This window comes from Rhizobium alarense, assembly GCF_021555155.1.
Classification (GTDB): domain Bacteria; phylum Pseudomonadota; class Alphaproteobacteria; order Rhizobiales; family Rhizobiaceae; genus Rhizobium_D; species Rhizobium_D alarense.
Window position 1 is genome coordinate 1 of record NZ_JAKGBU010000010.1, and the last position, 56,457, is coordinate 56,457.

General features: G+C 65.2%; 52 protein-coding genes and 1 riboswitch (1 of these 53 only partly in view). Of the genes, 38 read left to right on the forward strand and 14 right to left on the reverse strand.

What is annotated here, in order from left to right; genetic code table 11:
• The 17 genes from LXM94_RS04925 to derI form a co-directional block, all read left to right on the forward strand.
• Positions 1 to 628 (forward strand): sugar-binding transcriptional regulator (locus LXM94_RS04925; protein ID WP_329605588.1); only part of this gene is annotated, 628 nt, incomplete at its 5' end.
• A 125-nt stretch (positions 629 to 753) separates the two neighbouring features.
• Positions 754 to 2,199: an ABC transporter substrate-binding protein gene (locus LXM94_RS04930; protein ID WP_235770042.1), complete on the forward strand. Its 1,446-nt coding sequence runs from the start codon at positions 754 to 756 to the stop codon at positions 2,197 to 2,199.
• Between the two features lie 155 nt (positions 2,200 to 2,354).
• Positions 2,355 to 3,278: a carbohydrate ABC transporter permease gene (locus tag LXM94_RS04935; RefSeq protein WP_235770044.1), complete on the forward strand. Its 924-nt coding sequence runs from the start codon at positions 2,355 to 2,357 to the stop codon at positions 3,276 to 3,278.
• Positions 3,279 to 3,288: 10 nt separating this feature from the next.
• Positions 3,289 to 4,146, forward strand: coding sequence for a carbohydrate ABC transporter permease (locus LXM94_RS04940; protein WP_235770045.1), 858 nt, complete (start codon positions 3,289 to 3,291; stop codon positions 4,144 to 4,146).
• 4 nt (positions 4,147 to 4,150) lie between these two features.
• Positions 4,151 to 5,269 (forward strand): ABC transporter ATP-binding protein, encoded by a 1,119-nt coding sequence (locus tag LXM94_RS04945; RefSeq protein ID WP_235770046.1) that lies wholly within the window; start codon positions 4,151 to 4,153, stop codon positions 5,267 to 5,269.
• The gene (locus LXM94_RS04950) at positions 5,266 to 6,390 is read left to right on the forward strand and encodes an ABC transporter ATP-binding protein (protein WP_235770047.1); all 1,125 of its coding nucleotides are present in this window, start codon (positions 5,266 to 5,268) and stop codon (positions 6,388 to 6,390) included. The genes LXM94_RS04945 and LXM94_RS04950 overlap by 4 nt, the downstream gene beginning before the upstream one ends.
• Position 6,391: 1 nt before the next feature.
• The gene (locus tag LXM94_RS04955) at positions 6,392 to 7,951 is read left to right on the forward strand and encodes an FGGY-family carbohydrate kinase (RefSeq protein WP_235770048.1); all 1,560 of its coding nucleotides are present in this window, start codon (positions 6,392 to 6,394) and stop codon (positions 7,949 to 7,951) included.
• Positions 7,948 to 8,988: a 2-hydroxyacid dehydrogenase gene (locus LXM94_RS04960; protein ID WP_235770049.1), complete on the forward strand. Its 1,041-nt coding sequence runs from the start codon at positions 7,948 to 7,950 to the stop codon at positions 8,986 to 8,988. Before LXM94_RS04955 ends, LXM94_RS04960 begins: the two co-directional genes overlap by 4 nt.
• A 7-nt stretch (positions 8,989 to 8,995) precedes the next feature.
• A complete protein-coding gene (locus LXM94_RS04965) occupies positions 8,996 to 9,661 on the forward strand; it encodes a class II aldolase/adducin family protein (RefSeq protein WP_235770050.1) in 666 nt (221 codons plus the stop codon).
• Between the two features lie 30 nt (positions 9,662 to 9,691).
• Entirely contained in the window at positions 9,692 to 11,218 is a 1,527-nt protein-coding gene (locus LXM94_RS04970) for a glycerol-3-phosphate dehydrogenase (RefSeq protein WP_235770051.1), read from the forward strand.
• The gene (locus LXM94_RS04975; RefSeq protein WP_235770052.1) at positions 11,218 to 12,276 is read left to right on the forward strand and encodes a class II aldolase/adducin family protein; all 1,059 of its coding nucleotides are present in this window, start codon (positions 11,218 to 11,220) and stop codon (positions 12,274 to 12,276) included. The genes LXM94_RS04970 and LXM94_RS04975 overlap by 1 nt, the downstream gene beginning before the upstream one ends.
• Positions 12,273 to 13,550 (forward strand): FGGY-family carbohydrate kinase, encoded by a 1,278-nt coding sequence (locus tag LXM94_RS04980; protein ID WP_235770053.1) that lies wholly within the window; start codon positions 12,273 to 12,275, stop codon positions 13,548 to 13,550. The genes LXM94_RS04975 and LXM94_RS04980 overlap by 4 nt, the downstream gene beginning before the upstream one ends.
• On the forward strand, positions 13,547 to 14,386 hold the full coding sequence (locus LXM94_RS04985; protein WP_235770054.1) for a TIGR01459 family HAD-type hydrolase: 840 nt from the start codon (positions 13,547 to 13,549) through the stop codon (positions 14,384 to 14,386). The genes LXM94_RS04980 and LXM94_RS04985 overlap by 4 nt, the downstream gene beginning before the upstream one ends.
• Positions 14,387 to 14,403: 17 nt before the next feature.
• The gene (locus tag LXM94_RS04990; protein ID WP_235770055.1) at positions 14,404 to 15,330 is read left to right on the forward strand and encodes a sugar phosphate isomerase/epimerase family protein; all 927 of its coding nucleotides are present in this window, start codon (positions 14,404 to 14,406) and stop codon (positions 15,328 to 15,330) included.
• Positions 15,331 to 15,563: 233 nt separating this feature from the next.
• Positions 15,564 to 16,349 carry a DeoR/GlpR family DNA-binding transcription regulator gene (locus LXM94_RS04995; protein WP_235770056.1) on the forward strand — a complete coding sequence of 262 codons (786 nt, stop codon included), beginning with the start codon at positions 15,564 to 15,566 and terminating at the stop codon, positions 16,347 to 16,349.
• Positions 16,346 to 17,113, forward strand: a complete 768-nt coding sequence (locus tag LXM94_RS05000; RefSeq protein WP_235770057.1) for a triose-phosphate isomerase — start codon at positions 16,346 to 16,348, stop codon at positions 17,111 to 17,113. The genes LXM94_RS04995 and LXM94_RS05000 overlap by 4 nt, the downstream gene beginning before the upstream one ends.
• A gap of 28 nt (positions 17,114 to 17,141) precedes the next feature.
• Positions 17,142 to 17,582: a D-erythrulose-4-phosphate isomerase gene (derI, locus tag LXM94_RS05005; protein ID WP_235770058.1), complete on the forward strand. Its 441-nt coding sequence runs from the start codon at positions 17,142 to 17,144 to the stop codon at positions 17,580 to 17,582.
• Positions 17,583 to 17,945: 363 nt separating this feature from the next.
• Here derI and LXM94_RS05010 read toward each other — a convergent pair whose 3' ends face one another.
• From LXM94_RS05010 to LXM94_RS05040, 7 genes are all read right to left on the reverse strand, one after another.
• Positions 17,946 to 18,419, reverse strand: coding sequence for a 6,7-dimethyl-8-ribityllumazine synthase (locus LXM94_RS05010; protein WP_235770059.1), 474 nt, complete (start codon positions 18,417 to 18,419; stop codon positions 17,946 to 17,948).
• 93 nt (positions 18,420 to 18,512) lie between these two features.
• A riboswitch (FMN riboswitch) is annotated at positions 18,513 to 18,677 on the reverse strand.
• Positions 18,678 to 19,070: 393 nt separating this feature from the next.
• Positions 19,071 to 19,976: a hypothetical protein gene (locus LXM94_RS05015; RefSeq protein WP_235770060.1), complete on the reverse strand. Its 906-nt coding sequence runs from the start codon at positions 19,974 to 19,976 to the stop codon at positions 19,071 to 19,073.
• 65 nt (positions 19,977 to 20,041) lie between these two features.
• Positions 20,042 to 21,103: an ABC transporter ATP-binding protein gene (locus tag LXM94_RS05020; protein ID WP_235770061.1), complete on the reverse strand. Its 1,062-nt coding sequence runs from the start codon at positions 21,101 to 21,103 to the stop codon at positions 20,042 to 20,044.
• 12 nt (positions 21,104 to 21,115) lie between these two features.
• Positions 21,116 to 21,898, reverse strand: a complete 783-nt coding sequence (locus LXM94_RS05025) for an ABC transporter permease (protein WP_235770062.1) — start codon at positions 21,896 to 21,898, stop codon at positions 21,116 to 21,118.
• Positions 21,895 to 22,785 (reverse strand): ABC transporter permease, encoded by an 891-nt coding sequence (locus LXM94_RS05030; RefSeq protein WP_235770063.1) that lies wholly within the window; start codon positions 22,783 to 22,785, stop codon positions 21,895 to 21,897. The genes LXM94_RS05025 and LXM94_RS05030 overlap by 4 nt, the downstream gene beginning before the upstream one ends.
• A gap of 93 nt (positions 22,786 to 22,878) precedes the next feature.
• On the reverse strand, positions 22,879 to 23,985 hold the full coding sequence (locus LXM94_RS05035; protein WP_408015586.1) for an ABC transporter substrate-binding protein: 1,107 nt from the start codon (positions 23,983 to 23,985) through the stop codon (positions 22,879 to 22,881).
• A gap of 111 nt (positions 23,986 to 24,096) precedes the next feature.
• Complete coding sequence (locus LXM94_RS05040) at positions 24,097 to 24,954, reverse strand: MurR/RpiR family transcriptional regulator (RefSeq protein ID WP_408015587.1); 858 nt, start codon at positions 24,952 to 24,954, stop codon at positions 24,097 to 24,099.
• 191 nt (positions 24,955 to 25,145) lie between these two features.
• Between LXM94_RS05040 and LXM94_RS05045 the strand changes: the two genes are divergently transcribed.
• The 11 genes from LXM94_RS05045 (at position 25,146) to LXM94_RS05095 (ending at position 35,830) form a co-directional block, all read left to right on the forward strand.
• Positions 25,146 to 25,910, forward strand: a complete 765-nt coding sequence (locus LXM94_RS05045; RefSeq protein WP_235770066.1) for an N-formylglutamate amidohydrolase — start codon at positions 25,146 to 25,148, stop codon at positions 25,908 to 25,910.
• Positions 25,911 to 26,045: 135 nt separating this feature from the next.
• Complete coding sequence (locus LXM94_RS05050; RefSeq protein ID WP_235770067.1) at positions 26,046 to 26,555, forward strand: TRAP transporter small permease subunit; 510 nt, start codon at positions 26,046 to 26,048, stop codon at positions 26,553 to 26,555.
• Positions 26,552 to 27,877: a TRAP transporter large permease gene (locus LXM94_RS05055; RefSeq protein WP_235770068.1), complete on the forward strand. Its 1,326-nt coding sequence runs from the start codon at positions 26,552 to 26,554 to the stop codon at positions 27,875 to 27,877. Before LXM94_RS05050 ends, LXM94_RS05055 begins: the two co-directional genes overlap by 4 nt.
• 103 nt (positions 27,878 to 27,980) lie before the next feature.
• Positions 27,981 to 29,033: a TRAP transporter substrate-binding protein gene (locus LXM94_RS05060; RefSeq protein WP_235770069.1), complete on the forward strand. Its 1,053-nt coding sequence runs from the start codon at positions 27,981 to 27,983 to the stop codon at positions 29,031 to 29,033.
• 102 nt (positions 29,034 to 29,135) lie between these two features.
• Positions 29,136 to 30,503, forward strand: coding sequence for a glutamine synthetase family protein (locus LXM94_RS05065; protein ID WP_235770070.1), 1,368 nt, complete (start codon positions 29,136 to 29,138; stop codon positions 30,501 to 30,503).
• Between the two features lie 59 nt (positions 30,504 to 30,562).
• Positions 30,563 to 30,991 carry a helix-turn-helix domain-containing protein gene (locus LXM94_RS05070; protein WP_235770071.1) on the forward strand — a complete coding sequence of 143 codons (429 nt, stop codon included), beginning with the start codon at positions 30,563 to 30,565 and terminating at the stop codon, positions 30,989 to 30,991.
• The gene (locus LXM94_RS05075; RefSeq protein WP_235770072.1) at positions 30,966 to 31,385 is read left to right on the forward strand and encodes a type II toxin-antitoxin system VapC family toxin; all 420 of its coding nucleotides are present in this window, start codon (positions 30,966 to 30,968) and stop codon (positions 31,383 to 31,385) included. Before LXM94_RS05070 ends, LXM94_RS05075 begins: the two co-directional genes overlap by 26 nt.
• 46 nt (positions 31,386 to 31,431) lie before the next feature.
• On the forward strand, positions 31,432 to 32,811 hold the full coding sequence (locus tag LXM94_RS05080; RefSeq protein WP_408015588.1) for an aldehyde dehydrogenase family protein: 1,380 nt from the start codon (positions 31,432 to 31,434) through the stop codon (positions 32,809 to 32,811).
• Positions 32,808 to 33,953 (forward strand): iron-containing alcohol dehydrogenase, encoded by a 1,146-nt coding sequence (locus LXM94_RS05085; protein WP_235770074.1) that lies wholly within the window; start codon positions 32,808 to 32,810, stop codon positions 33,951 to 33,953. The genes LXM94_RS05080 and LXM94_RS05085 overlap by 4 nt, the downstream gene beginning before the upstream one ends.
• A 184-nt stretch (positions 33,954 to 34,137) precedes the next feature.
• The gene (locus LXM94_RS05090; RefSeq protein ID WP_235770075.1) at positions 34,138 to 34,890 is read left to right on the forward strand and encodes a ParA family protein; all 753 of its coding nucleotides are present in this window, start codon (positions 34,138 to 34,140) and stop codon (positions 34,888 to 34,890) included.
• Between the two features lie 220 nt (positions 34,891 to 35,110).
• Complete coding sequence (locus LXM94_RS05095; protein ID WP_235770076.1) at positions 35,111 to 35,830, forward strand: ParA family protein; 720 nt, start codon at positions 35,111 to 35,113, stop codon at positions 35,828 to 35,830.
• A gap of 70 nt (positions 35,831 to 35,900) precedes the next feature.
• Here LXM94_RS05095 and LXM94_RS05100 read toward each other — a convergent pair whose 3' ends face one another.
• Positions 35,901 to 37,295: an aminotransferase-like domain-containing protein gene (locus LXM94_RS05100; protein ID WP_235770077.1), complete on the reverse strand. Its 1,395-nt coding sequence runs from the start codon at positions 37,293 to 37,295 to the stop codon at positions 35,901 to 35,903.
• Between the two features lie 116 nt (positions 37,296 to 37,411).
• Here LXM94_RS05100 and LXM94_RS05105 point away from each other — a divergent pair, with 116 nt between their 5' ends.
• On the forward strand, positions 37,412 to 38,272 hold the full coding sequence (locus LXM94_RS05105) for a DMT family transporter (RefSeq protein ID WP_235770078.1): 861 nt from the start codon (positions 37,412 to 37,414) through the stop codon (positions 38,270 to 38,272).
• Between the two features lie 19 nt (positions 38,273 to 38,291).
• On the opposite strand, the gene LXM94_RS05110 is transcribed toward LXM94_RS05105, so the two are convergent.
• The gene (locus tag LXM94_RS05110; protein WP_235770079.1) at positions 38,292 to 39,749 is read right to left on the reverse strand and encodes a L,D-transpeptidase family protein; all 1,458 of its coding nucleotides are present in this window, start codon (positions 39,747 to 39,749) and stop codon (positions 38,292 to 38,294) included.
• A 189-nt stretch (positions 39,750 to 39,938) separates the two neighbouring features.
• Between LXM94_RS05110 and LXM94_RS05115 the strand changes: the two genes are divergently transcribed.
• The 3 genes from LXM94_RS05115 (at position 39,939) to LXM94_RS05125 (ending at position 41,824) form a co-directional block, all read left to right on the forward strand.
• Positions 39,939 to 40,790 carry a DUF4432 family protein gene (locus tag LXM94_RS05115; protein ID WP_235770080.1) on the forward strand — a complete coding sequence of 284 codons (852 nt, stop codon included), beginning with the start codon at positions 39,939 to 39,941 and terminating at the stop codon, positions 40,788 to 40,790.
• A 75-nt stretch (positions 40,791 to 40,865) separates the two neighbouring features.
• A complete protein-coding gene (locus LXM94_RS05120; RefSeq protein WP_235770112.1) occupies positions 40,866 to 41,204 on the forward strand; it encodes a TIGR01244 family sulfur transferase in 339 nt (112 codons plus the stop codon).
• Between the two features lie 98 nt (positions 41,205 to 41,302).
• Positions 41,303 to 41,824 (forward strand): hypothetical protein, encoded by a 522-nt coding sequence (locus LXM94_RS05125; protein ID WP_235770081.1) that lies wholly within the window; start codon positions 41,303 to 41,305, stop codon positions 41,822 to 41,824.
• Between the two features lie 35 nt (positions 41,825 to 41,859).
• Here LXM94_RS05125 and LXM94_RS05130 read toward each other — a convergent pair whose 3' ends face one another.
• The 3 genes from LXM94_RS05130 to LXM94_RS05140 form a co-directional block, all read right to left on the reverse strand.
• The gene (locus LXM94_RS05130; protein ID WP_235770082.1) at positions 41,860 to 43,509 is read right to left on the reverse strand and encodes a thiamine pyrophosphate-binding protein; all 1,650 of its coding nucleotides are present in this window, start codon (positions 43,507 to 43,509) and stop codon (positions 41,860 to 41,862) included.
• Positions 43,506 to 44,702 carry a CaiB/BaiF CoA transferase family protein gene (locus LXM94_RS05135; protein WP_235770083.1) on the reverse strand — a complete coding sequence of 399 codons (1,197 nt, stop codon included), beginning with the start codon at positions 44,700 to 44,702 and terminating at the stop codon, positions 43,506 to 43,508. The genes LXM94_RS05130 and LXM94_RS05135 overlap by 4 nt, the downstream gene beginning before the upstream one ends.
• Before the next feature lie 159 nt (positions 44,703 to 44,861).
• Positions 44,862 to 45,797 (reverse strand): alpha/beta fold hydrolase, encoded by a 936-nt coding sequence (locus LXM94_RS05140; protein ID WP_235770084.1) that lies wholly within the window; start codon positions 45,795 to 45,797, stop codon positions 44,862 to 44,864.
• 170 nt (positions 45,798 to 45,967) lie between these two features.
• Between LXM94_RS05140 and LXM94_RS05145 the strand changes: the two genes are divergently transcribed.
• The 5 genes from LXM94_RS05145 to metF all read left to right on the forward strand — a co-directional run bounded on the left by LXM94_RS05145 (position 45,968) and on the right by metF (position 52,669).
• Positions 45,968 to 46,822, forward strand: a complete 855-nt coding sequence (locus LXM94_RS05145) for a ribonuclease T2 family protein (RefSeq protein WP_235770085.1) — start codon at positions 45,968 to 45,970, stop codon at positions 46,820 to 46,822.
• Positions 46,823 to 46,924: 102 nt separating this feature from the next.
• A complete protein-coding gene (locus tag LXM94_RS05150) occupies positions 46,925 to 48,733 on the forward strand; it encodes a hypothetical protein (RefSeq protein WP_235770086.1) in 1,809 nt (602 codons plus the stop codon).
• Positions 48,734 to 48,865: 132 nt separating this feature from the next.
• A complete protein-coding gene (ettA, locus tag LXM94_RS05155; RefSeq protein WP_235770087.1) occupies positions 48,866 to 50,515 on the forward strand; it encodes an energy-dependent translational throttle protein EttA in 1,650 nt (549 codons plus the stop codon).
• 221 nt (positions 50,516 to 50,736) lie between these two features.
• On the forward strand, positions 50,737 to 51,756 hold the full coding sequence (locus LXM94_RS05160) for an ArsR/SmtB family transcription factor (RefSeq protein WP_235770088.1): 1,020 nt from the start codon (positions 50,737 to 50,739) through the stop codon (positions 51,754 to 51,756).
• 1 nt (position 51,757) lies between these two features.
• Complete coding sequence (metF, locus tag LXM94_RS05165; protein ID WP_235770089.1) at positions 51,758 to 52,669, forward strand: methylenetetrahydrofolate reductase [NAD(P)H]; 912 nt, start codon at positions 51,758 to 51,760, stop codon at positions 52,667 to 52,669.
• A gap of 498 nt (positions 52,670 to 53,167) precedes the next feature.
• Here metF and LXM94_RS05170 read toward each other — a convergent pair whose 3' ends face one another.
• Positions 53,168 to 54,100 carry a DMT family transporter gene (locus LXM94_RS05170; protein ID WP_235770090.1) on the reverse strand — a complete coding sequence of 311 codons (933 nt, stop codon included), beginning with the start codon at positions 54,098 to 54,100 and terminating at the stop codon, positions 53,168 to 53,170.
• Between the two features lie 83 nt (positions 54,101 to 54,183).
• On the opposite strand from LXM94_RS05170, the gene LXM94_RS05175 reads away from it, so the two are divergent.
• Entirely contained in the window at positions 54,184 to 55,566 is a 1,383-nt protein-coding gene (locus tag LXM94_RS05175; RefSeq protein WP_235770091.1) for a cation:proton antiporter, read from the forward strand.
• 20 nt (positions 55,567 to 55,586) lie between these two features.
• On the opposite strand, the gene LXM94_RS05180 is transcribed toward LXM94_RS05175, so the two are convergent.
• On the reverse strand, positions 55,587 to 56,457 hold the 3' portion of the coding sequence (locus LXM94_RS05180; RefSeq protein WP_235770092.1) for a lytic murein transglycosylase. Its footprint extends 323 nt past the window's final position; 871 of the gene's 1,194 nt are visible here — the last part of the coding sequence; its start codon lies beyond the right edge, outside the window; its stop codon occupies positions 55,587 to 55,589.

Sequence of the window (56,457 nt, forward strand, 5' to 3'; positions counted from 1 at the left end):
GCGCGGCGGCGGGATGCTGATCGGCATGGGCCACGGCCGCACGCTCGCCGCCTGCGTCGAATATCTGCCGCGCACCTCGACCAACGGCGTGCGCTTCGTCTCGCTGCTCGGCGGGCTCACGCGAAAATTCTCGGCCAACCCGCATGACGTGATCCACCGCCTCGCGGAGCGCACGGGCGCGGAGGCCTATGTCATGCCGGTGCCGTTCTTCGCCAACTCGGTGGAGGACCGGAACATCCTCTTCAGCCAGCGCGGCGTGCGCGAGGTCTTCGATCTGGCCGCTGGCGCCGACCTGCTGTTGGTCGGCATCGGCACCGCCGAGCGCGAGGCGTCGCTCGTCGCGACCGGCATGATCGAGAAGGGCGAGATCGAGGAGGTGAAGCGCGCCGGCGGCGTCGGCGAAATCCTCGGCCACTTCTTCGACGCCAGGGGCAGGCCCGTCGAGACGTCGTTGTCCGACCGTACTTTCACGCTCGGGCGCGACCAGTTGCGCGACCGGCGCATCGTCGCGGTGGCAGGCGGCAAGATCAAGCTGCCGGCGCTGAAGGCGGTGCTGGCGAGCGGCTGGCTCTCCGGCCTCATCACCGACGAGGCGACGGCGCTCGCTCTCATGGGAAAGGCCGCATGAGGCGGGGACGCACATTTGGGCCGGCCGCGGGCGGGAAGCCCCGGTCCGGCGGGAGGAATACCGGGCTGGGTAGCCGGTGACTGCTTGAATGGGCAAGAACTACCCTGGATGGAGGAGAAGACGACATGCATGAGAAAGAGAGAGACCTCATCGGCGCGTTCATGCGCGGCCAGATGGACCGCCGCTCGCTGCTGAAGGGCCTTGGCGCGATGGGCATGACGACGGCCGGCGCCGGCACGCTCTACAATATGATGGCGACCCAGGCACTCGCCGCCGATTTCGACTGGAAGGCGCATTCCGGCAAATCGCTGAAGCTGCTTCTGAACAAACATCCCTATGCCGACGCGATGATCGCCAACCTGCAGGCCTTCAAGGACCTGACGGGCATGGAGGTCACCTATGACGTGTTCCCGGAGGACGTCTATTTCGACAAGGTGACGGCGGCGCTGTCGTCAGGCTCGTCGGAATACGATGCCTTCATGACCGGCGCCTACATGACCTGGACCTACGGCCCGGCCGGCTGGATCACCGACCTCAAGGAATGGATCAACGATCCGGAAAAGACCAACCCGCAATATGCCTGGGACGACTTCCTGCCCGGCGTGCGCGACAGCTGCGCCTGGAACGGCCAGCCGGGCGGCGCGCTCGGCTCGGAAGACGCCAAGCAGTGGTGCATTCCGTGGGGTTTCGAGCAGAACAACATCAGCTACAACAAGGGCATGTTCGACAAGGTCGGCGTCTCGGTTCCGAAGAACATCGACGAGATGATCGAGATTTCGGCCAAGCTCACCAAGGACGTCGGCGGCGGCGTCTACGGCATCGGCGTCCGCGGCTCGCGCTCCTGGGCGACGATTCATCCGGGCTTCCTGTCGGGCTATGCCAATTTCGGCCAGAAGGACCTGAATGTCTCGGCAGACGGCAAGCTGTCGGCGGCGATGAACACGGCGGACTCCAAGTCCTACCACTCGAAGTTCGTCCAGATGATCCAGGAGAGCGGCCCGAAGGACTGGTCGACCTATACCTGGTATCAGGTCGGCACCGACCTCGGCGCCGGCGCCTCCGCCATGATCTTCGACGCCGACATCCTCGGCTACTTCATGAATGGCGGCGACAACAAGATGGCCGGCCAGCTCGCCTATGCGCCGTTTGCCGCCAATCCGGATGCCGACGCCCCGACGCCGAACATCTGGATCTGGTCGCTCTCCATGTCCAACTTCGCGAAGGACAAGGATGCGACCTGGTACTTCCTGCAATGGGCATCCGGCCTCGAGCACGCCATCTTCGGCGCGACGAAGATGGACTTCGTCAACCCGGTCCGCCAGTCGGTCTGGAAGGATCCGGCCTTCACGGAGCGGCTCAACAAGAGCTATCCGGGCTATGTCGACATGTTCAACGTCTCGGCTCCCGGCGCCTCGATCAAGTTCACGGCGCAGCCGCTGTTCTTCGACGTCACGACCGAATGGGCGGCGACGCTGCAGCGCATGGTCGCCAAGGAAGTGCCGGTGGACGAGGGTCTCGACCAGCTCGCCGAGAGCATCGACCGGCAGCTCAAGGAAGCCGGCCTCGGCTGATGGCGAACGCGCGAATGTGCAGGGACCCGGTCGAAAGGCCGGGTTCCACCCCCAAGAACACTTGACCGGACCGATGTCTCGCGGACTGCGGAAGCGCGCTTCCGCCGCAACGCGCGCGTACGGCTACGGCGACGAACACGAAGCGGAAATGCACCATGGCTTCACCGGCAACCTACCAGAACAAGGCGTCCGGCTTCCGGATCTCGCGACGGGCGCTGCCCTATGTGCTCAGCCTTCCCGCACTCCTCGTCTGCATCGGCATCCTCATCCCGTTCTTCACGGCGGTCATATACTCGTTCCAGCGCTATCGCCTGTCGCAGCCCTGGGCGCGGCAGTTCAACTGGGGTGAGAACTATCTCAACTTCTTCACCGATCCGGCCTTCTGGAACACGCTCAAAGTGTCGCTGATGTATGCCGGCTTTACCGTGGTGCTGGAACTGCTGCTCGGCCTCGGCATCGCGCTGCTGCTCCAACGCCGCTCGACGGTCAACAATTTCATCTCGATCATGCTGCTCCTGCCGCTGATGATCGCGCCGGCGCTCGCCGCGCTGATGTGGAAGCTGATGACCAATCCGGGCTTCGGCATCCTCAGCTATCTCGCCAGCCTGATCGGGCTTGAGGATTTCCGTTGGGCCTCCTCGCCGAACACGGCGCTGCTGACGGTCGTGCTCGTCGACATCTGGGTCTATACGCCCTTCATCATGATCCTGCTTCTGGCCGGCCTGCGTTCGCTGCCGACCCAGCCCTTCGAGGCGGCGGCGCTCGACGGCGTGCCGCGGCTCTTCGTCTTCTTCAGGATCACCCTGCCGATGCTGACGCCCTATATCCTGACGGCGACACTCTTCCGGCTGCTCGACAGCATCCAGCAGTTCGACATCATCTATGCGATGACGCAGGGCGGGCCGGGCAACACGCTGACCGTCTTCCAGGTCGAGGCCTATCTGAACTTCTTCCAGTCGACCAATGTCGGGCGCTCGGCGGCACTGCTGATCATCCTGTGGGCGATCACCTACATCCTCTCCAACATTTTCATCAAGAACTGGCTGCGGCTGCGCGAACGCGCCCGCGGCGAGGCGTGAGGGCAAAGTCATGGAAACCATGTCCCCCATCGAAAGGACGCTGCGCTTCGTCGCGCTCAGCCTCGTCGTCCTTTTCTTCATGTTTCCGATCGTCTGGATCTTCCTGATGTCGTTCCAGACGAACGAAACGATCCTGCAGATCCCGCCAAAGCTGTTCTTTGCGCCGACGCTCGAAAACTACGCGGCGCTGATCACCGGCAAGCTGACGACGGCGGCCGGCACGCTCGACATCGCCTTTATGAAGAACCTCGGCAATTCGGTCTTCCTGTCGGTGACGTCCGTCGCGGTGGCTCTGCTGCTCGGCGTACCGGCTGCCTATGCCTTCGCGCGCCACAAGTTCAAGGGCTCGGAAGACATCGCCTTCACGCTGCTCTCCTTCCGCTTCGCGCCGCCGCTCCTGGTGCTGCTGCCGCTGACCCAGTATTTCCAGTGGCTCGGCCTCGCCAACACCTATATCGGCCTCATCTGGGTCTACCAGCTGATCTGCCTGCCGCTGATCCTCTGGATCGTGCGCGGCTATTTCGAGGACATCTCGGCCGACGTCGAATATGCCTATCGCATTGCCGGCCACTCCTGGTTCGCGACGTTCCGGAAGATCGCGCTGCCGCTTGCCGGTCCGGGCATCGCGGCGGCCGGCCTGCTCGCCTTCATCTTCGCCTGGAACAATTTCGTCTTCGCGCTGGTGCTGGCATCGGCCGACAAGCAGCCGGTAACAGTCGGCGCGCTCGCCTTCGTCACCTCGTCAGGCATCCAGTACGGCCAGATCGCCGCGGCGATCGTGCTCTCCGTCACGCCGACGCTCGCACTCGCACTCTACGCCCAGCGCTACCTCGTCGAAGGCCTGTCGCTCGGTGCGGTGAAGGGGTAGGACCATGACCACGCTCACACTCGACACCGTCGTCAAGCGCTACAAGGGCCAGGCCGTGCTCGACCATCTGTCGCTCGACGTCGCCGACGGGGAAACGCTCGTGCTCTTCGGCCCCTCCGGCGCCGGCAAGTCGGTGCTGCTGCGCCTCGTCGCGGGCGTCATCGAGCCGGACGAGGGCAAGGTGCTGATCGGCGGCAAGGACATGACCGACGTCGATGCCGAACACCGCGGCATCGGCATGGCGTTCCAGAATTTCGCGCTCTTCCCGCATATGGACGCGTTCAAGAACATCGCGACGCCGCTCGAAGCGACGCGCTCCTCCGGCGACGCGATCAAGGCCGGCGTGCAGAAGGTGGCGAAGCTTCTCAAGATCGACCACGTCCTGACGCATCATCCCAAGGCATTGTCGAACGGCCAGAAGCAGCGCACGGCACTTGCCCGCGCGCTCGTCGGCGCGCCGCCGCTGCTTTTGCTCGACGATCCGCTCCGCAACGTCGATGCGAAATTGCGCTTCGAGATGCGGCTCGAACTGCCGCGGCTGCTCGCAGCGCAGGGCGCGACGGTCGTCTATGTGACGCAGGACTACAAGGAGGCGATGGCGCTCGGCGACCGGATCGCCGTGATGGCCGCCGGCCGCATTCACCAGATCGGCACGCCGGAGGAAATCTACACGGCGCCGGCGACGATCGAGATCGCCCGGCTCTTCGGCGATCCGACCATCAACCTGCTCGACGTGACGCCGAAGCCGGAGGCGGGCGGTGTGTCCGTGCAGCTTTCCGACGTGCGGATCGTGCTGCCGGACATTCCGGCCGCGGTCGCCGGCAAGGCCTGCGTGCTCGGGCTCCGGCCGGAAGCGGTGACCTTCGTCGCGGCGGATAAACCCGGCGCCATTCCGGTGAGTGTCGAGGCGGAGACGCCGCTCAACGAAAAGACTGTGACGCTCGTGCTGACGGCGCGCGGGCGTGAAATCCTGGTCTCCCGGCCGGCCGGCACACCCGGCCCCAATTCGGGACCGGCGCATATCGCCGTCGACGGCAGCCATGCCTTCCTCTTCGACAAGGCGTCGGGCGCGCTGATCGCCCGCGAAGGCAATTGTTCAGGAACACGGGGAGAAGCGGCATGAGCGGCGCGGCACTTCAGATCAACGGCGTCGACAAGTTCTACGGCCCCGTCGACCACGGCGTCCATGCCGTCAGGAAGCTCTCGATGCATATCGAGAAGGGCGAGATCGTCGCGCTGCTCGGCTCGTCCGGCTGCGGCAAGACCTCGACGCTGCGCATGATCGCCGGCTTCGAGCCGGTGTCGCGCGGGCAGATTTCACTCGCCGGCCGCGAGATCCACACCTTTGCGCCGGTCAGGCGCAATGTCGCCATGGCCTTCGAAGGCTATTCGCTCTATCCGCCGCTGACGGTGCGCGAGAACATCGCCTTCGCGCTGAAGGCCGCCAGGCTGCCGCAGACTGTCGTCGACGAGAAGGTCGCGCATATCGCCAAACTGCTGGAGATCGAGGACATTCTGGGGCGGTATCCGAGCTCGATCTCGGGCGGCCAGCAGCAGCGCGCCTCGCTCGGCCGGGCGCTGATCCGCGACGCCGACCTGCACCTGCTCGACGAGCCGATGGGCCAGCTCGAGCCGCAACTGCGTGCCGTTCTGCGCGGCCGCATCAAGCACTATATCAAGGAGAACGGCCTGACGGCGATCCTCGTCACCCATGACCAGACCGAGGCGAACGCGCTCGCCGACCGCATTGCCGTCATGGAGGGCGGCGTGCTGCAGCAGTTCGATACGCCGCAGATGATCAAGGAGCGGCCGGCGAACCTCTTTACCGGCACCTTCGTCGGCGAGCCGCCGATGAACGTTTTCGAGGCGGGCATCGCCGCAACCGGCGATACGATCGTGTTCGGCCTCGGCGAAGGCGCGCGGCTCGAATACCAGGCATCCGATTTTTCCGCCGCCGTGCTCGGCGAACTCCGGAACCGCAAGAAGGTGGTGCTCGGCATCCGGCCCTATTCGGTCCGGCGCGAGGAGGGCGGCGTGCCGGCCAGGGTCGCCGTCAGCCAGTGGCTCGGCGACCAGACCCATATCGCCGTCGATTTCGCCGGCGGCACCATGGTGCTCGTCGAACACGACCGGGTGAGGTTGGAGCATGGCGACACGATCGGCCTGACGCTCGACGCGGGCGCGCTGCATGTCTTCGATGCGGAGACCGGCAAGGCCGTCAGCCACGGACCGGAGCTCGCCTGAGATGCGCGATGTCCTGATCGGCATAGATGCGGGAACCTCCGTCATCAAGTCGGTCGCCTTCGACCTGAAGGGCCGGCAGATCGCCAGTGCGGCGATCCCCAATGCCTATGAGACGGTAGGTCGTACAGGCGCGGTGCAGGACATGGACCGCACCTGGGCCGATACCGCGCGCACGCTGGTCGAGCTTGCCGGCAAGGTCGATAACCTCGCCTCCCGTGTCGTCGCGATCGCGGTGACGGGGCAGGGCGACGGGACCTGGCTGGTCGACAGGGACGGCCAGCCGGTCGGCAAGGGCTGGCTCTGGCTCGACGCGCGCGCCGGCGACACGGTGGCGCGGCTGCGCGAAACCGGCGGCGATGCGGAGCGCTTCCGCCACACGGGATCCGGCCTCGCCGCCTGCCAGCAGGGCCCGCAGCTACGCTGGATGCTCGACAATGCGCCGGAGATGCTCGATGGCGCTGCGACGGGCTTTCATTGCAAGGACTGGCTCTATTTCAAGCTGACCGGCCGGCGGGCGACCGACCCGTCCGAGGCCTGCTTCACCTTCGGCAATTTCCGCGAACGCGCCTATTCGGATACGGTCATCGACTTCCTCGATCTTCGCAAGCAGACCTACCTGCTGCCGGAGATCGTCGATGGCGCGACGACGCATCATCCGCTGTCCGAGGCCGCCGCGGCCCTGACGGGCCTGCCATCCGGCACGCCGATCGTGCTCGGCTATGTCGATGTCGCCTGCACATCGCTGGGTGCCGGGCTCTACGATCCCGGCACCGACATCGGCTGCTCCATCGTCGGCTCGACCGGCATGCACATGCGGCTTGCGACCAGCGCCGACGATGTCAGGCTGAACGCCGACCGCACCGGCTACACGATGTGCCTGCCGATCCCCGGCGTCTATGCGCAGATGCAGTCCAACATGGCGGCGACGCTCAACATCGACTGGATCCTGTCGGTCGCCGGCGGGCTTTTAAAAAGCATGGGCATCGGAAAATCCAAGGCGGAGCTTCTGGCGCATCTCGACGGCTGGCTGGCCGAGGCGAGCGACCGGCCACCGATCTTTCACCCCTATATTTCCGAAGCCGGCGAGCGCGGGCCTTTCGTCGATGCCTCGGCGCGGGCGTCCTTCGTCGGCCTCTCGGTCGCGAGCGGCTTTCCCGACATGGTGCGCGCCGTCTTCGACGGGCTCGCGCTCGCCGCCCGCGACTGCTACCTCGCCATGGGGCCGCTGCCGGCGCGCGTCAGGCTGACGGGTGGCGCGGCGCGCAGCGCCTCGCTGCGGCGCATCCTCGGCGGCGCGCTCGGGGCGAGCGTGCAGACCAGCGAGCGCGAGGAGGCGGGTGCGGCCGGTGCCGCGATGATCGCCGCCGTCTCGCTCGGGCTCTACGGTTCGATGGCCGATTGCGTGGCGGAATGGGTGCGCCCCTGCCAGCGCCCGGCGGAACCGGCGGACGAGGCGCTCGTCCGGCATTTCGAGGCGGTCTTCCCGGCCTATCGCCAGTCGCGCGAGGCGCTCCGGCCGGTCTGGCAGGCGATGACACGACAACAGGACGACGTTCGATGACGAAGACGATAGCGATTGCCGGCGACCGGTTCATGCTGCCGCAGGTGTTCCGCGACAAGCTGGTGGAGGCGGCCGGCGACGGACACGAGATCCGCATGCTCGAACTGCCCTGGCCGGACGTGCCGATGGAGCACGGCTATGCAGTCGAGGGCATGGACGGGCTGAAGGAATATCTCGGCTCGGCCGACGAGATCGTCGATTTCATCGGCGACGCGGAGATCTTCATCACCCAGCTCGCGCCGCTGTCGCGCGGCATGTTCGAGCGGCTGCCGGGGCTGAAATTCGTCGCCGTCTCGCGCGGCGGGCCGGTCAATATCGACATGGCGGCGGCGCGCGAGGCAGGGGTTACCGTGGTCAACACGCCGGGCCGCAATGCGAGTGCCGTCGCCGAATTCACCATCGGCGCGATCCTCGCCGAGACGCGGCTCATCCGCACCGGCCATGAATCGCTGCGCCGGGGCGAATGGCGCGGCGAGCTCTACCGCGCCGACGTGACGGGCCGCGAACTTTCCGAAATGACGGTGGGCGTGATCGGCTACGGCAATATCGGCACCAAGGTCGTGCGGCTGCTGCGCGCCTTCGGCACCAAGGTCCTGGTGCACGATCCCTATGTGCAGCTTTCGGCCGAGGACCGCAATGCCGGCGTCGAGCATGTGGCGCTCGACGACCTGCTGTCGCGCTCCGACATCGTCACGTTGCATCCGCGCGTGACGGAGGAGACGCGCAACATGGCGAATGCCGAGGCGTTTGCGAAGATGAGGCCGGGCGCGCTTTTCGTGAACACGGCGCGCGGGCCGCTCTGCGACTACGACGCGCTCTACGATGCGCTTGTCGGCGGCCATCTCGGCGGCGCCATGCTGGAGACCTTTGCCGTCGAGCCGGTGCCGGCGGACTGGCCGCTCCTGCAACTGCCGAACGTCACGCTGACGCCGCATATCGCCGGCGCGTCCGTGCGCACCGTCACCTATGCCGCCGAGATGGCGGCGGACGAGGTGCGCCGCTACATCGCCGGCGAGCCGCCGGTCAATCCGTGCTGAGGACGCCATGAACGAGCTTGCCATCCGCCAGTCGATCATCGACCACTGCCGGGCCATGAACGCCTCCGGCCTCAACCAGGGCACATCCGGCAATATCTCCGTGCGCTTCGGCGAACGCATGCTGATCACGCCGTCCGGCATCCCCTATGACACGATGACGCCTGAGATGATCGCGTCGCTGCCGCTTTCGGGCGACGGAGACTATGACGGTCCGAAGAAGCCTTCGGTCGAATGGCCCTTCCATCTCGCGATCCAGAAGGCGCGGCCGGATGTCGGCGCCGTCGTGCACACACACTCGACCTTCGCGACGATCCTTGCAATTGCGCGAAAGCCCATTCCCGCCTGCCACTACATGGTCGCGGCCTTCGGCGGCAGCGATGTTCGCGTGGCGGACTATGCGCGCTACGGCACGACGGACCTCTCGGACAACATCATCCGCGCGATGGACGGCCGCTCGGCCTGCCTGATGGCGAACCACGGCATGATTGCGACCGGCGCGACGCTGGAAAAGGCGATGTGGGCGGCGGTCGAGCTCGAGACGCTGGCGAAGCAATATTACCACGCGCTGCTGATCGGCAATCCGGTGATCCTGCCCGACGCGGAGATCGCCGGCGTGCTCAAGGGTTTCGCGACGTACGGTCTGCAGGACGGAAAAGGCGGCAAGGCCGCGTGAGGCGGCGGCCGGACGGACAGGAGAAGAGACGTGACAGCGGAAACCGGCATATACGACCTGCTCGTCATCGGCGGCGGCGTCAACGGTGCGGGCATCGCGCGCGACGCGGCGGGCAGGGGGCTTTCCGTGCTGCTCTGCGAGAAGGACGATCTGGCGCAGGGAACCAGCTCACGCTCCGGCAAGCTGGTGCATGGCGGGCTTCGCTATCTCGAATATTATGAGTTCCGGCTGGTGCGCGAGGCGCTGATCGAGCGCGAGGTGCTGCTGGAGGCAGCACCCCACATCATCTGGCCGATGCGCTTCGTGCTGCCGCACAATCCCGAGGATCGTCCGGCCTGGCTCGTGCGGCTCGGCCTTTTCCTCTACGACCATCTCGGCGGCCGCAAGCGCCTGCCGGCAACGCGCACGCTCGATCTGAAGACGGCCCCGGAGGGCGCGCCGATCCGCAACGAATACCGCAAGGCCTTCGAATATTCCGACTGCTGGGTGGATGATTCCCGGCTTGTCCTGCTCAATGCGTTGGATGCCGAAGCGAAGGGCGCGAAGGTGATGACCCGCACCGCCTGTTCGGTCGTGCGGCGCGATGGTCCGCTTTGGACGGCCGAACTGACAGATACATTGACGGGCGAGAAGCAGGCGGTCACGGCGCGCTGCCTCGTCAACACGGCCGGTCCCTGGGTCAACGACGTGATCGGCCGCGTCGCCGGCCTCAACTCGGCGCGCAACGTGCGGCTCGTCAAGGGCAGCCACATCATCGTGCCGAAATTCTGGGAGGGGCGGCAGGCCTATCTGGTGCAGAACCCGGACAAGCGGGTGATTTTCATCAACCCCTACCAGAACGATCTGGCACTGATCGGCACGACCGATATTCCCTACGAGGGCCGGCCGGAGGACGTGGCGGCGGACGGCAACGAAATCGCCTATCTCTTGAAATCGGTGAACCGCTATTTCAAGCAGCAGCTCGTCGAAAGCGACATCATCCATTCCTTCTCGGGTGTCCGGCCGCTCTATGACGACAATGCGGAAAACCCGAGCGCGGTGACGCGCGACTACATTTTCGAGGTCGACGGCGACGACGGGAAGGCGCCGCTGCTCTCCGTCTTCGGCGGCAAGATCACCACCTTCCGCAAGCTGTCGGAACACGCCCTGGAGAAGATCAGGCCGTTCTTCCCGGCGATGGGACCTGCCTGGACGGCGAAGGCCAGCCTGCCCGGCGGCGACATTCCGGATGCCGATTTCGATCAGTTCCTCGGCGAGCTTCGCGCCCGCTACCGTTTTCTGCCGCCCGATCTCGCCAAGCACTATGCCCGCCTCTACGGCACCCGGGCCTATCAATTGATCGGCGATGCGGCCACCATTGCCGACCTTGGCGAGAGCTTCGGGCCTTATCTCCGGGAACGGGAGGTGCGTTTCCTCGTCGAGACCGAATGGGCCGTGACACCGGAGGACATTCTCGAGCGCCGTACCAAACACGGCCTGCACATGAACGAGGCGGAGAAGATAGCCTTCGCCGCATGGTTCAGCGGAGCCGAACAGAGATTGAGAGCCGCGACCTGATGATACGCAGTCCCGAATTCGAAGCCCTCATCGCGCTTTCCGCCCGGATCGGCGCCGACCCGGCGCTGGTGCAGGGCGCGGGCGGAAACACCTCGATCAAGGAGGGCGGTACGCTCTGGATCAAGGCCTCGGGCCTCTGGCTGCGCGATGCGCTGAGGCGCGACCTGATGGTGCCGGTGGCGCTGGAGCCGCTGCTCGACGCGCTCGACCGCGACGATCCTTCGGCCGAGAAGGCACAGGACTATGTCGTCAAAGAGAAGAACCCCTCCGGCCTGCGCCCCTCCATCGAGACGACGGTGCATGCGCTGATGGAGCAGACGGTCGTGGTGCATGTGCATTGCGTCGAGACCATTGCACACGCGGTGCAGCAGAACGGCGAGATCATCGCGGCCGAAAAGCTCGACGGGTTGGCGCATGCCTTCGTGCCCTATGCGCGTCCCGGCCTGCCCTTGGCGCGGGCCATCGCGTCGCGGATTGCGCCGGAGACCAGCGTTCTGATCCTCGGCAATCACGGGCTTGCGGTCGCCGGTGAGACGGTAGCGGAGGCGGCGGCGCTGCTGGAGGAGGTCTCGCGCCGGCTGGCGCTGCCGGCGCGACCCTTCGTCAGGCCGGATGTGCCGGCGCTGGAGCGGCTGGCGCTCGACAGCGCCTACCGGCTTCCCGACGATCCCGCCATCCACGGCGTGGCAACCGATCTTGCGAGTTGCCGGCATGCGGCCGGCGGCAGCCTCTATCCGGACCATGTCATTTTTCTCGGCAAGGGCTCCGTCATCGTCGAACCCGGCGGCACGGCGCTCGATATCGAGAAACAGCATGTCGAGGAGAGCCGGGCACTCCCTCCGGCGATCCTCTTCCCCGGCAAGGGCGTCCTCGTTTCAAAGGAAGCGAGCGAGGGGGCCCTTGCCATGGCGCGCTGCCTGTCGGACGTGGCCTCCCGCATTCCGGCGGCAGCGCGCCTGCGTTACTTTACCGAGGCGGAGAATGGCGAACTGCTCGGCTGGGATGCGGAAAAATACCGGCAGGCGCTGAACCGGCCGGCAAACGGGGTGCTGCAATGAGCACGCCCGTCGTCGCCGGCATCGACATCGGCACATCCGGCGTACGCGCGGTCGCGATGACGGAAGCGGGCGACGTCGTTGCATCGGGCGCGACGAAACTCGCGGCATTTTCCACCGATCACCGCGATCCCGCCGTCTGGCGTCGGGCGATGCAGATCGCACTGGCCGGGATGCTGGGCGCGTTGAACGACGAGAGGATCGTCGCAGTCGCGATCGACGGGACGTCCGGCACGCTGCTGCCGGTCGATGAAGAGGGGCGGCCGCTGGCTGTGCCGATGATGTACAACGATCCCGTCACCGATGCCGCGATCCTCGAAGCCGTGTCGGCCAATGCTGCGCGCGAAAGTGCCGCGCACGGACCGACCTCCGGGCTTGCCAAGGCGATCGGCTTCCAGAGCCTTCCGGGTGTCGCGCGGGTGATCCACCAGGCGGACTGGTTGTCCGGGTTGCTGATTGGCCGTTTCGACGTCTCCGACGAGAACAATGCCCTGAAGACCGGCTACGATCCGGTCGACCGCCGCTGGCCGGACTGGATCGCCGCGACGGGTGCCCGGCCGGAGTTGCTGCCGCAGGTGCTGCCGGCCGGATCGCCGGTCGGTCCGGTTGCGGCCCAGGCGGCCGCCGAATTTGGCCTTCCGTCCGGCGCGCTCGTCGTCACGGGCACGACGGACGGCTGCGCCTCCTTCCTTGCGACCGGCGCCGACCGGCCGGGCGACGGCGTGTCGGCGCTCGGCACGACGCTGACGGTGAAGATGCTCTCCGACCGGCCGCTCTTTGCGCCGGACTACGGGCTCTACAGCCACCGCATCGGCGACATGTGGCTGGCCGGCGGCGCCTCGAACACCGGCGGCGTCGTACTGGCACAGCATTTTTCCGGCGAGCGTATCGCGGAACTCTCGGGCCTCATCGATCCGGAGACGGATACGGGGCTCGACTACTATCCGCTGCCGAAGCCCGGCGAGCGGTTTCCGGTCAGTGATCCGGTGCTTCCCCCGCGCATGACGCCGCGTCCCGACAGCGATGCCGAATTTCTGAAGGCGATCTTCGAGGGCATCGCCGGCATCGAAGCGCTCGCCTATCGACGGCTGTTGGACCTCGGCGGACCGCAGCTCGGCTCGATCAGAAGCGTCGGCGGCGGCGCTGCCAATGCCGTCTGGCAACGCATCCGCCAGCGACGGCTCGGCGTGCCCTTCCTGCCGGTTCTCTCGGAAGAGGCGGCGGCCGGCACGGCGCGGCTGGCTCTGGCAGGTGCCAGAAAGGCGGGTGTGCTGTGAATGTGCCCGTAAAGATCGCCGGGCTCGGCGCGGTGGCCGACCGTTTCGACTGTTTCCTCGTCGACCAGTTCGGCGTGCTGCGCGACGGGCGCGGACCCTATCCGGGTGCCGCCGAAACGCTGTCGCGCCTGAAGGCGGCGGGCAAGCGCGTCATCATCCTGTCGAATTCGGGGAAGCGCGCGGCGGAAAACAGCCGGCGGCTTGCGGCAATCGGCTTCGACGAGGCGAATTGGGATCTGTTCCTCACGTCGGGCGAGACGGCCTGGCGTATCCTGAAGGCCGAAATGGCGGACGGTATCGAGCGGCGCTGCCTGCTGATCAGCCGTGACGGCGACACCTCGGCGATCGACGGGCTCGGTTTGGTGCAGACGGCAACGGGTGCCGACGCCGACGTGGTGATGATCTCTGCCAGCGAAGGCGACCGCTATCCGCTCGACCATTACCGCACTCTGCTGGAGCCGGCCGCCCGGCGTGGCGTCGCCTGCTTCTGCACCAATCCCGACAAGGTCATGCTGACGCGCGACGGCGAGGCCTTCGGGGCGGGGCGCATCGCGGACCTCTACGCGGAACTGGGCGGCACCGTGCGCTGGATCGGCAAACCGTTCTCCGACATCTATGCCGAGGCAATGCGGTTCCTCGGCGCGCCGGACCCGTCGCGCGTCGTCTGCATCGGCGACAGCATCGAGCATGACATCGCGGGTGCCCAAGGCGCCGGCCTTGCCTCGGTCCTCGTTGCGACCGGCATCCTGGCCCGTGCAGACGATGCCGAGCGGGCGCGGCTCTACCGCGAGCACGGCGCGATGCCCGACTTCATCCTCCCGCAGTTTCTCTGGTAGGCGCAAGGACTTCGCCCATGCCCTTCACGCTCTCGCTCAACACGAACCCGCTGGTGAACCGCTTCGCCGAGGCCGACGACCTGATCGACACGATCGCCGAGACAATCCGTGTCTGTCATGTCCAGCTTACCCATGAATTCGTCAATCCGGGCTGGCCGGCCGCGACAATTGCGAAACAGCTGCGCGCCTTCCGCCGGGCACTCGACCGGACGGGCGTCAAGGTGACCTCCGGCATGACCGGGCCCTATGGCCGGCTCAACCATTTCGGCCATCCGGATGCCGATGTCCGGCGCTACTATATCGACTGGTTCAAGACCTTTGCCGACATTTCCGCCGAACTCGGCGCGGCCGGCATGGGCACGCAGTTCGCGATCTTCACGCACAAGGATTATGACGACCCGGCGCGTCGCGAGGACCTGATGACGGTCGCCATCGACTGCTGGGCGGAGGTCGCCGAGCACGGCAAGGCGGCAGGACTCGACTATATCTTCTGGGAGCCGATGTCGGTCGGGCGCGAGTTCGGCCATACGATCGCCGAATGCCGGGCGCTGGACACGCGGCTGGCGGCATCGGGCCTGGCGCTGCCCTTCCTGATGATGGTCGATATCGACCATGGCGACGTGACCTCGCCGGACCCCGCCGACGTCGACCCCTATGCCTGGGCAGAGGCATTTCCGCCGCGCTCGCCGATCATCCACGTCAAGCAGTCGTCGATGAACAAGGGCGGCCACTGGCCGTTTACCGCGCAGTACAACGCGGACGGACGCATCCAGCCGCAAAGGCTGCTCGACGCCGTCCGGCGGGGCGGCGGCACGGACAACGAGATCTGCCTCGAACTGTCGTTCCGCGAACGCGAGCCGACCGACCATCGCGTGGTCGAGATGATCCGGGAGTCCGTCGAATTCTGGGAGCCCCATATCGACACCGGCTTCAACCGGCACTGACCTTCCCCGCGGGGGAGCGTTTTAGAGACGGCGCTCATCCGCTCTTCGCCCCTGTTCCCGTTGCCGGCGGGGCAGGGGTGCTTTTTGTTGGCGTCACGGTAAATCTTCACATTATCGACTTATGTAACATTGAAAAGTCACATGTTAATGTTACATTGCGACCGTGGACGGGAGAAATCTCACGGCCACGCCATCGGATCGGAAGGGCGCGCCCTGAAGGCTGCGAAAGTCGCATGAAACCGGAAGACAGACGCCAGAGCCTCATGGACCTCCTTCTGGAGGCGGGCAGTGCCTCGGTCGAGGACATGGCCAACCGGTTCGGTGTCTCCCGCATGACCATCCACCGGGATCTTGACGACCTCGAACAGGCCGGTCTCCTGCGCAAGGTCCATGGCGGCGCATCGATCGAGTCGAGCCCGCAGTTCGAAAGCGATTTCCGCTACCGCGAACGCATCGGTCTTGCCGAGAAGCGCGCCATCGCGGCACTCGCCGCCGGCCTGATCGAACCCGGCCAGATCGTCATCCTCGACGACAGTTCGACGGTCGGTGCGATGGCGCCGCTGCTGCTCGGCCTTCGTCCGCTGACTGTCATCACGAACAATCTTTCTGTCATGAACACGCTTGCCGGCATCGCCGGCATCACGCTGATTTCGCTTGGCGGGCAGTTCAGCAAGAAGTTCAACGGCTTCTTCGGCATCGTCGCGGAGGAGGCGCTGAAGACGCTGCGCGCGGACGCGGCCTTTCTCTCGACATCGGCGATCGAGGGCGCGCAGGCCTTCCACCAGGACCAGGAGGTCATCCAGATCAAGCGGCAGATGCTGCGTTCGGCGCGGCGGCGCTACCTGCTCGCCGACCATGAGAAGTTCGGGCGGCAGGCGCTGCATTTTTTCACGGGTCTCGACGCCTTCGACGCAGTGCTGACGGGAGCGGCGGTGAGCAATGCCGCCCGACAGCCGCTCGCCGAGGCCGGCGTTGCCCTCATGACGACGGACAGGGACACATCGGAGCAGGCGGCATGACGAAACCGGACCTCTGGGTCGGAACGAGCTTCAAGATGAACAAGGTTCTGGCGGAGGGGCTTGCCTTTGCCGCGGCGCTCAAGGCGGCCGACGGTGAACGCGACGCCCGCGTCCAGCGCTTCGTCATCCCGCCGTTCACCGCCGTGCGCGAGGTGAAGACGGCGCTTGCCGGCACCAGCGTCAAGGTCGGCGCGCAAAACATGCACTGGGACGATGCGGGCGCCTGGACCGGCGAGGTCTCGCCGGTGATGTTGACGGATTGCAAGCTCGACATCGTCGAACTCGGCCACAGCGAGCGGCGCGAGCATTTCGGCGAGACGGACCGGACCGTGGGACTGAAGACGGCAGCCGCCGTCCGCCACGGCCTGATCCCGCTCATCTGCATCGGCGAGACGCTTGCCGAGCGCGAGGCGGGCAGCGCCGACGCGGTGCTCCGCCGGCAGGTCGAAGGCGCCCTGGAATGGCTCGAAGGCGAGGCGAGGGTGGCCGAGATCCTGCTTGCCTACGAGCCGGTCTGGGCAATCGGCGTCAACGGCATTCCCGCCACGGCCGGCTATGCCGACGAGCGCCATGCGATGATCGCCGAGGTCGCCGAAGGCGTGCTCGGGCGCCGCATTCCGGTGCTCTACGGCGGCAGCGTCAACCCCGGCAACTGCGAGGAGCTGATCGCCATGCCGCATATCGACGGCCTCTTCATCGGCCGTTCGGCCTGGGCGGTCGAGGGGTATCTCGACATCCTCTCCCGCGTTTCCAAAGCCATCTAGTTCAACGGTATCAGGAAGGAACCATCCCATGAAAATCGCCATCGGAGCCGACAGCGCCGGCAAGCCGCTGCTCGACGTCATCGAAGCCCATCTCGCCACGAAGACGGACGTCACTGTCGCCAATCTCAGTCAGTCCGGCTTCTACGCCGACCTGTCCAAGAAGCTCGCCGAGACCATCGTCGCGGGCGAGAACGAGCGCGGCATCCTCGTCTGCGGCACCGGCATCGGCGTTTCGATCTCGGCCAACAAGGTCCCCGGCATCCGCGCCGCGCTGACGCATGACACCTATTCGGCCGAGCGGGCCGCCAAGTCGAACAACGCGCAGATCATCACCATGGGTGCCCGCGTCATCGGCCCGGAACTCGCCAAGGCGATCGTCGACAAGTGGCTGGAATCGGAATTCGATCCGAACGGCTCGTCGGCCGACAACGTCAAGGCGATCGACCGGCTGGATACAGGCAAGGCCTGAGGCGCCGGACGGGGATTCTCTCAGGCATGCCTGACACAAAACGCCAGGCAGCGATGCCCGGCGTTCTCGATTCTGGAATCTGGAAAGGATTTCAGCCGGTTGGCGCCGTCGTCTGCAAGGTTGATTCCGCTTGTTGATGTGGTGATTCACATTCCGCACTGTGGTCGTGCCGCCCCCTCATCCCGCTGCCGCGACCTTCTCCCCGGTGGGGAGAAGAGGCCCGTTGCGATGCCGTTGCCGACGGCTGACGTTGTGCCGGACGGTCCGGTGTGGGTTCTTCTCCCCGGCGGGGAGACGGTGCCGGCAGGCGGATGAGGGGGCGGCAACCGCTTCGTCCGCGAATATGGTTCCCGACCGCGAACGTCAGGCGACGGCCATCGCCGCCTTCGCCCTCGCATCGATGATCTGCCGGGCGGCGTTGGCCGCTTCCCTGCCCTTGATCACGAAGTGGTCGCGGAAGAAGGCGATATGGGCATCCGACTCCTGGAAGTTGTGCGGCGTCAGCACCGCGGAGAGCACGGGCACGTTGGTCTCAAGCCCGACGCGCACGATCGCGTCGACCACCGTGCCGGCGACGAAATCGTGGCGGTAGATGCCGCCGTCGACGACGAGGGCGACGCCGAGGATCGCCGCATAGCGGCCGGTACGGGCGAGCAGCTGGGCGTGCAGCGGAATTTCCAGCGCGCCCGGCACGTCGACGATCTCGACATCATCCGCGCGGCCGCCAAGCGCTGCCCATTCGGCGACGAAGGACTCCACGCAGCGATCGACGATACCGGCGTGCCAGCGGGCGCGGATGACAGCGATCTTCGTGGTTGGATTGGTATTGATGGTCATGTCGTGGCCTTTCAAGGGTTGAGCCATTTTTCAACGGTGCCCTTGGGCGAACATGCAGGGAGGCTTAACCCGCATGGCGCGCGGGGGCCTTCTGCCTGCTCTCTTTCATCCGGACTGTAACCGTCGGCTCCGGCATCGCACCGGATCTGCTGACCCTTCCGTTTCACCGGAAGGCGCTCGCGGGCTCCGGGCGCAACATGGCGACATGCCTTGCCCGATACCGCCGGTGGGGAATTTCGCCCCGCCCTGAGAACGACGGCAAGCTAAATTGTGTGCTTTGCGAAATCAAGCTTGGAATCAATAGTCATTCGATAGGGGATTTTCCACAAAGTGTAATTATAGATGAAATGCTAAACATCAATAAGTATGCTAGAATACAAATTAAAATAAAAGAAAATTTTTGCAGAATGCCGTTCGATAGATAATAGTATAAGGCCGAACTTCCGACTCCAGTCAGGGACAATAACAAAAATATGATTATTTTCGATCGAGGACAAAAGCTTATATTCAGCATTTCTGCCGATATGCCGTATCCGGAGAGCAGGCCAATTGCTGATATGTAGTGTATTATCTCGAGACCATTTGGAACTGGGAGGCTTATTTGACTAAAAAAATAGCCGCACGTCGCTACAATCGTAAATAAAAAAGTTTTCATTTTAATACTGGGAGGGTGATTGTGCCGGTCGTTACTGGCTTATTATTGCTATCTAAAATTATCACATCCCTTTGTGCGTTCTCAATGGAGATCTTTCCATTTATGTTGTCGATCGCTTTTCCATATACTACGAGGCTGGTTTCATTTTTTTTACTTATCGGCGATTCTTTGAGCCATCCTGCCCAGTCCTCCAGATAATTATCCCCAATCCCAAATTTCTCGTTTCCAATAAAATAAAATTCGCCAATTTGATTTGTATTTCTGCTAGAAATTTCATCTATTGCCTCATGGGACCAAATTTCAGAAATATTTTGCACTACTCCATAATAACCGCTGTCAGAAATTAATTCAAAATTTGAGATATACCCACCTTCGGATACGTCATAGTTGGCGTAAAAACTAACTGTTATTGTTTGTCCGTTGCGAGTGTAGCTTGTCGTAATCGAGCTTCTATTTCTATTAATTTCAGATTTTTCTACTTCCGCCTTTTTGTAAACTGCCGTATTCTGAACAGTGTTGTTGGCTCCGTATATAAGTGGAGCGTCGTCGTCAATTTCGGACTCGCTTGTGTTGGAGATAGGATATGTATTGCAATATATTCCGCCTGGCGAGAGTGGCGATGCTATAGGAATCTTAATGTTTGCCTTCGGCCAGCTTACGTTTATGTGGGAGGATTTATGGCTGTTGAGAATGTAATTCCATACCCAACTAACTGAAGTGCTTTTGTCTACATCAGAGGCCCACGTGAATTCGGCACTCCCGCTGTTAACGTGTCCAACAATTGCGCTAGGCGGGGTCGCATCGAACTTAGTCGTATCACAAGCTTCCGCACACACAGGCGTCAGGTTGGTCCCGAACATGGCCAACGAAACAAACCAAATTGAACAAGCCTGCAACGACATGTTTGGTCCCCCTGCTTCCAATCAACTGTAGCACGAGTATGTTGATCTTAGAAGGGCGGGCTTGCTCAGTCGCGGATCACAAGCAGTTCGCTTGCGGTGAATTTCAGCGCCACCGTCTGGCCGGCAGACGGCGGGGCGATACCCGGATTGTTGAACATGTCGAACGAGATGACATGGCCGCCGACGTCCATGCGCGTGCGGATGACTGAGCCGAGGAAGTTCGAGGAGACGACCTTGCCCGACAGGGCGGTATCGCCCTTGGCGTCGGGAGCGATCGATCCGCTTTCTGGGCGAAGCGCCAGCGACAGCGTGTCACCGGCCTTGGCGCCGCCGATCGATTCGCGCAGCGTCACGCCCTGATCGCCGATCGTGACGCGGTTGGCGGCCGGATCGACCACCTTCGCCTCGATGAGGTTCAGCGTGCCGACGAAATTGGCGACGAAGCGGGTCGCCGGCCGGTTGTAGATCTCCGCGGGCTTGCCGATCTGGTCGGCGCGGCCGGCATTCATCACGACGATGCGGTCCGAGATCGACAGGGCCTCTTCCTGGTCGTGCGTCACGAAGACCGTGGTGATGCCGAGCTGCTGCTGGATCATCCGGATTTCCTCGCGCAGCGAGACGCGGATCTTGGCGTCGAGCGCCGACAGCGGCTCGTCGAGCAGCAGCACCTGCGGCTTGGGCGCGAGCGCCCGGGCGAGCGCGACGCGCTGCTGCTGGCCGCCGGACATCTGGAACGGGTAGCGCTCGGCGAGATGGTCGAGGTGGATGAGGCTCAGCATCTCCTTGACGCGGGCATCGATCTCGGCTTTCGGCCGGCCGGCGATCTTGAGGCCGAAGGCGACGTTGTCGGCGACGTTCATATTGGGAAACAGCGCATAGGCCTGGAACACCATGCCGATGTTGCGCTGGTTCGGCTTCAGGTTCTGCTGGCTCTTGCCGTCGATGGCGATGGTGCCGCCCGACGGGCTCTCGAAGCCGGCGATCATGCGCAGCACGGTGGTCTTGCCGCAGCCGGACGGCCCGAGGAAGGAGACGAACTCGCCCTTCTCGATCGTCATGTTGAAGTCCTTCACGACCTGCACCGGCCCAAACGACTTTTGAATATTGCTCAGCGTCAAAAAGCTCATACGAAAAAATCCTCAGGCCTGGCGCGGCGCGGTTTTCTGGAAACGGGAGACCAGCTGGATCAGCCCGAGGCAGCCCCAGGTGATGCCGAAGGCGATGACGGCAAGTGCCGCCGGCTCGTAGGCACGGTTGGCGCCGAGAAGCTGCATGTAGGGACCGAAGGCCGGCCTGTTGAGCAGCGCCGCCATGGTGAACTCGCCGATGACGATGGCGAAGGTCAGGAAGGCGCCGGACAGCACCGCGACCAGCACGTTCGGCAGGATGATGCGGGCAAGGATCGTCGTCCAGCCCGCGCCGAGGCTCTGCGCCGCTTCCGTCAGGGTTGCGACGTCGATGGTGCGCAGGCCCGTGTCAACCGCCCGGTACATGTAGGGCAGCGCCAGCGTCGCATAGCCGAACATCAGGAGGATGTTGGTGCCGATCGTCGAGCCGGTCAGCGGCAGCCAGCTCGAGGTGTTGTAGAGCCGGATATAGCCGAAGACGATGACGATCGCCGGAATGACGAGCGGCAGCAGCGTCACGAACTCGATATAGGGCCTGAGACCCGGCAGCTTGAGGCGCACCCAGTAGGCGGTCGGCACGACGAGCAGGATGCCGAAGACGATGGTGAAGAGCGCCTGCATCACCGAGTAGCCGAAGGTCTCCTGGAAGCGCGGATCGCCCAGCACCTTGGCATAGGCGTCGAAGGAATATTCGCCGCGCCGCATCTTGAGCGAGAAGTTGGTCATGCCGACGAGCGGCAGGGTGAAATAGAGGAGGCCGAATATGAGCGCTCCCCAGGCCCAGAGCTTCTTCATTTGAGCCACCTTTCGCTGCGGGCGCGCAGCCAGATGTAGATCGCGTTGGCGATGCCGGTCACGACGATCATGCCGAAGGCGAGCGCGTAGCCGAGATGGGGGTCTCCGAGCACGTCGCCGCGGATCTGGGCGAAGAGCAGGATGGGCACGATGGAGAGCGACGAGCCGGTGAGCGCGATGGCGGTCGCGACCGCTCCGAAGGCGTTGGCGAAGAGCAGCGCCAGCGTGCCGAGCAGCGACGGCAGCAGGATCGGGAAGGCGACCAGCCGCCAATATTGCGCATTGGTGGCGCCGAGGATGGATGCCGCTTCTCTCCACTCCCGCTTCAGCCCGTCGAGCGCCGGCGTGATGATGAGGATCATCAGCGGGATCTGGAAGAACAGATAGGTGATCGTCAGCCCCCAGAAGGAGAGCAGGTTGAAGCCGAGCAGGCGCAGGTCGATGCCGAGCTGGGTCTTCAGGAAGACCGTGACGAGACCGACGGGGCCGAGCGTCGCCAGAAAGGCGAAGGCGAGGGGCACGCCCGCGAAGTTCGAGGCGACGCCGGAGAAGGTCAGCAGCGGCCCGCGGATCGCCTGGGGAAGACCGCCCAGCACCACCGCCGATGCGACGGCGAAGCCGATCGCGCAGCCGAGCACTGCGGATGCGATGCTGATCTTGATCGAGATCCAGTAGGCGGCGAGGATCGAGTCCGTGAAAAGACCGCGGATATTGGCGAGCGTGAAGCTGCCGTCCGGCGTCTGGAAGGCGCCGAGGACGATCCGCATCGTCGGCAGGATCAGAAACAGGAGAACAAAAATTGCAAAAGGGAGAATGCCGAGCCAGTGCAGCGGGAGGCGGAAGGGTGCTTTCGACGGCTGGTCGGGTTTTATGTTTTGCAAAGACATAAACTTTGCCTCGTATCCGCGCCCCTCATGGGCGGGCTTATCGGGAGGGGAGAACCGCCCCGGCCGAAACCGGGGCGGTGAAGGCATCGGCGCTTACTGGACGTTGGCGCCGACGACCGAGTCCCAGCCGCCGGTCACGGCTGCCTTGTTGGCGTCGACTTCTTCCAGCGTCGGGAAGTAGGCCTTTTCGTAGGATTCGGCCGGCGGCAGCTTGTCGAGCATTTCCTGCGGAACCTTGCCGGCCTTGACCATGGCGTTGAAGCGTGCCGGGTGGCAATAGCCCTTCAGCCAGCCGAGCTGGCCGTCGTCGGAATAGAGGTGTTCCATCCAGAGCTTGGCGGCGTTCGGATGCGGTGCGAAGGCCGAGATGCCCTGAACATAGACGCCGGCGAGCACGCCCGATGCCGGAACGACGACCTCGACCGGCGGGTTGCCGGCAAGCGTGTCCTTGGCGGCAAGCGCGTTGTAGTCCCACATGACGACGATCGGGGTTGCGCCCTGGGCGAGCGTGCCGGACTTGCCGATGACCGGAACGAAGTTGCCGGCCTTGTTGAGGTCGCCGAAGTACTTCAGGCCCGCCTCGCCGGCATCCTTGCCGGCGGCCGCGCCCGAAGCCATGCCGGCGGCGAGAACGCCGAGGATCGCCTGGTTCGAGGCGCGCGGGTCGCCTGCGAGAGCCACCTGGCCGGCATATTCCGGCTTCAGGAGATCGGCCCAGTCAGCCGGCGTGTTGGAAACCAGGTCCTTGTTCACCAGCAGCGACATCACGCCATAGTAGTCGCCGTACCAGTAGCCTTCGGCGTCCTTGACGTTTTCCGGGATCTCGTCCCAGGTCGAGACCTTGTAGGGCTGCAGCAGGCCTTCGGCCTTCATCTGCGGGCCGAAGGCGAGACCGACGTCGACGACGTCCGGCGACTGCGGGCCCATATTGTCCTTGTTGGCCTTGATGGCTTCCACTTCGTCGGCGGAGCCGGCGTCGGGGTTCAGTTCGTTGACCTGGATCTCCGGGTACTTCGCCTTGAAGGACTCGATGACGGCGCCGTAGCCGCACCAGTCGTGCGGAAGTGCGATCGTCGTCAGCATGCCTTCTTTCTTGGCGGCTTCGATGAGCTCGGCGCTCGGCTCGGCGAAGGCGGCGGTGGAGGACAGGGCCATGCCGATGGCCGTGGAGAGGCAAAGCAGGCGTTTGGTCTGTGACATCACGGGTGTTCTCCTTTTGCGTGTCATTCCATGTCGGCGAAGCTGATAGCGGTGGCAGATGAACCTTATGTGACAGTAATATTTCGGTTTTTCCCGTCCGGCATTCCCGGCTCAGCGCGGCCTCCGGAAGAGCCTGCTCGCCTCGAACAGGCCCTCCAGCTCCTTCATGCGGTCGCGGGTGTCATCCCAGCTCGCGCTCTGGACCGTTTCGATCAGCGCCTCGACGATGAACAGGGTGACGACGGACGAGTCCCAGGCCGACGGCGCCTCGATCTGGACGCGGAACACGCGGGTCGCCGCCTTGGCGACGGGCGACGCCCACTGGTCCGTGAAGAGCACGATCTCGACGCCCCGTTCCCGCGCGATCCGGCCGAGCGTCTCCATCTCCTGTTCGTACCGGCGGATGTCGAAGATCACCAGCACGTCGCCCGGCACCATGTTCAGCACGTATTGCGGCCAGGAGCTGGGGTTGGAGGCGATCTGCGTCACGCCGGGGCGAACCACCTGCAGGTGGGTGAAGAGATAGTCGGCCAGCGCCTTGGTGATGCGGCCGCCGACGATATAGACGCTGCGATTGCGGTCCGCGATGAGGTCAGCGGCACCGTCGAAGTCGGCGGCGTCGAGCTGCGAGAGCGTTCGGCGCAGGTTGCTGGTGATCGCGTCGGCGAAGCGGTTGAGGATATGCGTTCCGGGTGCATTGCTCGCCCAGCGGTCATGCTTGGTGATCGGGTTGGAAAGCGTCGCCTCAAGTTCGTGGTGCAAGCGGGTCTGAAAATCGGGAAAGCCGCGAAAACCGAGCTTTTGCACCATCCGCGCGACGGTCGGCGTCGAAACGCCGGCGTTCTCGGCCACCGTCGTGATGCTTCCGAGGCCGGAGACCGGATAGTTGTCGAGCAGCGATCCCGCCAGCTGCTTCTCGGCGCGTGTCAGCGCGTCGTAGCGGGCATTGATCACATCCGACACCGTCATGGATGCCTGATCGAGCGTCAAAATTGTTCCCCTGCGTCCGGTCTTTGCCGGATTTTCTAAAATTAAACATCGCTGCCCCGATCGGAGTCAATGCTTTTTTTGAAGAGAATTTTTCAGAACACCGTTGACAGATGCCCAAATGTTGAAGAATTCTTTTCAGAAATGGACGGCCGATCAAGGGGAACGGCTTCGTGGGAATTCTGAGCGTCGAGGAAGGCGATCCGGTCGCCATCGAGAATGCGGACGGCCGCAGCAGGGTGATCCTTGTCTGCGAACATGCGTCACGACGCATGCCGCAGTCGCTCGGCACGCTCGGTCTGTCGGGAGAAGCGCTCGAAAGCCACATCGCCTGGGATCCAGGTGCATTGGCCGTTGCGCGCCTGATGGCCAGGAGCCTCGACGCGACCCTCTTTTTCCAGCGCTTCTCGCGCCTCGTTTACGATTGCAACCGCCCGCCGGAATCGCCCGCCGCCATACCGGAGACGAGCGAGGTCTATGCGGTGCCGGGCAATGCGAAGTTGGGCGTTGCCGACCGGCAGGCCCGCACGGATGCCCTCTACGTCCCGTTCCGGGGAGGGCTTTCGGCGCTCGTGCGCCAGCGCATCGCCGCCGGCCGTGCGCCGGTCATCGTCACGATGCACAGCTTCACACCCGTCTATTTTGGGCGCAACCGCACGGTGGAGATCGGCATCCTGCACGATGCCGACAGCCGCCTTGCGGACGGCATGCTCGCCGCTGCCGGCGAAAACATGCTCTACGACATCCGCCGCAACGAGCCCTACGGGCCGGAGGACGGCGTCACGCACACGCTGAAGGAGCACGGCCTTGCAAACGGCCTGCTCAACGTCATGATCGAGATCCGCAACGATCTCATCAAGGAAGAAATTGGCCAGGGGGTCGTGGCCGACTATCTGACCGGACTGCTCGTGGCGAGCATTCCGGCGGATCAATCATAAAAAGACCCGTGGGAACGACATGTCCGAGGAGACGAGGATGAACAGAAACTGGAAGGGCCGAGCAGATGCTTGTGTTGTATCACCGGGGGATTTGCCCGGCAGTTGATCCCGTTCCCATCGAAGGGGGCAGGGGCAATGCCTGAATTCGTCAAGAGCTATGTCCGCATCGTCGACACGGTCAACCGCCGGGTCGGACGCGCGACCATGTACCTCATCGTCGTGATGATGGGCATCCTGATTTATTCGTCCGTTTCGAAGACGTTCCTTCTGCCGTCGATGTGGACGCTTGAGATGGCGCAGTTCGTGATGGCCGCCTATTACCTGCTCGGGGGCGCCTATTCGCTGCAGATGGACAGCCATGTCCGCATGGACCTGGTCTATGGCCGGTGGTCCCCCAGGACGAAAGCCGCCGTCGATGCCGTGACCATCGTCATGCTCTTCGTCTATCTCGGTTTCCTGCTCTACGGCAGCATCGCGAGCACGACCTACGCCATCCAGTTCAACGAGACGAGCTACTCGGCCTGGTCGCCTTACATGGCGCCGATCAAGATCATCATGACGATCGGCATCACCCTTACTCTGCTTCAGACAACGTCGATCTTCATCAAGGATCTGGCCGTCGCAATCGGGAGGCCGATCCAATGAGCTATGAAATGATCGCGCTTTTCATGTTCCTGTCGATGCTGCTGACCATGCTGACCGGTCAGCGCGTCTTCGGGGCGATCGGTTTCGTCGCCGTGGTGGCCGCTGCGTTTCTGTGGGGCAACGGCGGGTTCGAACTGGGTTTCTCTGCTTCGATGAAGCTGATGAAATGGTATCCGCTGCTGACCCTGCCGATGTTCGTCTTCATGGGCTACATGCTCTCCGAATCCGGTATCGCGGAAGATCTCTACAAGATGTTCCATGTCTGGATGGGCGGCATTCCGGGCGGGCTTGCCATCGGCACGATCGGCCTCATGGTCATCATTTCGGCGATGAACGGCCTGTCGGTCGCGGGCATGGCGATCGGCGCGACGATCGCGCTGCCCGAACTGCTCAGGCGAGGTTACGACAAGATCATGGTGTCCGGTGTCATCCAGGCGGGTTCGTCACTCGGCATTCTGGTTCCGCCGAGCGTGGTGCTCGTCCTATACGGCATGATCGCCCGCCAGCCGGTCGGCAAGCTTTGGCTCGCCGGCGTGTTTCCGGGGCTGCTGCTGGCGGCGCTTTTCATCATCTATGTCGTGATCCGCTGCCGGCTTCAACCGCAGCTCGGGCCCGTTCTTCCGAAGGAGGAGCGTGACATGCCGCTTGCAGAGAAGCTGAAGTTGCTGCGTGCCGGCATCCTGCCCTTCATGATCTTTTTTCTGATGATGGGCCTGTTCCTGCTGGGTGTGACGAGCCTCGTGGAAAGCTCCGCGGTCGGCGCTCTCTCGGCGCTCGCGGCCGCTGTCTACAAGCGCCGCCTTACGAAGAAGATCTGGAACAGCACGATCGAGCAGACGCTCGGGATTTCCTGCATGTTCATGTGGATCATCATGGCCGCGCTCTGCTTCGGCGCAGTCTTCGACGGTCTCGGCGCGGTGAATGCGATCAAGTTCCTGTTCCTCGACACCTGGGGTCTTGGCCCATGGGAAGTCCTGATCCTGATGCAGATCTCCTATCTGATCATGGGGACGTTCCTGGACGACACGGCGATGCTCGTGATCGTCGCGCCGCTCTACATTCCGCTCGTCGGCGCGCTCGATTTCGATCTCATCTGGTACGGCGTGCTCTACACGATCACCTGCCAGATCGCGTACATGACACCGCCGTTCGGGTACAACCTGTTCCTGATGCGGGCGATGGCCCCGCCGGAGATTTCGCTCATCGACATTTATCGTTCGATCGTGCCGTTCGTCATCATCATGATGATCGGGCTGGCGATCGTCATGGCCTTCCCGCAGATCGCGCTCTGGCTGCCGGAGCACGTTTACGTGCGGGGATAATGCCCGGAGTTAAGGTACCCGGGTCGAGAATTTCAGCCGCGCCCGCAGCCGACAATAAAAAGACCGGCGGCAGCGCATCCAACCAACAGAGGGAAAGAAGACAATGACCAACAGACGCGAATTTCTGAGAAAAGCCGGTACCACCGCCGCGTTGGCCGGCCCCGCTATGCTTGCCTCGCCCTATGTCAAGGCGCAGGACAAGAAGATCACCTGGCGGCTGCAGACCTATGCCGGTGCTGCTCTGGCCGAGTTTGTCATCAAGCCGTCCGTCGACGCCTTCAACAAGGCGGCGAATGGCGAGATGGAAATACAGCTCTACACCGCCGACCAGCTCGTGCCGACCGGCGAACTTTTCCGCGCCATGCAGGCCGGAACGATCGACGCAGTCCAGTCCGACGACGATTCGATGAACTCGCCGGTCGACATCAAGGTCTTCGGCGGCTACTTCCCCTTTGCGTCGCGCTATGGCATCGACGTGCCGACACTGTTCTACGAATACGGCCTGGCCGAGATCTGGGATGAAGCCTATTCGGAAGTCGGCGGCGTCAAGTGGCTGTCGGCCGGCGCCTGGGATCCGTGCAACTTCGCCACCAACAAGCCGGTCAAGAGCATGGAGGACCTGAAGGGTCTTCGCGTCTTCACCTTCCCGACAGCCGGCCAGTTCCTCGCCCAGTTCGGCGTCGTACCGGTGACGATCCCCTTCGAGGACGTTCCGGTCGCCATGCAGACGGGTGAAATCGATGCCATCGCCTGGTCGGGCATCACCGAGGTCTTCACCTCGGGCTGGGTGGACGTCACCAAGTACTTCCTGACCAACAATGTGTCCGGCGGCTGGTGCGGCTCGTTCTTCGCCAATGCCGATCGCTGGGCCGAAGTGCCGGAACATCTGAAGACACTCTGGCAGATGTGCATGGATTCCTCGCACTATCACCGCCTGCACTGGTACTGGGGCGGTGAGGCCAAGCTTCGCGCCGCGGGCGGTCGCCTGGAGCTCACCAGCATTCCGGACGCCGAATGGAAGACGGTCGAGGACGCGGCCCATGTCTTCTGGGAAGAGGTTGCCAAGCAGACGCCGCGCACCGCGAAGGTCGTCGAGATTCTCAAGAAATACAATGCCGACATGGAAAAGGCCGGCAAGCCCTATCGCTACGGCTGATCGGGCTGTCTCTCAACGGATCCGGGGCGCGGCCCCGGATCCGGCAATGCAAACCTCCGACCGAAGACGTCGCAACGAGCGAACCTGCCGGGATAAAGCCGCATGAGCACGACCTACACATTCGAAGACCTGAAGAAGGATGTTGCCGAGGGGCGCATCGATACCGTGCTCGCCTGTCTGGTCGACATGCAGGGCAGGCTGATGGGCAAGCGCTTCCAGGCGCAGTTTTTCGTGGAAAGCGCCTGGGAAGAGACGCACAGCTGCAACTACCTGCTGGCGACCGACCTCGAGATGGAAACCGTGTCGGGCTACCGCTCCTCGAGCTGGGAGGCGGGTTATGGCGACTATGCGATGAAGCCGGACCTTGCGACGCTGCGGCGGGTGCCGTGGCTCGAGGGCACGGCGCTGGTGCTCTGCGACGTGCTCGACCATCATACGCATGAGGAGGTGCCGCATTCGCCGCGCGCCATTCTCAAGAAGCAGGTGAAGCGGCTGGAGGCCCTGGGTCTCAAGGCCTTCATGGCGAGCGAGCTCGAATTCTTCCTCTTCGACCAGACCTATGACGACGCGCGCGAGAGCGGCTACCGGGATCTCCGCCTCGTCAGCGGCTACAACGAGGACTACCACATCTTCCAGACGACCAAGGAAGAAGACGTGATGCGGGCGATCCGCAACGGCCTGCAGGGCGCCGGAATTCCCGTCGAGAACTCCAAGGGCGAGGCCTCGCCGGGCCAGGAGGAAATCAACGTGCGCTATGCCGAGGCGTTGACGATGGCCGACCGGCACACGATCATCAAGAACGGCTGCAAGGAGATCGCCTGGTCGCGCGGCAAGGCAATCACCTTCCTTGCCAAGTGGAACTACAATGCCGCCGGTTCCTCGTCGCACATCCACCAGTCGCTGTGGAGCCTCGACGGCAAGCCGATGTTCTTCGACAAGGATGCCAAATACGGCATGTCCGACCTGATGCGCAACTATGTGGCTGGCCTGCTCGCCCATGCCGGCGAGATCACCTATTTCCTGGCACCCTACATCAATTCCTACAAGCGCTTCGTCGCCGGCACCTTCGCGCCGACCAAGGCGGTCTGGAGCAAGGACAACCGCACGGCGGGCTACCGGCTCTGCGGCGAAGGCACCAAGGGCATCCGCATCGAATGCCGCGTCGGCGGATCCGACCTCAATCCCTACCTTGCCATGGCGGCGCTGCTCGCCGCCGGTATCGCCGGCATCGAGCAGAAGCTGGAACTCGAGCCGCCTTTCGTCGGCGACGCCTATGGCGGCAAGGACATCCGCGAGATTCCGAAGACGCTGCGGGCGGCGGCATCGACCATGAACGGCTCGAAGATGCTGCGCGAGGCCTTCGGCGACGACGTGATCGACCATTACACCCGCGCCGCGCACTGGGAGCAGGAAGAATACGACCGGCGCATCACGGACTGGGAAGTGGCGCGCGGCTTCGAGCGTGCTTAGTGTCATTGTTGATTTGATCGCAACGCGATGATAAAATCACAACGTTCAGGAGGTGTCTCATGATCGACAGTGCGTGGTTTTATCAACAGCTCGACAAGGAAGGCCGATCGCTGCGCGCCATGGCGCGGGCGCTCGGGCTCGATCCGAGTTCGGTCTCCCGCATGCTGCGCGGCGAGCGGAAGATGACGGCGGACGAGCAGGACGGGATATCCGCCTATCTCGGTGTTCCGTTGACGGAAGTTGCGGCACGGCGGCGGGGAGAGGCAACGGGATTTGCGGAAAGAGGGCAGGAGCCGCTGACGATGGACGGGAAGGGGCTGCCGGTCGCTGGAACCGAGGCCGAGCCTGCGGCAGGCGACAATTTCTACGATCGCATTCGCGGGCGCATGAAGGGAACGATAACGATCGCGCCGGGTGTGGATCTGACCGCGCCGGTCGATCCCGAATGGGCACGGGTCTACGATGACGACTACCCGGTATCTCTTTGATACCTGCCTGATCCTGTATCTCGCGCGAACAGAGCCCTTGGCGCCGGGTGCGGAGCGGGTGCTGCGGGAGAGAAGCGGAGGTCCGGGCAGCCTGTACATGAGTGCGTTTTCGGCCTGGGAAATCGGGATGCTGGTGGCAAAAAGGCGCTTGAGTCTGACGCAGCCGCCCCTGCCGTGGTTCTGGAATTTCGCAAGCGAGCAGGAGCTTTCGGTGCTCGATGTCACCGCCGACATCCTCGTCTCCGCATCCTTCTTGCCGGAACCGCTGCATGCCGGCCCCGCCGACCGTATTCTCATCGCGACGGCGCGCGAACACGACTTGACGATCATCACCCGCGACCGCGCCATTCTGGCCTATGGCGCGGCGGGACATGTGAAGGTACTGGCCTGCTAGGCAAAGAATGCCTTCCGGGGCCGAAGGAGAAAGACGAATGACGAAAATGATCCAATGCATTTCCCCCGTCGACGGCTCGGTCTATGCCGAGCGGCCGGCGATGCCGCTGGAGGCTGCGAAAGCGGTCGTGGCGCGCGCCAGGAAGGCGCAGAAATCCTGGGCGAAGCGACCGCTCGATGAGCGCGTGCAACTTGTCCTGAAGGGTGTCGCGCGGCTGAACGAAATGGTCGACGAGGTTGTGCCGGAGCTTGCCTGGCAGATGGGCCGCCCGATCCGCTATGGCGGCGAGTTCAAGGGCTTCAACGAGCGCTCCAACTACGTGGCCGAGATCGCCGGTTCTTCACTGGCGCCGATGATCATCGAGGAAAGCGACCGCTTCGAGCGCCGCATCGAGCGCGAGCCGCATGGCGTCGTCTTCGTCATCGCGCCGTGGAACTATCCCTACATGACGGCGATCAACACGATCGCGCCGGCCCTGATGGCCGGCAACACGGTCATCATCAAGCATGCCAGCCAGACGATCCTCGTCGGCGAACGCATGGTCCGCGCCTTCGTGGAAGCCGGCGTGCCGGATGACGTGTTCCAGAACATCTTCCTCGACCACGACACGACCTCGGCGCTGATCGCCGCGAAGGGCTTCGACTTCGTCAATTTCACCGGTTCCGTCGAGGGCGGGCGCTCGATCGAGCGGGCAGCCGCCGGCACTTTCACGCCGCTCGGGCTCGAGCTCGGCGGCAAGGACCCGGGTTACGTGATGGAGGATGCCGACCTCGATGCGGCCGTCGATACCCTGATGGACGGCGCCACCTACAATTCCGGCCAGTGCTGCTGCGGCATCGAGCGCATCTATGTGCATGAATCGCTCTACGACGCCTTCGTCGAGAAGTCGGTCGCCTGGGTCTCCAACTACAAGCTCGGCAACCCGCTCGACGCCGACACGACGCTCGGCCCGATGGCGCACAAGCGCTTCGCGGCGACCGTGCGTGCGCAGATCGCGGATGCCGTGTCGAAGGGCGCAAAGGCGCTGGTCGATCCCAAACTCTTCCCGGCGGATGATGGCGGCGCCTATGTCGCGCCGCAGGTGCTCGTCGATGTCGACCATTCGATGGAGTTCATGACGGAAGAAACCTTCGGCCCGGCCGTCGGCATCATGAAGGTGAAGAGCGACGAAGAGGCGCTCGCCCTGATGAACGATTGCAAGTACGGCCTTACCGTTTCGCTCTGGACGAAGGACGAGGAGCGCGCCGCCCGCCTCGGCCGCGACCTCGAGACCGGCACCGTCTTCATGAACCGCGCCGACTATCTCGACCCGGCGCTCTGCTGGACCGGCGTCAAGGAAACGGGCCGCGGCGGCTCGCTCTCCGTCATCGGCTTCCACAATCTCACGAGACCCAAGTCCTACCACCTCAGGAAAGCACTCGCATGACCATCACCGCCAATTGGAGCTACCCGACCGCCATCAAGTTCGGGGCAGGGCGCATCAAGGAACTCGCCGATCATTGCAAGGCCGTCGGCATGAAGAAGCCGCTGCTCGTGACCGACCGCGGCCTCGCGCCGATGGCGATCACGCAGAACGCTCTCGACGTCCTCGACGCCGCCGGCCTCGGCCGGGCGATCTTCGCCGAGGTCGATCCGAACCCGAACGACCGGAACCTGGATGCCGGTGTGAAGGCCTTCAAGGACGGCGGCCATGACGGCGTCGTCGCCTTCGGCGGCGGCTCTGGCCTCGACCTCGGCAAGGCGGTCGCCTTCATGGCCGGCCAGACCCGTCCGGTCTGGGACTTCGAGGATGTCGGCGACTGGTGGACACGGGCGAGCGTCGAGGGCATCGCCCCGATCGTCGCCGTGCCGACGACGGCCGGCACCGGCTCGGAAGTCGGCCGTGCCTCGGTCATCACCAATTCCGTGACGCACACGAAGAAGGTGATCTTCCATCCCAAGTTCCTGCCGGCGGTCACGATCTGCGATCCGGAACTGACGGTCGGCATGCCCAAGGTCATTACTGCCGGCACGGGTATGGACGCCTTCGCCCATTGCCTCGAAGCCTATTGCTCGCCCTTCTATCATCCGATGAGCCAGGGCATCGCGCTGGAAGGCATGCGTCTCGTAAAAGAATACCTCCCGCGTGCCTACAAGGACGGCACCGATATCGAAGCGCGTGCGCACATGATGTCGGCCGCCGCCATGGGTGCCGTCGCCTTCCAGAAGGGGCTCGGCGCGATCCACTCGCTGTCGCATCCGGTCGGCGCCATCTACAACACGCATCACGGCATGACGAATGCCGTCGTCATGCCGCCGGTGCTCGCCTTCAACCGCCCGGCGATCGAGGACAGGATCGCGGCAGCGGCGGCCTATCTCGGCATTTCCGGCGGTTTCGACGGCTTCTACGACTATGTCCTGTCGCTCAGGGCAGGGCTCGCCGTGCCGGACAAGCTCGCAGCGCTCGGCGTCGGCACCGACCGGATCGACGAGATGGCGGCGATGGCGATCGTCGACCCGACGGCCGGGGGCAACCCGGTCGAACTGACGCTCGAGGCGGCAAAGACCCTGTTCGCCGCTTCGATCTGAGCTGCGGAATCCAGCAAGCGTCCCGGACGGCGGCCTCGGCCGCCGTCGTCTTTTAAGTCCCAAGGATTGCTAGTTGCATGCCGGACTCTTTGTCATCAAGATGTCACCGAGCCGTCATGGTCCGCTTCGCGAGATCGATGAGGCAGTGCTCGGGGCGTGAGAGTCGGGAAGGCATCGAAGGCCGATGGCCGTCATCGCGGTTGCGAATTCCAAAGGTGGGTCGGGCAAGACCACGACGGCGGTGCTGCTGGCCACCGAGTTCGCGCGTTGCGGGATGCCGACGACACTTCTCGACTGCGACGACCTGAAACTTGCGTCCGCCTGGGCGAAAACCTCGGGTCTCGGCGGAAACCTGTCGGTGGGCGACGGCGGCACCGTCGCGAGCCTCACCGATCATCTCCGTCGCCTTCGTCATCTCCCGGGGCATGTCATTGTCGACCTGTCGGCCGCGCGCGACGTTCTCGTGGCGCTGGCGATCGGCCTGTCCGATCTGGTGCTCGTGCCGGTCCAGGGATGCGCGATGGACAGCCGGGGCGCTCTGAACGTGCTCGAACTCGTCGACTTCGTCGGATCGAATGCGCGCATCCGCGTCAATCGCGCCGTCGTCCTGTCGCGCGTTCATCCGTTCGTGACGACGCGTGCCCTGCTGGGCGTCAAGTCCCTGCTTGCGTCGCACGGCGTGCCGGTCGTCGCCACGCCGGTCATCGAGCGCAGTGTCTATCGCGACATGTTCGGCACCGGCGGAACGCTCTACGACATGGACGGACGCCGGGTGAGCAATCTCGCGAAGGCGCAGGCCAACATGCAGAGCTTTGCGCGCGATGTCGCCGAACTGGTGCTGAACGGCGCCGAATCTGCCGGCCGCGCACCCTTTGCGCGGATGTGCTACGACCGCGCCCGGCGGGAACCGGACCTGTCAGCCGCTTCTGCGAAATAGCCCGATTCAAGGCCCGCTGCACTGTCGCATGGTCTGATCGAGGCCTTTGCGGCTCGCCTTGAAACCTGTTGTTCGTCAAGTACATCGCTAATCTTCGCGAGAGCCGTCTTTCCATTTCGTTAACCATGATCTGTAAGGTTTCGTTAAGCGGGCATCATTGCGAGCCGGATGCACGACGAGGGCGATGACCACGCTCGAACCATTCCGAAAGAGGAAAGACATGCCGGTAATCACATTTGCCAACGCAAAGGGCGGCGCGGGCAAGACCACCGCGGCCCTGATCCTTGCCACGGAGCTGGCGACGCAGGGCCATCGGGTGACCATTCTCGATGCCGATCCGCAGCGCTGGATCACCAGCTGGCACGAGGTCACGGGCCGACTTCAGAACGTGCAGGTCATCTCCGAAGTGTCGATGGGATCGCTGCAGAGCCATCTGCGCGAGAATCGCGACCAGACCGACTATTTCATCGTCGATCTCGCCGGCGCGCGTGACGCGCTCGTCGCCACCGCCATCGGCTTGTCCGACCATGTCTTCATTCCGATTCAGGGCTGTGCGATGGACGCGAAGGGCGGCGCCCAGATCCTCGAACTCCTGAAGCAGCTCAAGGAGAAGGCCGGCATCGCGATCAGCCATTCGGTGGTGCTGACGCGCATGAGCTCCGTCGTGACGACACGCGCGATGACGGCGATCAAGGCGCTTCTGGCGGAACGCGGCGTTGCCGTCCTCGACACGCCGATTGCCGAACGCGTCGCCTTCCGCGACATCTTCGACTGTGGCGGCACCCTCTACACCATGGACGAGGGCAAGGTGTCGAACCTCGACAAGGCGCGCGAAAACGCCCGGGCCTTTGCGGCGGAAGTGCTGCGTCTCGTGCCGGCACGCGCATCGCGCGCCGGATCGCTTCGCGGCGCATTCCGCACGCTTCGCCGCGCGGCCTGACGGCGGACGTGCCGGCGCCCGGCTGCGGGCAGACGGGGCGGAGATGGTGGCCGGGTTCCGGTTGCGATCGTTATGATTTCACCAGCTTTGCGAGGGTTGCCAGGACGCGCGCATTGTCGGTCTGGGCCACGTTGAAGCGCATGAATGCGGTGGCCGTTTCCGAGACGCTGAAGACGTTGCCGGGTGCAAGCACGACGTCCTCGGCGAGCGCTGCCTGCGCCAGCGCGCCGGCATCCTGCCCGTCAGGCAGCCGGCACCAGAGATAGAATCCGCCGCGCGGCATCAGCCACGGCTCGATGCCGATCGCACCGAGCTTGCCGGCCGTCTCGCGTCGCGCCCGGCCGAGTCTGGCCCGCAACTCTTCCATGTATTTCCGGTATCCGCCGCTCGAGAGCACGTCGGTGATCACGGCGGTCGCGACCGGGCCCGGACCGCCGAAACTTGTCGCGACCTGGAGGTCGACGAGGTCGTCGATCCAGTCGCTGCGGGCAGCGATATAGCCGCAGCGCACGGCGGCGGACAGCGTCTTGGAGAAGCTGCCGATGCGGATGACCCGGTTCAATCCGTCGAGGGCGGCAAGGCGCGGCGAAGGCTCGGGCTCGAAATCCGCGAAGATGTCGTCCTCGACGATCGTCAGGTCGTGCGCCGCGGCGGCGGACAGCAGGCGATGCGCCGTCGTCAGCGAGAGCGTCGCGCCGGTCGGGTTGTGCAGGGCGGAATTGGTGATGTAGAGGCGCGGCCGCTCGGCGGCGAGCACGGTTTCGAAACGGTCGACATCCGGACCGGCCGGCGTATAGGGCACGCCGACGATCGTCACCTGATGCGCCCGCAGGAGGGCCCGGAAATTGAAATAGCAGGGATCGTCGACGAGCACGGTGTCGCCGGGGCGGAGGAGGAAGCGGCACACGAGATCGATCGCCTGCGTGCCGGATCCGGTGAGCAGGATCTGGTCGGCGGTGGCGGCGATCGAGTTCTCGGCAAGGCGCGCCAGCAGCAGGCGGCGAAGCGCCAGCGGTCCGCGGGTGGAGCCGTAGTCGGTCAGCACGCCGTCATCCGCACGCGCGACGGCGCGGAAGGCGCGGCGCAGCGCCGCCTGCGGCATCCAGTCCGGCGGCAGCCAGCCGCAGCCGGGCTTTCGCATGCCGTTTCCCGCATCGAGCGATTGCCGCGAGACCCAGAAGGGGTCGACTTCGCGTTTCCGGCAGGGTTCGGCTTTTGCAAGCGCCAGCGGCGGCGGCGCGCTCGCCGAGACGTAGAAGCCCGAGCCACGGCGGGCGCGGATCAGGCCCTCCGCCGCCAGCCGGTCATAGGCTTCGACGACGGTCGAGGAGGAGACGCCCATCGACGCGGCGAAGCCGCGGATCGACGGCAGGCGGTCGCCGGTGGCCAGCACGCGCGCGGCGATCCGGTCGCGGATGGCGCGCATCACCTCTGCCGTTCGCGTGCCTTCCCGCACGTTGGCCATCATTCCATCCTCAATTGTATTGCTCAGTATATCGATACAGTTGTCTGAAATTGTAGCGAATTGTGGATGGCGTCGCCACCGCAAACGTCTGAATGAAGTCTCGAAAGCGAGGCGACATGAAAAGTGCGAGCGACGGTTGGGCCAGCGGACTGCTGGGTGTCATCATCTTCAGCGGATCGTTGCCGGCGACGCGCGTCGCAGTCGCCGACTTCTCGCCGCTGTTCCTGACGGCGGCGCGCGCCGTCATCGCCGCGCTGCTGGCGGCGGTTCTGCTCGCCATCCTGCGCCAGCGCCGGCCCGAGCGCGGCGATGTCATCCCGCTTGCCGTCGTGGCGGCGGGCGTGGTCGTCGGGTTCCCGCTGCTGACGGCACTCGCGCTCCAGCACATCACCTCGGCGCATTCCATCGTCTTCGTCGGCCTGCTGCCGCTGGCGACGGCCGTGTTCGGCGTGCTGCGCGGCGGGGAACGGCCGAGGCCGCTGTTCTGGCTGTTTTCGGTGCTCGGCGGCGCGACTGTCGCGGGCTTCGCCTTTTCGAACGACGGCGCGGTGTCGCTTGCGGGCGACCTGCTGATGGTCGCGGCCATCCTGCTCTGCGGGCTCGGCTACGCGGAGGGCGCACGCCTGTCGCGGCGCCTCGGCGGCTGGCAGGTCATTTCCTGGGCGCTTGTGCTGGCCCTGCCGCCCATGCTGCTGGTGGCACTGGCGACGCTGCCCGCATCATGGGTCGGAATCGCACCGCCGGCCTGGGTCGGCCTCGCCTATGTTTCGGTCTTCAGCATGCTGGTCGGTTTCATCTTCTGGTATCGCGCCCTGGCGCTCGGGGGCACCGCCAGCGTCGGCCAGCTTCAGCTTCTCCAGCCGTTCTTCGGGCTGGCGCTCGCCGCCGTCCTCCTGGGCGAGCCGGTGGCCTGGACGATGGTCGCGGCGACGGGCGTCGTGGTCGTCTGCGTCGCCTTCGCCCGCCGCTTCGCCTGAGCCCCCGTCAGATCCGGGATCAGTCGACGAATTCGACGGTGACGCCGGTCTTGACCATCTTGGCGAGTTCCGTCGCGTCCCAGTTCGTCAGGCGGATGCAGCCGTGGCTCTGGGTCTTGCCGATCTTCGACGGTTCCGGCGTGCCGTGGATGCCGTAGGTCGGCTTCGACAGCGCGATCCAGACCGTGCCGACCGGGCCGTTCGGACCAGGCTGCAGGGTCAGGACCTTGTCGTTGTTGCCCTGCTTGAAATTGACCTTCGGATTGTAGGTGTAGTTCGGGTTGAGCGCGATGCGCTCGACCGAGACGATGCCGGAGGGCGAGGGCGTGTCGGCGGAACCGATGCTTGCCGGATAGGCGGCGATCAGGCCGCCGGCCTCGTCATAGGCGAGCATCTGCTTGCGGCCCTTGTCGGCGACGATCCTGGCGACGCTGCCCTTCCGGGCGGGGCCGACATTGATCACCTTGACGATGGTGCCGGGGATGGTGAAGTCGACGCCCGGGTTCATCTCCTTGAGATAGGCCTCGTCCATGTGGAACCTTTCGGCGAGCATTTCCGTCGTCGACGTGTAGGAGAGCGCCGGCAGCGCCGCCTTGTGCGCATAGTCCTCCGGGATCGAGGCGACATAGGGCCCCGCGGCGTCGGCCGCGGTGATCTCGTAGGTCGTGAACGGCATGCCGCCGTTCAGCCGGAGGCGCTCCAGGACCGTCTCGGTGTCGTTCGGATCGAGCGTTTCGCCGGTCGCCTTCTGCCACGCCTCGATCGCCTTCGTGACGTTCGAGCCCTTCTTGCCGTCGATGACGCCCGGCGAGAAACCCTCGCGGTCGAGGAACACCTGCAGCGCGGTCACTTCCGCCGACGATTTGTCGCCGATGGCGATGGCCGGCTCGAAGGTCGGGCCGGGCACGAATTCGCCGGTTCCCTGTCCGGAGAGGTCCGGCAGAGCCGCCAAGTCGCCGTCTTCCGCCTGGGTGCCGGGCAGCGGCTCGTATGTGGGTTCCCCGAGGCCATCGGCAGGTGCCCCCATGCCGGGCAGGCCGCCGCGCTCGACGGTCCCCGGGGCCTGATCACGGAATTCCGGAACCGAGCCGGTGCTGAGATCACGATAGTCGTCTTCCGGCGCCGGCGGGTAATAGTCGGGATTGGTTTCGGGAAACCCCTCGACCGGGCGGTAGCGGTCGCGACGCCATTCGCGGCGTTCAAGGCGCGCGAAATACTGCTCCGCCGGCATGGCGACGGCGATGGTGTTGCCCCAGCTGTCGACCACGACGCGGCGGCCTGCGGTGTCGCGCGCGATCCGGGCGTCGTCGGGCAAGTAGTCGAGAAGCTCGCCCTGGGCGGTGACGAGCACGGTCCTGCCGGCAAGGCGGCTTCTCAGATCCTGCGCATGCGCCGGCGCCGCGACCGCCAGCAGCGTCGCGATAGCGGCTGCGGAAGCCACTGATCTGTAAAGCGTATTCACGATTCGATCCGTCATTTCTCTCTCGTTGCGCGGACACAACACTCCAATTCCGACCTTAATGTGGAAAAAGTGAAGCGATGGTTAACCTTTGAATAACGGGACCACACGCCGCGAATTCCCTGCCGATAGCGGTGAAACGCAAGCATGGTGGCGTTGTTTCCCGCAGAGCGATAAAAAGGCCGCGCAGACATCATGGAGGATTCGATGACCCTGGCGCTCACCGCCGAGACCGCAGCCCATTCCTTCGATCTCGCGCTCGATCCGGCCTCCGTTCTCGATGTTCGCGACGCGATCTTCCACGGCGTCAACCTGGCGCCGGGAGCCGCCGTTCCCTCGGACGGCGATCCGCGCATCGACCGGGCGCTGCCGGGTTTCCTCTTCACCTGCGGCCCCGATCATATCCGGCATCCGGAGCCCGTCGAACACGCGGAGGGGAGGCGCTATCCGTTGCACGGATCGATCTCCTCGCATCCCGCGATGGATATCCTGATCGAGGAGGACGAGGGCGAGGCCGTCTGCTCGGCGCGGGTGCCGGTACAGCTTGCCAACGGCGAGACGGCGGAGCTGCTGCGCACCTGGCGGGCCGACCGCAAGTCGGGACGCGTGACGCTCGACGACGCGGTGAGCAATACGGGCGGCCGGCCCTGGCCACCGGTCGCCATGTATCACATCAACATCAACACCCGCCTGTTCGACGATGCGACGCGGCTGACGGGGGCGATGCTGGAGGGCGGCAGCCTGCCCTGGCGCTTCGCCGACGGCGACATGTCGATCTTTTGCGTGCCGGCCTTCGAGACGGCGCGGCACGGCTGGGCGGAGATCGCCATCGGCCCGATCGCGCCGCTCGGCGGCCGCAGCCTCGTCATCCGCTTCCGGGTCGACACGCTGCCCTACCTGCAGGTGTGGCGCAACCAGTCGCCCGGTTGCCATGTCATGGGCATCGAGCCGGTGACGCATCGGCTGGCGGGCCGGGCGGAGCTGATCGCGACGGGTGAGATGCGCCCTTTCGAACCGGGCCAGTCGGTTGGCTACGGCCTGGCCATCGCGCTGCGATAACGCCGGGCCGCGATTGACGCCTCCCGCCACGCCGCATACATCCACGTGAGCAACCTATTCCGAAAGGGCATCGCCATGGACATCCGCCAGATCGACGACGAATATTCCGTATCGGGCCAGATCACCGTCGAGGAACTGGACGAGATCAAGGGCATGGGGTTCAAATCCATCGTCTGCCACCGTCCGGACCACGAGGCGCCCGACCAGCCGGATTTCGACCTGATTGCGGCGCGAGCGAAGGAGCTGGGGCTGGAGATCGCCCATATCCCGGTCGGCCCGATGGGCGTCACGGCCGATGCGGTGCGCGGCATGGTGGATGCGCTGGACGAGCTGCCGCGGCCGATGCTCGGCTATTGCCGTTCCGGCGCCCGCTCGACGAACATCTACGCCCAGACACAACACCTGCGCGGCTAGGCCCGCCGAAAGCGGCACGCCCGCCTCTGGCGCCAGCCCGTCGAGGTACTCGACAGACGTTGCACCGTGATGCACTCTCGCTTTCACGGAGGTGAGCCATGCGCGTCATTGCCATGATCGTGACGATGCTGCTGGCGGGGGCGACCGTGGACGCCGAAGCACAATCGAGCGCGACCGAATCCGGCCCGCAAGGGCCACGGACCGGGCAAGACCAGGGCACGTCTTCCGAGCAGGACGAGATCAGGCGGCTGCGCGAGCAGCTGGATGGCCTGACGCGCAAGCTCGAAGGCTTGTCGAAGGAGAGCGTGCCGGTGGGTGCGGACAGCCTCGCGGGGACGTGGAGCGGCGCGGTTTCCTGCCGCAACCGCCACTATGCGGTGGTTCTGACGATCAACGAGCAAACCGGAAGCATCGGCAAGGGCGACTGGTCCTACACCGGTTCCGGCTCCGGAACGGATATCGCGACGCTCAGCCCTATGGCGTCCGAGGGCAACCGCTACGTGCTGGTCACGGCAAAAAGCAATACCTATGACTACGACGTGACGATCGACGGCGACCGCATGGATGGCATGTCGACGCGTGACAAGTGCCAGATCTTCATGGAGCGCGCCAAACGGTAGCGGCGGTCCCGGATCTCGGCGTCAGGCGATCTGCGTCACGTCCCGCTGCGGATCTGCGACAGCGTGCGGGCCGGGGTGATTGCCTCCGGGTCCAGTTTCAGTTCGAGGATCGCCGGCCTGCCGCTGGCGCGGGCGCGCTGAAAGGCGGGCGCAAAGTCCTCGGTGCGCTCCACCCGCTCGCCATGGCCGCCATAGGCGACGGCAAGGGCGGCGAAGTCGGGATTGGTGAGATCGGTTGCGCTGACGCGGCCGGGATAGTCCCGTTCCTGATGCATGCGGATCGTGCCGTACATGCCGTTGTTGACGACGAGCGTGATGATCGGCAGGTGGTAGCGCACGGCGGTGGCGAATTCCTGCCCGTGCATGAGGAAACAGCCGTCGCCGGCAAAGCAGACGACCTCTCGTTCCGGATGGAGATGTTTGGCGGCGACCGCCGCCGGCAGCCCGTAGCCCATGGAGCCCGAGGTCGGCGCGGCCTGCGTCGCGAAACGGCGGAAGCGGTGGAACCGGTGCAGCCAGGTCGCATAGTTGCCGGCGCCGTTGGTGAAGATCGCGTCCTCCGGCACGTTCTCCTCGATCCAGGCCATGATCGGCCCCATGTGCAGGTCGCCCGGCCCGCCTGTCGGCGGCGTCGACCAGGCACGGTAGGCTTCGTGCATCGCGCGGGTGCGCTCCGCCCAGCGCGGCGGACCGGCCGGCCGAAGGCCGTCGAGCGCCGCGACGAAGTCGTCGGGGCTGGCACAGACCGGCAGCTCGGCGCGATAGACGCGGCCGAGCTCCGATGGATCCGGATGCACGTGCACCAGCGTCTGGCGTGGATAGGGGCTGTCGATCAGCGTGTAGCCGGACGACGGCATTTCCGAGTAGCGGCCGCCAAGCAAAAGCACGAGGTCCGCTTCGCGGATCGCGCGACCGAGCGCCGGGTTGATGCCGATGCCGGAATCACCCGCATAGTTCGGGTGCAGGTGGTCGAACAGCATCTGGCGGCGGAAGGAACAGGCGACCGGCAGCGCCCAGCGTTCGGCGAAGGCGCGGAAGCCGGCGACGCTCGCCTCCGACCAGCGGCTGCCGCCGAGAATCGCGACCGGCCGTTCGGCCTTTTCCAGCAGTCGGCCGAGCCCGGCGATCTGCCCGGCACCGGGATGGGCCGGGACGGGGACGCAGGCGCGCGCCGCGGGCGCCTCGACCGTCTGCGTCAGGATATCCTCGGGCAGCGCCAGCACGACGGGGCCGGGCCGGCCGGAGGTCGCGACCGCGAAGGCGCGCGTGACGAATTCCGGGATGCGGGCCGGATCGTCGATCTCCGCCACCCATTTGGCGACCTCCGTGAAGGCGCGGCGGTATTCGATCTCCTGGAAGGCCTCCCGTTCGCGGGCCTCGCGCTGCACCTGGCCGATGAAGAGGATCATCGGGATCGAATCCTGCCTTGCGATGTGCAGGCCGGCCGAGGCATTCGTGGCGCCCGGGCCACGCGTCACCATGCAGATGCCGGGTTCGCCCGTCAGGCGGCCCCAGCAATCCGCCATCATCGCCGCGCCGCCTTCCTGGCGGCAGACGACGACGTCGATGTCGGTGTCGTGGAGGGCGTCGAGCACGGCGAGGTAGCTTTCGCCGGGAACGCAGGAGATCCGTTTCACCCCGTTGGCGACGAGGGCGTCGACGATGAGCTGTCCGCCGGTTCTCATGCCGACCTCCTTTCCGCATCGAGCCGGTCGAGTTCTGCGAGCACCTCCTCGCTGTGCTCGCCGAGCCGGGGACTAGGCCGGTCGTAGACGAGCGGCGTCCCGGAAAAGACGATCGGCGTGCGCACGCCGGGGATGAGCGTGCCGTCGCGATCCGCGAGATCGACCCGAAGCCCGCGCGCCTTGACCTGCGGGTCGTCGAACATGTCCTCGATCGAATTGATGGGGCCGACGGGCACCGCATTCGCCTCGCAGGCGGCCAGCAGGTCCTTCTTCGCCCATTCCTTCATGCGGCCTGCCAGGAGCGTGTGCACCGCGACACGGTTGGCGACCCGCGCCGCGTTGGTCGCGAAGCGCGGATCGGCGGCCGCCTCCGGCATGCCGAGCAGCGCGCAGAGCCGCTGGAACTGCCCGTCGTTGCCGACCGCGAAGATGAGATGGCCGTCGCCGGTCGCGAAGACCTCATAGGGCGAGATGTTCGGATGATTGTTGCCGAGGCGCCTGGGCGCCTCGCCGGACACCAGGTAATTCATGTTCTGGTTGCCGAGCACGCCCGCCTGGACGTCGAGCAGCGCCATGTCGATATGCTGGCCCTCGCCGGTCTTCATGACGTGGATCAGGGCGGCCTGGATCGCCGTCACCGCGTAGATGCCTGTGAAGATGTCGGCGATCGCGACGCCGGCCTTCATCGGATGGCCGTCCGGTTCGCCGGTGATCGACATGAAGCCGGACATGCCCTGGACGATGTAGTCGTAGCCGGCGAAGCCCGCATAGGGGCCGGTCTGGCCGAAACCGGTGATGGAGCAGTAGACGATCTTCGGGTTGTCGCGCGCGAGGCTTTCGTAGTCGAGGCCGTATTTCTTCAGGCCCCCGACCTTGAAATTCTCGATGACGACGTCGGCGCTGCGGACCAGGCGGTGCACCGTCTCCTGGCCGTCCTTCGATTTCAGGTCGACGGTGATCGAGCGCTTGCCGCGATTCGTCGAGTGATAGTAGGCGGCCGACAGGTTCTCGCCGTTCGCCCCCTCCACGAAGGGCGGCCCCCAGGCCCGCGTGTCGTCGCCGCCGGCCGGGTTCTCCACCTTGATGACGTCGGCGCCCATGTCGGCGAGCATCTGGCCCGCCCAGGGCCCGGCGAGCACGCGCGCCAGTTCGATCACCCGGATGCCGGCGAGCGGCAGCCTGCTTCTGTCCATCGGTCTCTCCCTCGCCGTCGGCATGGCGTCGTGCGTTGGTACCAAAATCGGCCCGCGCGAGATAGACGCAAGCCGTCATGAGGTGATGAGCGCAGGAATTGAACGCCGGCCGGCCTGACATGGATCAGCGGCCTGAGCCCGAGCGCATGGCGCGCGGGTTTATCGCTGGACGGCGCTGCGGCACCAGGTGATGAAGTCGTCCCTCGCCCTGTCCCTCGTGGGGGCGATCTCGTTCAATGTCTCATGCCGGGCCTCGGGGTAGACGATGGTGGTGACGTTCTCAAGGCTTGACTTTTCGAGCCGTTCGGCGAGGCGGCGGATGGCCCGGCCCCTGTCGGTCGCCGGATCCTCGCCGCCGGCGACGAGATGGATCGGCAGGCGGCGCGGCAGCCGTGCGATGTTTGCCGCATCGATGCCGCCATAGATGAGGTCGAAGAGGTCGATCCAGAGCGACACGCTGGCGTCGAAGCCGCAGCGCGGATCGGCGACATAGGCGGCGACCGCCGCCGGATCGTGCGACAGCCAGTCGAACGCGCTGCGCCGGTCGGCGATCGACCGGCCCCAGGCGCCGAAGGTGAGGCGCGGCAGCAGCGCGCTCGGCACGTCCGAGCCCTTCAGCATGCGTTCGGCAAGCAGGATGGCCTGGCCGGCACGGCCGGCAAGGCCCGCATCGAAATTCGAATTCCACACCGCGAGGGCATCAAGCCTGTCTGGGTAGGTCTCAGCGAAATTGAGCGCGATCAGCCCGCCCATCGAATGACCGAAGACGACGACGGGGAGGCCGGGATGACGCTCGACCGCCGCATTGCGCACCGCGAAGAGGTCGTCCTGCACCGCCCGCGCGCCGGCGCGCTGCGCGAAGCGGCCGAACGGCGCATCTGGCGCGGTCGTCTCGCCGTGGCCGCGATGGTCGTGCGCATAGACGTGAAAGCCCGCTTTCGCCACGCGTTCGGCGAAGCGGCGGTAGCGGCGGGAATGCTCCGAAAGTCCGTGGGAAAGGAGGAGGATGCCGATCGCCGGGCCTTCTGCCGGTGCGCGATGGCACGCAAGCAGAGCCCCCGTCGGGCTCGCAAGCCGAAACATGTCGTCGAACATCGATCCTCCCAGCCTTGCGGCCGTGGCAGTCAAACCGAAGCGTGGCGCAAAAGCAATGTGGCCGGCAGCGGAAATCGCCGATTTCTTTGCGAAACCCCTAGAAATCGAGAGTTGTTTATAGTCTCGATTTGTTCTCATTTGTTCCTGTTTTATTCCGATCGGGTGCGGTCATGCGGACATATTTTTCCATACTTGCCCTGGTGCTGTCTTTCCTTCCGGCGCGCGGCATGGAGGCGAATGGCGTTCGGCAAGACGTCGCGCCGACCGGGCAGGCCACGCGCCTGGTCCTTTCGCTCACCTGGCTGCCCGGCTTCTGTGCGAGCAGGACCGGTCGGCAGGAATGCGACAGGCCCGGCGCGGACGATCGGGCCGCGGCGGCATTCGCGCTGTACGGCCTCTGGCAGCCGCGCCGATCCTATTGCAGCCTCGACGCGGGCGTGGCGGAGACGGCGCGGAAGGCGCGGTGGACCGACCTGCCTCCGCTGGCGCTCGATGCGGCGCTGGCGGCGCGGCTGTCACAAGCCATGCCGGGCGTCGTGTCGGGACTCGACCGGCATCAGTGGCTGCGCAACGGGACCTGCGTTGCAGCGTTGCCGACCGACTACTACCGTCAGGGCCTCGGCCTGCTCGATGCGGTCAACGCTTCGGCCGTGCCCGGCGTCCTTGCCGCACGGGCGGGCGGCGCGGTGACGCTCGCGGAGGTCCGGGCGGCCTTCGACGCGAGCTTCGGCCGCGGCGCCGGCGAGCGCGTGCGGCTTGCCTGCCGGACGGTGGAAGGCAGGACCTTCGTGGTCGGCCTGACCATCGGTCTCGGCGCCGGCGCCGGCGACCTCGCGGCACGTCTCGCTGCGGCAAAGCCGACGCGCTCGCGCTGCGCGGCCGGCCTGACGGGCGGCGGCCGCACACATGGCACGACACATGGCGCGACACATGGCGCCAGGGCAGGCGACGGGCTGACGGCCGACGCGGCGGGCAAGGATGCCGCGGGCCTGGACGGCAACGGGAACCCTGCGCCGCAGGATTGACGGCGGGCCGTACCGTCCGGCGCGAAACCCAATCTTAAACTAGTCTTTCTACCGTGCGGCTGGAACTGCCCCGCGTTTTGCGCGGCCGGGCTGGAGGCGAGGATGGCGGACGGGATTTGCGAGACAGGCTGCCGGGCGGATGTCCGGACCCGACTGTCGCTCCTGCAATCATCCCTCATCGTCTATGCGACCGCCCTCGTCGTCGTCCTCGTCGACATTGCCGACGGCCGGGGCTTCCACGCCGATGTCGACGACCAGCTGCGCGGATTGCAGATCCGCTACCTGCTGTCCGGCGCGGGGCACTGGTACGATCTGACGCTGCCCTTCATCGCGACGCCGGAACCCTATGTCTCGCCCTGGTCACGGCTCGTCGACCTGCCCTACGTCCTGATCGCCAGGGGGGCGTCGCTCTTTCTCGCGCCCGAGATGGCGCTGAAGGGGGCGTTCTGGGTCTGGCCCGTGCTGATGCTTTCGATCTTCAGCGTGCTGTCCGCCTTCATCGCGCGGCGCCTTGGCGAAGCCCTGCCGCTGTCGCGGCTTGCGCAGGGGCTTTCGCTCGTTGCGATGACCTTCGTCATGGTGATCGCCGTCGTCGAATTCACGCCCGGCCGCATCGACCATCACAATGTGCAGATTCTCGCCCTGCTGCTGATTGCGGCCGGCATAGTGCGCTGGGATGCGGCCGGTGGCGCGCTGATCGGCGCGGGAAGTGCGATTTCGGTCGTGGTCGGCCTCGAGTGCCTGCCCTTCGTAGTGCTGGTCTATGGCGGGCTCGTCGCCTGCCATGTCTTCGGCCTGCGCGCTGCACGCGGCATTCTGATCGCCGCCTCGGTTGCGATGGCGGCGACCACGCTGCTGTGTGCCGGCGCCTTCCTTGGAGCGGCCGGCGCGCTCGCGACCCGGTGCGACGCCTTTTCCGCGCCCTATATCCTTCTCATGACGGGGTTTTCGCTGATCATCGGCCTTTGCGTCGCCGTCACGCCGGCAGCGCTGCGGCCCGCCGGGCGGGCGCTGGTGCTCGCGGTTCCCGGCGTCGCGCTCCTCGCTCTCGCCGCCGCCCTGTTTCCCGCCTGCCGCGCCGGTCCCTACGCCGTCATCGATCCGCTGTCGCGCCTCTACTGGTTCGACCGGATCTGGCAGGAGCACAGCGTGCTCTATCTCTTTGCCAATCAGCAAAGCGACGTGGTCGCCCTCGTCGCGCTGCTTGCGCTGACGCTCGCAGCCACGCTGCCGTCCATCATGGAGAAGGCCCGCAACCGGGCGGCCCCGTGGCTCCTGCTCTATGCGACCGCCGTCGTCGCCTTCGTGCTCACGCTGCTCCTCACCCGCTATGTCCGCTTTCCGGCGGCGCTTGCGCCGCTCTTCCTGCCGGCCGTGGCGGGCTGGTTCTTCGATCCCGGCCGCAACGGGCGCGGCCGGACGGTGCTGACGGCGGCGACCGCGCTCTGTCTCTCGGGCATCGTCGCGCTGCAGGTCCTCGTCCCCCGCTTCGTCTGGCGCTTCGATGCCGCGGACTACATGACCTTCGACGAATGCCGGACTGCCGACTTTTCCGTGCTGTCGACCGTGCCGCCGGGACGCATCGCGCTGCCGAACGGCATGGCGCTCTCCGTTCTTTTCGCCGCGCCGGCCGGCTTCTCGGTCGGCGCCGTGCCCTTCCACCGTGCCGCGCCGGGCATGAAGCGCATGTACGAGGCGTTCCTGTCGGGTGATCCGGCCGTGCGAAAGGCCGCCCTGGCGCCGTTCGACTATGTCGCGGTCTGCCGTTTCCCGCTCGCGTCCGACCCCGCGGCCGCGCCGCTTTATGCCGCCCTGTCCGCCGGCGGCGATTGGCCCGGGCTCGCGCGCGTCGCAGCACCGGTCGAGACGCCGTTCCAGCTCTTCCGCATCGACCACGCGGCGCTGCGATAGGGCGGGCGCGACGGCCCGCACCGCCTCCGCCCGGGCGTCCGCCTTTGCGGGCCACCATCCATTCCCGCATTGCCGCCCCGCGAGAATTCCCCTACATAGCGGGCACATTTTTCCGATGCGGAGCGCGTTTGCATGGCACGTCAGTTCATCTATCACATGGCCGGTCTCAACAAGGCCTACGGCAACAAGAAGATCCTCGAGAACATCCATCTGTCCTTCTATCCGGATGCCAAGATCGGCATTCTCGGCCCGAACGGCGCCGGCAAGTCGACGGTGCTGCGCATCATGGCCGGCCTCGACAAGGAGTTCACCGGCGAAGCCTGGCTCGCCGACGGCGCGACGCTCGGCTACCTGCCGCAGGAACCGCAGCTCGATGCCTCGAAGACCGTGCTCGAGAACGTCATGGAGGGCGTTGCCGACAAGAAGGCGATCCTCGACCGCTACAACGAACTGATGATGAACTATTCCGACGAGACGGCGGACGAGGGCGCCAAGCTGCAGGACGTCATCGACAGCCAGAATCTCTGGGATCTCGAAAGCCAGGTCGAGATGGCGATGGACGCGCTGCGCTGCCCGCCGGGCGATGCCGCCGTCGACAATCTCTCGGGCGGCGAGAAGCGCCGCGTCGCGCTCTGCAAGCTGCTTCTGTCGCAGCCCGACCTGCTGCTGCTCGACGAGCCGACCAACCATCTCGATGCCGAGACGATCGCCTGGCTCGAAAAACACCTGCGCGAATATCCGGGCTCCGTGCTGATGATCACCCACGACCGCTACTTCCTCGACAATGTCACGGGGTGGATCCTCGAGCTCGACCGCGGCCGCGGCATTCCCTATGAGGGCAACTATTCGGCCTATCTGCAGGCGAAGGCCAAGCGCATGCACCAGGAAGGCCGCGAGGAGGCGGCCCGCCAGAAGGCGCTGACGCGCGAACAGGAATGGATCGCCTCGAGCCCCAAGGCGCGCCAGGCGAAGTCGAAGGCCCGCATCCGCGCCTATGACGAACTGGTGCAGGCGGCGGCCGATCGCCGGCCCGGCGATGCGCAGATCGTCATCCCGGTCGGCGAGCGTCTCGGCCAGGTCGTCATCGAGGCCGAGAACCTGTCGAAGGGCTATGGCGACCAGCTGCTGATCGACGGCCTGAGCTTCAAGCTGCCGCCGGGCGGCATTGTCGGCGTCATCGGTCCGAACGGTGCCGGCAAGTCGACGCTCTTCCGCATGATCACCGGGCAGGAGAAGCCCGACAACGGCGCGATCACCATCGGCGAGACGGTCGATCTCGGTTATGTCGACCAGAGCCGCGACTCGCTCGACGGCAACAAGACCGTGTGGGAGGAGATCTCCGGCGGCAACGACGTCATCAAGCTCGGCAAGCACGAGGTCAACAGCCGCGCCTATTGCGGCGCCTTCAACTTCAAGGGCGGCGACCAGCAGCAGAAGGTCGGCACGCTGTCGGGCGGCCAGCGCAACCGGGTGCATCTTGCCAAGATGCTGAAGGCGGGCGGCAATGTCATCCTGCTCGACGAACCGACCAACGACCTCGACACCGAGACGCTGGCAGCGCTCGAGGACGCGCTGGAGAATTTCGCCGGCTGCGCCGTCATCATCTCGCACGACCGCATGTTCCTCGACCGCCTCGCCACCCATATCCTCGCCTTCGAGGGCGACAGCCAGGTCGAATGGTTCGAGGGCAATTTCGAGGACTACGAGAAGGACAAGATCCGCCGCCTCGGCCCGGATTCGGTCAACCCGAAGCGGGTCACCTACAAGCGGCTGACGCGCTGACCGTTGATCCGCGAGCCGGGTTCCGTCCTCCGGTCGGGGCACAGCTCGTTTCAAACCCCGGTCCGCCGGGGTTTTTCTTTGTTTGCGACGGTGGCATGATGGGTATGGCTCCCGCCGTCGTGCGCGCGGGGCGCGCGTTCCTTCACACAAAGCACTTGCCTCATTTGATTTAATCACATAAACATATCTTTATGTGATTAAATCAGTCGCGCGGTGACCGAATGAATGCTCTGGGCCTTGAGGATCTGGTCGAAGTACTGAAAGCCGCGGGCGAGCCGACGCGGTTCCGCCTGCTTGCGCTGCTCGCGCGCGGCGACCTGACGGTCAGCGACCTGACCGACATCCTCGGCCAGTCCCAGCCGCGCATCTCCCGGCATCTGAAGCTCCTGGCGGAGGCGGCGCTGATCGACCGCTACCAGGAGGGCGCCTGGGCCTATTTCCGCCTCAGGCAGGACGACGGTCCCGTTGCCGTCGTGCGGCGGCTGCTGGAGACCACGGATGCCGGCGACGCGGTGCTGCAGCGGGACGGCGAGCGGCTCGCGGCGCTGAAGCGCCTGCGTTCGGAGAAGGCGCAGGCCTATTTCAGCCGCAATGCGGCGGAATGGGACGCGCTGCGCCAGCTTCACGTCAGCGAGGCGAAGGTGGAAAGCGCGCTCAAGGACCTTGTCGGCCCGGCGCCGGTCGATGCCTTTCTCGATCTCGGCACCGGTACGGGGCGCATCCTGCAGCTTTTCGACGGTCTCTATCGCCGCGGCGTGGGGGTCGATGCGAGCCGCGACATGCTGGCCGTCGCCCGCGCCAATCTCGACCGGGCCGGCATCACCCGGGCGGCGATCCGGCACGGTGACATCTTCAACCTGCCGCTGGAGCGCGACGAGTTCGACATCGTCACGGTGCACCAGGTGTTGCACTTCCTGCAGGAGCCGGAGGCGGCCATCGCCGAGGCGGCGCGCATGCTGCGCCCGGGCGGCCGGCTGGTGATCATCGATCTCGCGCCGCACGGCCTCGAATATCTGCGCGACGACCACGCGCATGTGCGCCTCGGCTTCTCGCACGAGATCATGCGCGACTGGCTCGAAAAGGCCGGCCTGCGTGTCGAGGATGTCACCGACCTGCCGCCGGCCGAAAAGAGCGACACCGGCCTGACGGTGACGCTCTGGCTGGCGCGGGACCAGCGGCCCGCCGGCGCGGTCGGCGCGATGGAAACACTCAATAATGTGGCAACCGGCGGGAGGGCGTGAGATGACGGGACCGGCAAAGGCAGGGGACATCAGGCTCTCCTTCGAGTTCTTTCCGCCGAAGACGGAGGAGGCGGCCGAGCAGCTCTGGCGAACGGCCGACGTGCTCGCCGGCTATGCGCCGCATTTCGTGTCGGTGACCTATGGTGCAGGAGGGTCGACCAAGGCGCCGACGCTCAGCACCGTGGCGCGGCTCCTGCGCGAGACGCCGCTCAACGCCGCCTCGCACCTGACCTGCGTCGGTGCGACGAAGGATGAGGTTCACGCGGTCGTGGACGAATTCCGGGCCGTGGGCGTCCGGCATTTCGTGGCGCTCCGCGGCGATCCCGCGGGCGGCGCCGGGGCGGCCTACACGCCGTTTCCCGGCGGTTATGCCAACGCGGCGGAGCTTGCCGGCGGGCTCAGCGCGCTCGGCGATTTTGAGATATCCGTCTCCGCTTATCCGGAAAAGCATCCCGAAAGCCCGGACGTCGCGGCCGACATCGACATGTTGAAACGCAAGGTCGATGCGGGCGCCACCCGGGCACTGACGCAGTTCTTCTTCGAAAACGACGATTTCGCGCGCTACCGGGAGCGGGTCGAGGCCGCCGGCATCACCATCCCCATCGTGCCCGGCATCCTGCCGGTGCACAATCTCGCGCAGGTGCAGAAATTTGCCGGCCTCTGCGGTGCGAGCGTGCCGGCCTGGCTTGCGGCCCGGCTTGGTCCGATCGACGACGATCCGGAGGAGCGCGCCAGGGTTGCCGCCGACCTCGCTGCCGAGCAGGTGCGCGGGCTGATCGCGCTCGGCGTCACGGAATTCCATTTCTACACGATGAACCGCTCGCAGCTCGTCAGCGCCGTCTGCGATGCCGTCGGGTTTCCGCGGAGCGGCGTCAGCCATCGCGGCAGGGCGGCCACCGGCGCCGCGGCCTGAGCCTTTCGAGCGGCCGGAGATCGGGCCGGACCACAAATGAAAACGCATGGCGCCATTTCGGAGCCATGCGTTTTCTACGAACTTCGGTGGCTGTTTCTTGTTTTTTGTTGTCCCGCCCGAAGCGGGAGTGGCGCCGTCGCCTCAAATGAAAAGCATCGTGGCGACGAAGAGGAACGCTGCACTGATCATCAGAACATTCAAGGAATGTGTGAGTCCCATGGCTTACCTCCTTGCGTTACGGGGCGGATATTACGTCCGTTAAGCCGTCCTTGAAAAGCCGATATTGTGCTGCACTGCGGAAACCCCCACGGGCATGTGCGTTTTCCACATGGATAAGTATTTGATATATAATGAGTAATTTTCTCGTCACAAATTTTTCCCACTACCGCCGCTTTGGTTAATGCGTGCAAAGTGCATTCCTAAACGGCACAGCACTTCACCGGTTCCAATGTCCTGAAATAATTCGTGATTCGGTTTTCGCGCCGTGCCGGACGCGTGTCAGCGCCGAAACAGCCGTCCGTCGAGGACGACCAGGCCGGCGAGCACGAGCACCATGCCGGCTGCCGCCGAGAGGCTGATTTGCTCTCCGAGCAGGACGACACCGGCAAGGATTGCGCTCGGCGGCACGAGGAGCGTCACGAGGGACGTGTTGGTGGCGCCTGCCTGCGCCATGATGCGGAAGAACAGGATATAGGCAAAGGCGGTGGAGACGAGGGCAAGCGCCAGCACGCAGGCGAGCGCGCCGGCAGACGGCACCGGCAGGCTCCACGGCGTATCGAGCGTGAGGGCAACCGGCAGCATCAGGATGGTCGATGCGGTGAGCTGTCCCGTGGCGGTGACGGGCGGCGGTATGTCGCGGAAGCGTTTGCCGTAGGTGCCGGCAAGTCCGTAGCTCGCAGCTGCGGCAAGCGGCAGCAACACCGCCCAGAGCGGCGGCCCGTCCGTTCCCCCGGCAAGCGGTGCCAGCGCACTCGGCCCGATCAGCACCACTGTTCCGGCAAAGCCCAGAAGACAGCCCGCGATCTTGGCGGGCGTCATCTTCTCGTCCTCCGTCAGCCGGTTGGCGATGAGCACGGTGAAGATCGGCGTCGTCGCATTGAGGATCGCGGCAAGCCCGGCGCCGATTTGCGTCTGGCCGGTGAAGATCATCATGTGGGGCAGGGCGTTGTTGAAGAGGCCCATGACGGCGAATTCGCGCCAGCGGGCCGCGAAGATCGGATAGAGGCCGTGGCGCCCGGCGAGAAAGAGGTGAAGCGCCAGCGCCGCGAGACCGAGGCGCAGCAGGACGAGGGTCGCCGGCGGCACCTCGGCGACCGCGACCTTGGCGAAAAAGAACGACCCGCCCCAGATCAGCCCGAGGAGGAGGAGAAGCGTCCAGGTGCCGGCGTCCATGAGGGGTTGCGGCCGGACCGCGGGTGTCGTCGAATTCATTCTGCTGACCTCTTGCTGCCGCATTCGGGACGTCTGCTTGGCATATCGCGCAAGTTCTTGCGTTGCCACCCGAATTCCGCATCATGGCCGAAATGCACACCGACCCGTTCATCACGCACAGCATCGCCGAGTCCGCCGCGCACGGCCCCTCGATGGTCCCGATCGCCCTCGTCATCGGCGTGGCGGCGCTGCTCGGCCTCCTGTTCCTCTGGCTGCGGCAGCCGCCGCTCGTCGGTTTCATCCTGGCCGGCGTCGCGCTCGGCCCGACGGGACTAGGGGCGATCGGCTCGTCGGAAAACGTCGCGCTGCTGGCGGAGATGGGCGTGGTCGTCCTCCTCTTCTTCATCGGCATGGAACTGTCGATCAAGGCCTTCATCCTGTCGCTCCGGCAGGCGCTTCTCGTCGCCGGCAGCCAGATCGCGGTGGCGCTCCTCGTCGGGGCGGCGGCGGGCTATCTCCTGGATTCGACCGTGGCCGAGGCGATCATCCTCGGCTTCATCTTCGCCATGTCCTCGACGGTGGTCGCGATGAAGATGCTGGACGAGATGGGAGTGCTGCGCGCCGAGGCGGGCCGTATCGCGGTCGGCGTGCTGATCGCGCAGGACATCGCGGTCGTGCCCATGCTCATCTTCGTCACGAGCCTCGGCGGCGAGGAGACCCGCATTGCGGCGCTCGTCACGAAGACGGTGATTGCCCTCGCGCTGCTCGGCGGCCTGCTCTGGTGGTTCGGCCGGCACAACAAGCTCCGGATCCCCTTTGCGGAAGCGGTGCAGGACAAGATCGAGATTCTGGCGCTTGGCTCGCTCGCCATCTGCTTCATCGCGGCGGCGCTCTCCGGTGCCCTCGGGCTTTCGGCTGCCTATGGCGCGTTCCTGTCCGGTCTCGTCGTCGGCAACACCAATCTCAGGAGCCGCGTGATCCCGGTCATCGAACCGATCCAGAGCGTATTGCTCGTCGCCTTCTTCCTGTCGATCGGACTGCTGATCGATCTCGACTTCATCTGGGGCAACCTTTGGGGCGTGCTCGCGGTGTCGCTCGTCGTCATCGCGGCGAAGACGGTGCTCAACGTCTTCCTGCTGCGGCGGACCGGCGCCTCGCAGCAGACGGCGCTGGTGGCCGGCCTGTCGATGGCGCAGATCGGCGAGTTCTCCTTCGTCCTGGCGTCCGCCGGGTTCTCGGTCGGCGCGCTCGGCTACGACAACTATCGGGTCGCCATCGCCATCACCGCCGTCACCCTGCTTCTGTCGCCGTTCTGGACGGCCGTCATGCATCGGCTGGAGAACATGGCGTCGACGCATCTCGAGACCTATCGAGAAGCGATCGCCATCGCCTATGCCCGGGAGTTCCAGGTGGTCGGGCGCCAGCGCATCCTGGTCCTGGACGCGGTCTGGGCGGTCAAGGTGCGCTACAGGGCCGTGCGCAAGGCGCTGCGCAAGGGGCGCCGGCAACGGCACCAGGAGCTTTGAAGCGCCTGCTGCCGATGCCGTCAGAGCGCATTGAGAAGCGCGGGGGTTGCCCAGCCGTCGGCCGGCACGCCGAGCCGCAACTGCTCCTTCTGGATCGCAGCACGGGTGCCCGATCCGAGAATGCCGTCGATCTTGCCGACGTCATGGCCGAGGCCCTGCAGCTTTACCTGAAGCGCCTTCATCTGCTCGTCGCCGAGACCCTGCTCGGGCTCGCCCCTGGCATAAGGCGGCGCGCCGGCGAGCCGCGTCGCGAAATAGGCGGCCGACGTCGTGTAGATGAAGGACTGGTTCCATTCGAGGTAGATGTTGAAGTTCGGGTAGGTGATGAAGGCCGGCCCCATTCGGCCCTGCGGCAGAACCAGCGAGGCGCCGAGGCTGGCAAAGGAGGTGTCGCCGTCGCGCGGCGCGACGCCAAGGGCAAACCAGTCGCCGGCGGTCATGCCGGGCTGCAGGCCGGTCTTCTCGAAAGGCAGGCTCTCGGGCAGTGTCACTTCCTGGATCCAGGGCTCGCCGCGCTTGAAGCCGAGATGCTGGATAAATTTGGCAGCGGTCAGGATGGCATCCGGCGAGCTTGCCTTGACGTTGACATGGCCATCGCCGTCGCCGTCCACGCCAAAGGCGATGATGTCCTCGGGCAGCATCTGCACCTGGCCGACTTCGCCGGCCCAGGCGCCCGTCGTGCCGCGCGGGTCGAGGTCGCCGTGCTCGACCATGCGGATGGCGGCGATGAGCTGCGGACGGAAAAGCTCGGGGCGACGGCAGTCATGCGCAAGCGTCACCAGGGCGTTGCGCGTGTTGAAATCGCCCTGCACGACGCCGAAGTCGGTTTCCATCGCCCAGAAGGCGGCGATGACGGGACCGGGCACGCCGAATTCCTGTTCGGCGCGCTGG

Bases quoted from the DNA above. Each gene is read 5' to 3' on its own strand.
- LXM94_RS04930 (WP_235770042.1), top strand. From the start codon at position 754: ATGCATGAGAAAGAGAGAGACCTCATCGGCGCGTTCATGCGCGGCCAG.
- LXM94_RS04935 (WP_235770044.1), top strand. From the start codon at position 2,355: ATGGCTTCACCGGCAACCTACCAGAACAAGGCGTCCGGCTTCCGGATC.
- LXM94_RS04940 (WP_235770045.1), top strand. From the start codon at position 3,289: ATGGAAACCATGTCCCCCATCGAAAGGACGCTGCGCTTCGTCGCGCTC.
- LXM94_RS04945 (WP_235770046.1), top strand. From the start codon at position 4,151: ATGACCACGCTCACACTCGACACCGTCGTCAAGCGCTACAAGGGCCAG.
- LXM94_RS04950 (WP_235770047.1), top strand. From the start codon at position 5,266: ATGAGCGGCGCGGCACTTCAGATCAACGGCGTCGACAAGTTCTACGGC.
- LXM94_RS04955 (WP_235770048.1), top strand. From the start codon at position 6,392: ATGCGCGATGTCCTGATCGGCATAGATGCGGGAACCTCCGTCATCAAG.
- LXM94_RS04960 (WP_235770049.1), top strand. From the start codon at position 7,948: ATGACGAAGACGATAGCGATTGCCGGCGACCGGTTCATGCTGCCGCAG.
- LXM94_RS04965 (WP_235770050.1), top strand. From the start codon at position 8,996: ATGAACGAGCTTGCCATCCGCCAGTCGATCATCGACCACTGCCGGGCC.
- LXM94_RS04975 (WP_235770052.1), top strand. From the start codon at position 11,218: ATGATACGCAGTCCCGAATTCGAAGCCCTCATCGCGCTTTCCGCCCGG.
- LXM94_RS04980 (WP_235770053.1), top strand. From the start codon at position 12,273: ATGAGCACGCCCGTCGTCGCCGGCATCGACATCGGCACATCCGGCGTA.
- LXM94_RS04990 (WP_235770055.1), top strand. From the start codon at position 14,404: ATGCCCTTCACGCTCTCGCTCAACACGAACCCGCTGGTGAACCGCTTC.
- LXM94_RS04995 (WP_235770056.1), top strand. From the start codon at position 15,564: ATGAAACCGGAAGACAGACGCCAGAGCCTCATGGACCTCCTTCTGGAG.
- LXM94_RS05000 (WP_235770057.1), top strand. From the start codon at position 16,346: ATGACGAAACCGGACCTCTGGGTCGGAACGAGCTTCAAGATGAACAAG.
- derI (WP_235770058.1), top strand. From the start codon at position 17,142: ATGAAAATCGCCATCGGAGCCGACAGCGCCGGCAAGCCGCTGCTCGAC.
- LXM94_RS05010 (WP_235770059.1), bottom strand. From the start codon at position 18,419: ATGACCATCAATACCAATCCAACCACGAAGATCGCTGTCATCCGCGCC.
- LXM94_RS05015 (WP_235770060.1), bottom strand. From the start codon at position 19,976: ATGTCGTTGCAGGCTTGTTCAATTTGGTTTGTTTCGTTGGCCATGTTC.
- LXM94_RS05020 (WP_235770061.1), bottom strand. From the start codon at position 21,103: ATGAGCTTTTTGACGCTGAGCAATATTCAAAAGTCGTTTGGGCCGGTG.
- LXM94_RS05025 (WP_235770062.1), bottom strand. From the start codon at position 21,898: ATGAAGAAGCTCTGGGCCTGGGGAGCGCTCATATTCGGCCTCCTCTAT.
- LXM94_RS05030 (WP_235770063.1), bottom strand. From the start codon at position 22,785: ATGTCTTTGCAAAACATAAAACCCGACCAGCCGTCGAAAGCACCCTTC.
- LXM94_RS05035 (WP_408015586.1), bottom strand. From the start codon at position 23,985: ATGTCACAGACCAAACGCCTGCTTTGCCTCTCCACGGCCATCGGCATG.
- LXM94_RS05040 (WP_408015587.1), bottom strand. From the start codon at position 24,954: ATGACGGTGTCGGATGTGATCAATGCCCGCTACGACGCGCTGACACGC.
- LXM94_RS05050 (WP_235770067.1), top strand. From the start codon at position 26,046: ATGCCTGAATTCGTCAAGAGCTATGTCCGCATCGTCGACACGGTCAAC.
- LXM94_RS05055 (WP_235770068.1), top strand. From the start codon at position 26,552: ATGAGCTATGAAATGATCGCGCTTTTCATGTTCCTGTCGATGCTGCTG.
- LXM94_RS05060 (WP_235770069.1), top strand. From the start codon at position 27,981: ATGACCAACAGACGCGAATTTCTGAGAAAAGCCGGTACCACCGCCGCG.
- LXM94_RS05065 (WP_235770070.1), top strand. From the start codon at position 29,136: ATGAGCACGACCTACACATTCGAAGACCTGAAGAAGGATGTTGCCGAG.
- LXM94_RS05070 (WP_235770071.1), top strand. From the start codon at position 30,563: ATGATCGACAGTGCGTGGTTTTATCAACAGCTCGACAAGGAAGGCCGA.
- LXM94_RS05075 (WP_235770072.1), top strand. From the start codon at position 30,966: ATGACGACTACCCGGTATCTCTTTGATACCTGCCTGATCCTGTATCTC.
- LXM94_RS05080 (WP_408015588.1), top strand. From the start codon at position 31,432: ATGATCCAATGCATTTCCCCCGTCGACGGCTCGGTCTATGCCGAGCGG.
- LXM94_RS05085 (WP_235770074.1), top strand. From the start codon at position 32,808: ATGACCATCACCGCCAATTGGAGCTACCCGACCGCCATCAAGTTCGGG.
- LXM94_RS05090 (WP_235770075.1), top strand. From the start codon at position 34,138: ATGGCCGTCATCGCGGTTGCGAATTCCAAAGGTGGGTCGGGCAAGACC.
- LXM94_RS05095 (WP_235770076.1), top strand. From the start codon at position 35,111: ATGCCGGTAATCACATTTGCCAACGCAAAGGGCGGCGCGGGCAAGACC.
- LXM94_RS05100 (WP_235770077.1), bottom strand. From the start codon at position 37,295: ATGGCCAACGTGCGGGAAGGCACGCGAACGGCAGAGGTGATGCGCGCC.
- LXM94_RS05105 (WP_235770078.1), top strand. From the start codon at position 37,412: ATGAAAAGTGCGAGCGACGGTTGGGCCAGCGGACTGCTGGGTGTCATC.
- LXM94_RS05110 (WP_235770079.1), bottom strand. From the start codon at position 39,749: ATGACGGATCGAATCGTGAATACGCTTTACAGATCAGTGGCTTCCGCA.
- LXM94_RS05115 (WP_235770080.1), top strand. From the start codon at position 39,939: ATGACCCTGGCGCTCACCGCCGAGACCGCAGCCCATTCCTTCGATCTC.
- LXM94_RS05120 (WP_235770112.1), top strand. From the start codon at position 40,866: ATGGACATCCGCCAGATCGACGACGAATATTCCGTATCGGGCCAGATC.
- LXM94_RS05125 (WP_235770081.1), top strand. From the start codon at position 41,303: ATGCGCGTCATTGCCATGATCGTGACGATGCTGCTGGCGGGGGCGACC.
- LXM94_RS05130 (WP_235770082.1), bottom strand. From the start codon at position 43,509: ATGAGAACCGGCGGACAGCTCATCGTCGACGCCCTCGTCGCCAACGGG.
- LXM94_RS05135 (WP_235770083.1), bottom strand. From the start codon at position 44,702: ATGGACAGAAGCAGGCTGCCGCTCGCCGGCATCCGGGTGATCGAACTG.
- LXM94_RS05140 (WP_235770084.1), bottom strand. From the start codon at position 45,797: ATGTTCGACGACATGTTTCGGCTTGCGAGCCCGACGGGGGCTCTGCTT.
- LXM94_RS05145 (WP_235770085.1), top strand. From the start codon at position 45,968: ATGCGGACATATTTTTCCATACTTGCCCTGGTGCTGTCTTTCCTTCCG.
- LXM94_RS05150 (WP_235770086.1), top strand. From the start codon at position 46,925: ATGGCGGACGGGATTTGCGAGACAGGCTGCCGGGCGGATGTCCGGACC.
- ettA (WP_235770087.1), top strand. From the start codon at position 48,866: ATGGCACGTCAGTTCATCTATCACATGGCCGGTCTCAACAAGGCCTAC.
- LXM94_RS05160 (WP_235770088.1), top strand. From the start codon at position 50,737: ATGAATGCTCTGGGCCTTGAGGATCTGGTCGAAGTACTGAAAGCCGCG.
- metF (WP_235770089.1), top strand. From the start codon at position 51,758: ATGACGGGACCGGCAAAGGCAGGGGACATCAGGCTCTCCTTCGAGTTC.
- LXM94_RS05170 (WP_235770090.1), bottom strand. From the start codon at position 54,100: ATGAATTCGACGACACCCGCGGTCCGGCCGCAACCCCTCATGGACGCC.
- LXM94_RS05175 (WP_235770091.1), top strand. From the start codon at position 54,184: ATGGCCGAAATGCACACCGACCCGTTCATCACGCACAGCATCGCCGAG.